The sequence below is a fragment of the Flavobacterium gyeonganense genome (assembly GCF_029625295.1).
GTDB classification, from domain to species: domain Bacteria; phylum Bacteroidota; class Bacteroidia; order Flavobacteriales; family Flavobacteriaceae; genus Flavobacterium; species Flavobacterium gyeonganense.
This window is the reverse complement of sequence record NZ_CP121112.1, coordinates 2,479,871-2,537,541: the sequence shown is the minus strand read 5'-3', so window position 1 is coordinate 2,537,541 and position 57,671 is coordinate 2,479,871. Positions and strand designations below refer to the sequence as shown.

The following is a 57,671-nucleotide window of genomic DNA, read 5'->3' as shown; positions in this document are numbered from 1 at the left end:
GGATTCCGGGAGATTATGATACTCAGGAATACGATTATACAAAATCGAAATTATCTGAAATTCGAGGATTATCTGAAAAAGCATATACAGCAAACGTTTCTCAAAAATCTTTTTCACCAACAGGAGTTCAGACTTCTTTGATGTTAAAAACTGCTGATGGAATCTACATCAACTTACATGAAGCGGCTTTGATTGACTATTCTTGTATGCATTTAAATTTAGATGATAAAAACATGACTTTTACGTCTTGGTTAACACCAGATGCAAAAGGAGACAAAGGTCACATGCAGGCACCAAATCATTCGCCGTGGCGAACGATTATTGTAAGCGATGATGCTAGAGAAATCTTAGCTTCAAAAATGACTTATAACTTAAACGATCCATCAAAAATTGAAAATACTTCTTGGATTAAACCAGTAAAATATGTTGGTGTCTGGTGGGAAATGATTACAGGAAAAAGCTCTTGGTCATATACAAATGATTACCCAACAGTTCAATTAGGTGTTACTGATTTTTCAAAAGCAAAACCAAACGGAACGCACGGAGCAAACAATGCTAACGTAAAAAAATACATAGACTTTGCTGCACAGCACGGTTTTGATGCTGTTTTGGTCGAAGGCTGGAATGAAGGCTGGGAAGACTGGTTCGGACATTCTAAAGATTATGTTTTTGATTTCCTTACTCCTTACCCTGATTTTGACGTAAAAGGTCTTCACGAATATGCTAAATCTAAAGGTGTAAAAATCATCATGCACCACGAAACTTCTGGATCTGTTCGTAACTACGAGCGCCACATGGATGCTGCTTACAAATTCATGAACGATAACGGATACGATGCTGTAAAAAGCGGTTACGTAGGTGATATTTTACCAAGAGGTGAAAATCACTACAGCAAATGGATTGTAAACCACTATCAATATGCAATCGAAAAAGCAGCAGATTACAAAATTATGGTGAATGCTCACGAAGCCGTTCGCCCAACGGGAATTGCAAGAACGTATCCTAACTTAATTGGAAACGAAGCTGCAAGAGGAACAGAATACCAGGCTTTTGGAGGTTCTAAACCAAATCACGTAACGATTTTACCATTTACAAGATTAATTGGTGGTCCAATGGATTACACGCCTGGAATATTCGAAATGGATATCAGCAAAATAAATCCTGATAATAAATCGCATGTAAACAGTACTTTGGCAAACCAATTGGCTTTATACGTTACAATGTACAGTCCGTTACAAATGGCGGCTGATACTCCGGAGAATTACAACCGTTTTCCGGATGCTTTTCAATTTATTAAAGATGTGGCTGTAGATTGGTCAGAAAGTAAATATATTGAGGCTGAGCCTGGAGATTTTATCACAGTTGCTCGTAAAGCAAAAGGAACAAATAACTGGTTTGTTGGAAACGTAAACGGAGAAACGCCGCGTACTTCAAACATCGATTTCAGTTTCCTTGAAAAAGGAAAAAAATACACTGCAACCATTTATGCTGATGCAAAAGATGCGCATTACAAAACGAATCCGCAAGCTTATACCATCAAGAAAATTGCTGTAACCAGTAAATCAAAATTATCGCAGTTATCTGCTCCGGGTGGAGGTTATGCGATAAGCATTATTGAAAACAAATAATTTAAATTTATCATAGAAGTAATATAAGTTCATTTAATTCAAACGTACACTTACATGGACTTATATTACTTATATGGTTTAAATTTACTTACTATGAAAAACCTTAAAACGAATTTCTTAAAACATTCTTTTTATGAATTAATCTTATTGGTGTTGTTGTTTCCCGCTTCCGCGAAAGCGCAAATCCAAAAAGTAGAACCGCCTTTCTGGTACGCTGGAATGAAGAATCCTGAATTACAGATTATGTTCTACGGAAAAAACATTGCACAATATGAAGCTTCGGTTTCTAATAATGTTGCGATTAAAAATGTAGAAAAAACAGAAAACCCAAACTATCTTTTCGTAACCATCAATACAAAAGACGTAAAGGCTTCTGAATTAACTTTCTCTTTCAAAAACAAAAATAAAGTTGCCTTTAAACAAAAATATGCTCTAAAAGAAAGAAGAGCAAATTCGGCAGACAGAAAGAGTTACGACGCATCTGATTTAATGTACTTAATCATGCCAGATCGTTTTGCTAACGGAAATCCTAAAAATGACAGCGACGCTTCTTTAACTGAAAAAGGAAACCGTCAAGATCCAAGCGGACGTCACGGCGGCGATATCGAAGGAATTATCAAAAACTTAGATTATATTTCTTCTCTTGGCGCGACAACAATCTGGAGCACGCCTTTATGCGAAGACAACGACAAACAACATTCGTATCATACATACGGACAATCAGACGTTTACAAAATTGATTCGCGTTACGGAACAAACGACGATTACGCTCGTTTATCAGCAGAAATGCACAAAAAGAACATGAAACTTGTTATGGATTATGTGACAAATCATTGGGGAATTACACACTGGATGATGAAGGATATTCCAACCAAAACATGGTTCAATCAATTCGAAACTTTTACACAAACACATCACCGTCGTGAAGTAATTACAGATATTCACGCTTCAAAAATAGATCAGGAAGTTTGTGTTGACGGTTGGTTTGTACCTTCAATGCCAGATTTAAATTTAAGAAATACATTAGTTGCAAAATACTTAACGCAAAACGCGATTTGGTGGATTGAATTTGCCAATCTTGACGGATTTAGAGTTGATACTTATAATTATTCGGATAAAACGGCAATGGCGAATTGGGCAAAATCAATTACAGATGAATATCCGAATTTTAATATTGTGGGTGAAATCTGGATGCACAATCAGGCAAATTTAGCTTTTTGGCAGAAAGACAGTAAAGTTGGTTCAATTGAAAACTATAATTCAAACCTTCCAAGTGTAATGGATTTTACGCTTCAAAGTCAGATTACTTCTGCTTTCAACGAAAATGAACCAAGCTGGGATAGCGGATTGATTAAATTCTACAACAATTTTGCAATGGATTTTTTATATCCAAATACCAATAATATCTTAGTTTTTGCTGAAAATCATGACACAGATCGTATGAATGAAAAATTCAAATATGATTTACCAAAATACAAACTGGCAATGACTTTATTGGCAACAGTTCGTGGAATTCCGCAAATCTATTACGGTTCAGAGATCGGAATGGGCGGTGATAAAGGAAAAGGCGGCGATGCCGATATTCGTCAGGATTTCCCAGGCGGATGGGCTGGCGACAAAAACAATGCTTTTACCAAAGAAGGAAGAACTCCAGAACAAGCTGCTTACTTTGATTTCTCTTCAAAACTATTTAATTGGAGAAAAACAAACGAAGCGGTTCATTTCGGAAAAATGACGCATTATATTCCTGAAAACAATACTTATGTGTATTTCAGATATACAGATAAAAAAACCGTAATGGTTGTTTTCAATAACAATGCAAAAGAACAAGTTGTAAAAACAAACCGTTTCAAAGAAAGCATCAAAAACTTTAAATCAGGAAAAGATGTTATTACAGGAAAAACATTTGATTTAGCTACTGAAATCACTTTAGAACCAAAATCAGCTTTGGTTTTAGAATTGCAGTAAAAAATATTTAAAAACATAGAAGCTTAGTTTTCTAAGGTTCGCAGCTACACGTCTGTTGCGGTGTTTGGAGCGGAGTATTTTCAGTTCCTCTGAACGGAGTTATGAAAATAAAATGTTTAATTCACCGAATATGAGCAATGGCGTGTAGCCGCAGTTACCTGCTGTTCATTTTACAGATATCTTTCTGACTCATTTATTTCAATGTCATTTATACTTGCGTATCTCTTTTCCATTAATCCATTTTCGTCAAATTGCCAATTTTCATTTCCGTAAGCTCTAAACCATTTTCCGTCTTTGTTTTGATATTCATACTCAAATCTGACAGCTATTCTATTTTCCGAATGCGACCAATACTCTTTTTTCAGCTTATAATTCAGTTCCCTATTCCATTTATCAGTTAAGAATTTTACAATTTCTTCTCTTCCATTAACAAATGTACTTCGGTTTCTCCATTCACTGTCAATAGTATAAGCTAACGAAACCCTTTCTGGATTTTGTGAGTTCCAGGCATCTTCGGCCATTTGAATTTTCTGTTTTGCGGTTTCCAGCGTAAAAGGTGGAAGCGGATGTTTTTGTTGCATTTTGTAATTTTTTTAAATTAAACTGTTTATTATTGATTTGGATTTGTTTACGATTTCATTTGATTTGAATAATTGGCTTTCTATGATAGCGCTTTCAAATAGAAGATAAATATGTGTTGCCAATAATTCATCTTCGAGCACTTCTTTAAAGAAAATTCTCAAATCATTTTTGTGAGCTTGAATAACCGTAAGAATATTTTCTTGTTCTTTTGATATTTCGGATAAGATATTCAAGAAACAACAACCTCTGAAATTTTCTTTTTCATTCATATGAATAATGAAATCAAAAGCAGAAATAACTTTTGCTTTCAGTTTTTTTGAACTTGAAGTATAATTTGAAAGTTCTTCAAACCAATATTTATGTCTCCTGTTCAGAAACTCGATACATAAGTCATCTTTAGATTTAAAGTGTTGGTAAAAGCTTGCTTTTGCAACATTTGCTTCACTTATAATTTGATTAATTCCTGTACTATTATAACCCTGATGATGAAATAAAACAGAGGCTTTTTCTAATATTCTTTCTTTTGGTAAACTCATAATTTCTTAATTGCTGAACAAAGATATAAAAAACAGACTAGTCTGTCTGTTTTTTTTCAAAAAAATAACTTTTTTATTCATAGAGTTAAAATCGGCTTGCTGGCAACTTAAATAGGAGACGTTTCAATTTGCTATTTATTTTTTGATAAATTCCTTGTGACCTTTGCGTAAAACTTTGCGACCTTTGCGGTTAAATTTTTTACCTATGTTAAAAATTGCCCACAGAGGTGCCAAAGCATACGAACCCGAAAACACGCTTCAGGCTTTTCAAAAAGCTTTAGAATTAAATTCGGACGGAATTGAACTGGACGTTCACATCAGCGCTGACGAACACATCATCGTAATGCACGATGAAACTATCGATAAAATGACCAACGGTAAAGGGGATATCAACACCTATACCTTATCCGAATTAAAGTCTTTTTTGGTTGCTGGAAAATTTCAAATTCCTACTCTAAACGAAGTTTTTGATTTAGTAGATAAAAAATGCTTCATCAATGTCGAATTAAAAAATGCGGATACTTCAAAAAATGTGGTTTCTTTAATCGAAAAATATATTACCGAAAAAGGCTGGAACTACGAACATTTTATCATTTCGAGTTTTGACTGGAATGCTTTAAAAGAAGTTCAGAAACTAAATCCAAATATTCCGATTGGTGTTTTAACGGAGGAAGATCTTGATATGGCTTTGGCTTTCGCCGAAACCATAAAAGCAAAAGCCATTCATCCTGATTTTCAGTTATTGAATAAAGAAAAAGTTCTTCAAATTCAGGAAAAAGGATTTCTGGTTTTCCCCTGGACCGTAAACTCAGAAGAAGATATTCAAAAAGTAAAAAGTTATAACGTAAACGGAATTATCTCTGATAATCCAGATAAAATATAATAATAGCCACGAATTCACGATTTTATTTTTTTTACAATCTATGAGAAAAAAAATTCGTGAATTTGCGGTGAACAAAAAAATATGATTAAAAATTTCGACATCATCATCGTTGGCGGAGGCGCTGCAGGTTTTTTTACCGCAATTAATATTGCAGAGAAAAATCCGAAACTGAAAATCGCCATTTTAGAAAGAGGAAAAGAAGTGCTTTCTAAAGTCCGCGTTTCCGGAGGCGGAAGATGCAACGTGACACACGCTTGTTTTGAGCCTAATGAACTGGTCAAATTTTATCCTCGGGGCGAAAAAGAACTTCGCGGTCCATTTCATCAATTTTGCTCAGGCGATACAATCGAATGGTTCGAAAAACACGGTGTTGAATTAAAAATCGAAGAAGACGGGCGACTATTTCCCGTTTCAAATTCCTCGCAAACTATTATTGATTGTTTTTTAAAAGCAACAGAAAAGTTAGGTATCAAAGTATTGACAGGACAAAGCGTACAATCGATTTTTAAAAAAGAAAATCACTGGAAAATTGACACACAAACCGAAAATTACGCTACTGAAAAATTAGTTATGGCAACCGGAAGCAATCCAAAAATTTGGGAAATTCTTCAGGAACAAGGTCATGCAATTGTAAGCCCCGTTCCTTCCCTATTTACATTCAATATTAAAGATTCCAGGATTAAAGAATTACCCGGAGTTGCAGCCCAAGTTACCGTAAACGTAAAAGATACCAAACTAGAATCAACGGGTCCTTTGCTAATCACACATTGGGGAATGAGCGGTCCCGCTATTTTAAAGCTTTCGGCTTGGGGAGCACGAATCCTTCACGATAAAAATTATCAGTTTACCATTTTCGTAAATTGGTTAAATGATGTCGATTATGATGATGCTGAAAAAATACTAAAAGACTTAAAACAGGAACACGCTAAAAAAGCAGTTTCTAAAAAATCACCTTTTGAGTTCCCGAATCGCTTATGGGAAAACCTGGTTTTGGCTTCGGGAATTGAAACAGAAACCAAATGGGCCGATTTATCTAAGAATCAATTACAGAACTTAACGTCACAATTAACCAAAGCTGAATTTAAAGTCAACGGAAAAAGCACTTTTAAAGAAGAATTTGTAACCGCAGGTGGAATCGATTTAAAAGAAATCAATTTTAAAACCATGGAAAGCAAATTACACGAAAATCTGTATTTTGCGGGCGAAATTGTCAATGTCGATGCCATTACCGGAGGTTTTAATTTTCAGAATGCCTGGACCAGCGGATTCATTTTAGCCAATAATATTTAATATAAAAATGAAATTTAAAGGAATTATTTTTGATTTAGACGGAACATTAGTCAATTCATTAGAAGATATTTCAGATGCGATGAATGCCGTTCTTGCCGATCTAAATTACCCAACCCACAATTACGATACTTATCAATACTTTATTGGCAATGGCCTCAGAAAATTAGTTGCCAGAGCTTTGCCTTCATCCAATAATACAGAAGATGAGGTTCAGGTTTGTTTTGAGAATATGCTTAAAACATACGATAGTAATTGTGTTCAGAAAACTAAACCTTATAAAGAAATAGCCGAATTAATATATGATTTAAATTCGAAAGGAATCAAACTCGCTGTTTTTTCAAACAAAGCCGATGAACTGACTAAAAAAGTAACCGAGGTATTATTCCCCAATTTGTTTGATGCAATTGCAGGTTTAACCACAGAAGAACTCAAAAAACCGAATCCGCTTAAAGCGATTGAAATCAGCAAAAACTGGAACCTACAACCTGAGGAAATCCTTTTTGTCGGAGATTCTGATGTGGATATTGAAACCGCTTTAAATGCCAAAATGTTTCCCGTTGGCGTGACATGGGGTTACAGAACCAAAGAAGAGTTGAAAGCAAGCGGAGCGAAAGTGGTTATAAATACTCCTTTTGAGTTACTAAATATTTTATAAAAATACCTTTTAAATATTATTTAACAAGACTTTACATATTCTGTAAGTTTTAGTTAAGACCATTCTAATAATTTTACTCTCAACAAATTAGTACTGTATGAGAGTAAAATTACTTACCACAATTTCTTTGTTCACCTATCAGTTATCTGTTTCACAAACTGAAAAATTGCTTCATGGAAAGGTAGTTGCTCAGGATCTTCCGCTTAAAAATGTAGAAGTAATCAACAAAACTGCTAAAATCAGCACCAGAACAAATGAATCGGGCGAATTTTCAATTGCTGTAAATATAAAAGACAGTCTGCTTTTCTTCTCAAAAGATTTTTTATTTACAAGATTAAAAGTCACAGCAGAAAACATTCAGTCCAATGCTTTTACGGTCAATATGATTGCCAAACCGGAAGAGCTGAAAGAAGTTGTCGTTTTGAATAAGGAATCAAAAACAGTCTGGCTGACTAAAGAAGAAATAGAACAGATTAAGCTAAACTCTCACAAATCAAAGGAAGGATTAAAAATTGCTGGTTATAAAGAAGCAGTTATGCCCAACGGAACAGATTTTATTTACCTTGGAAAACAAATTCGGAATTTATTCAAAAAAGAAGAAACCCCTAAAAAGGAAAGTCCCAAAATTGATTTCAGCCAGCTCCTAAAAAACACATTAAATACTGATTTTTTGACAAAAGATCTGAAATTAAAGCCCGAAGAAACAGCGCTTTTTGTTGAATTCTGCGAAGCTGATCCTAAATCTAACACCCTGTTAGAAAACCCAAATATTCTGGCTACGATGGATTTTTTGTATGTTAAAAATGAAGAGTTTAAGAAGTTGAAATAGATTTTTTAAGTTTTTTCCATTTTAAGAAAAATACACCCAGACAAACCATTAATAGAATAGAAAAAATAATGACACAGATTAAGACTAAAGTTAAGTTATCATTCTTTTTCGATAATCGCCAATTTAAAATATTGTTCTTACGTGTTATTTCAACTACAGCTTCATCAATTTGCTTTCCCTGTTGAGAACAGTAATTAGAAATCTGTTTTAAACATAAAATAAGCCTTTCGTTAAGTAATTCATTTTCAATCCCATATTGTTTTGAAAGCAAATATATTTCGGAAGCGTCTTTATAATTATACTCGCTCATTACATTTGTAATATTTCCCAATTCAAACAATAAAACTGAAATAATTTGATCTTTCGGTTTTATAAATGAAATCCTTTCGTTTAACTGAAAGTACAATGCGTGTTTCAATTTATCCAATTCTTCGTAGGAAAGCTTGGTTTTTGGAGTAACTTCTGAACCAAAACTTGTATTAATAAAAAATTGTCCTGACGGATTTTGCAGTTTTTGAATCTTGGCTTCTAAAATTTTAAGGTGAAGCCATTCAGATCTTTCGTGAGATTCAGGATTTAATTGAATGGATTTTTTAATCCACTCATAAGCCTTTTGATTTTCTCCCATTAACTCATAAAGAGTTCCAAGATTAGAAGCTGTTGAATATCTGTTTGGTTTTATTTTTTCAATTTCTAAATATAGTTTTAAGGCTTCCTGATATTTTCCCTGAATAATTAAAACATAGCCCTTATCAGACAAATAATCTATGTCTTTTGTTTTTTCATATCCTTTTTCAAGATCCCAAATTAAAGCCGGAAAATCTTTAATTTTGAATTGATGGCCGAAAGGGACATATTGATGCGTACGGTCACGGTAAATTTCAACTTTATTTTTTAATATTTTTAGTTCCCAATTCAAACAGGCAAAGGTTTTAAAAGACATTAAAACCAAGACAATAACAAAAAAATTAAATCTATTCATAAAGTATAAACGCGTTGATTAAACCTGTAACAAAACAAACCTGAAACAAAAACTACTTATTCAACCACCAGATACTCGCATTCAAAATCGCTGCAAAGCCAACCCAGGCTAAATAAGGAATGAATAAATAACCCGCAGTTTTATTGATTTTGATAAATTTTAAGTAGGTTTCATAAATCATCAGCCATAAAAGTGCAATTTCGATTAAAGCCAGCATCGGGTTTTTTAGTCCGAAGAATAAATACGACCAGATGGCATTAAGGGTTAACTGAATCAAAAAGAATCCTAACGCTTTTTTGACTTCTTCATTTTGCTCTTTTATTTTATCCCAGACTAATCCTGCGGCAACGGCCATGAAAATATAAAGCAATGTCCAGACCGGCATAAAAATCCAATTAGGCGGATTAAAAAAAGGTTTTTCGATTGTAGGATACCACTCGACTACGCTTGGTCTTGTAACCAAACTTGCAGAATATCCTACTGTTAAACAAATAATTATAGCGATAGCGATTTTTACAAACTTATTCATGATCTCAAATTTTGAATTCAAAAATAGGCAAAAGAAAAATTTAAACCATATAAGTTATATAAGTTCATTTTAGTAAAGCTGCTTATAATTTCTTATATGACTTATATGGTGAAAAAATTATCCCTTTCAGGGTGAAAAAACTATCTTTGCCAAAATTTTACAATTCATGTTTACAGCAGCTGATTTTATTCCTAAAACATATTCTTCAACAGTCGAAAACGGAAATTTCGAATGGAGCGCACCCAGCAATATTGCATTGGTAAAATACTGGGGGAAAAAAGAGAACCAGATACCGGCGAATCCTTCGGTAAGTTTTACATTGAATAATTGCAAAACGATTACAAAACTGACTTTTGAAAAGAAAGAGAATCAGAATGCTTTTTCATTCGATTTACTATTTGAAGGAAAACCAAAAGAAGATTTCAAACCGAAAATCAGGAAGTTTTTAGAACGAATCGAAGTGTATCTGCCTTTTTTGAAAGACTATCATTTTACGATTGATACACATAATACTTTTCCACACAGTTCAGGAATAGCTTCTTCTGCATCCGGAATGGCAGCTTTGGCAATGAATTTTATGAATCTGGAACGAGAACTAAATCCGGAAATGACAGACGAATATTTTTACCAAAAAGCATCTTTTCTAGCCCGTTTAGGTTCAGGAAGTGCCTGTAGAAGTGTAAAAGGGAATGTTGTAGTTTGGGGCGAGCAGTCCAATATTGAAGGAAGTTCCGATTTATTCGGAGTTGAATTTCCACACACAATCCACGAAAATTTCCATAATTATCAGGATACCATTTTATTGGTTGATAAAGGCGAAAAACAGGTTTCAAGCACCGTTGGACACGATTTGATGCACAATCATCCGTATGCCTACAGCCGTTTTGCGCAGGCGCATGAAAATCTGGATCAATTAATTGCCATTTTTGAAAGCGGAAATCTGGAAGAGTTCATTAAAGTTGTAGAAAGCGAAGCATTGACTTTGCACGCTATGATGATGACTTCGATGCCGTATTATATATTGATGAAACCAAATACTTTACAAATTATCAATGCAATCTGGAAATTCAGAAACGAAAACAGTATTCCGGTTTGTTTTACTTTGGATGCAGGTGCAAATGTGCATGTTTTGTACCCTGAGAATGTTAAAGAAAGAGTGTTGCAATTTATTAAGAACGAATTAGTTGGCTTTTGCCAAAATGGTCAGTACATTTGCGACGAAATTGGCGCTGGAAGTCAATTAATAATTGATAATTGATAATTGTCAATTAATCACTAACTTTATGGAGAAGAAAAACATTATTAAAGAAAAATCTTTTGCTTTTGCAATTGACATTGTTAATCTTTATAAAGTTTTAAGTGAGAAAAAAGAGTTCGTATTATCCAGACAAGTTTTGCGATCCGGAACCTCGATTGGTGCCAATGTAAGAGAATCTGAACATGCTCAAAGTAAAGCTGATTTTATCCATAAATTATCTATTTCATTAAAAGAAGCAAACGAAACAGAATATTGGTTAGATTTGTTGTATGAAACAAAATATCTTTCGGATGTAGAGTTTCAAAATATAAAACCAAAAATAATAGAATTATTACGATTGCTAACAAGCATCATAAAAACTTCTAAAAACATATAATTAATTATCAACTGGTAATTATTAATTTTCAATTATGAAAGGACCTTTATTTTACTCAAAAATATTACTCTTTGGAGAATACGGAATCATTCGCGACTCTAAAGGACTTTCTATTCCTTATAATTTTTATAATGGAGCCTTAAAGAGAGATGAAAATCCTTCAGCGGAAGCCATAGCCTCAAATGCAAGTTTAAAACGCTATAGCGTTTATCTGGAAAATTTACAAACAGAACAACCTGATCTGGTTGTTTTTGATTTAGCAGCTTTAAAAAGTGATGTTGAAAACGGAATGTACTTCGATTCCAGTATCCCACAAGGATATGGAGTAGGCAGCAGTGGTGCATTGGTAGCGGCTATTTATGACAAATATGCTGCCCATAAAATTACGGTCCTTGAGAATCTGACGCGTGAAAAACTATTGCAGCTAAAAAACATATTTGCAAATATGGAGAGTTTTTTCCACGGAAAAAGTTCTGGTCTGGATCCGTTAAATAGTTATTTGAGCATTCCAATTTTAATTAATTCTAAAGACAATATTGAAGCAACAGGCATTCCGACTCAAAGTTTTGACGGAAAAGGCGCTGTATTCTTGTTAGACTCAGGAATTGTGGGTGAAACCGCTCCGATGGTGAATATTTTTATGGAAAACCTGAAAGACAAAGGTTTCCGCGCGATGCTAAAAAACCAATTTGTAAAATATACCGATGCCTGTGTAGAGAGCTTTTTGCACGGCGACATGAAATCGTTGTTTACAAATACTAAAAAGCTTTCGAAAGTCGTTTTAAATAACTTTAAGCCTATGATTCCGGAGCAGTTTCACGGAATCTGGCAACACGGAATTGATACCAACGATTATTATTTAAAACTTTGCGGTTCTGGCGGCGGTGGTTACATTTTAGGGTTTACAGAAGATTTAGAGCGTGCAAAAGTTTCCCTAAAAGACTATAAATTAGAAGTGGTTTATCAGTTCTAATTTAACCTTGTCCAAACTTTAAAACCTTATGATGTTAAGCAGGCAGCACAAACTTTTAGTAATGAAAATTGTCAGTCTGTTCTCTGTAGTAAGAGGTTATAACATTCCGATTATTGTATTGGCACAATATTTATCTGCGATTTTTATATTAGCTCCGGAGAAAAGAGCGCTCGATATTTTACTTGATTCCTACTTGTTTCTGATTGTATTTGCGTCTGCCGTTACGATTGCTTCTGGCTATATTATCAATAATTTTTATGACAGCCAGAAAGACCTGATCAACAGACCGAACAAATCTATGTTGGATCGTCTGGTCAGTCAGAAAACAAAACTTTCAGTTTACTTTTCCCTGAACTTTATGGCCGTTCTGACAGCTTTAATCGTTTCCTGGCGTGCTTGCTTATTTTTTTCAGCTTATATTTTTCTAATCTGGTTTTATTCGCATAAAATTAAAAAGTATGCCATTATTGGAAATCTTACGGCGGCTTTTTTAGCTGTGCTGCCTTTTTTTGCCATTTTATTGTATTTTTTTACCATCAGATTTCATTTGACGAAATAGAAAACCACAGAAGTCATTTTGCAGTAATTTCAGCACATGCAATGTTTTTATTTTTGCTACTGCTAATTCGGGAAATGATTAAAGATCTTGAAAATTTAAAAGGTGATTTAGCTAATAATTACCAGACTATTCCAATTCTTTACAGCGAAAGGGTCTCAAAGCAGATCATTACAGTTTTAACCTTTATGACCATACTTCCCGTATACATATTAATCAATGTTTATGATGTAGGCTATATGGATATCTATTTCTATGTGTGTTTTATGGTGTTACTCTTTTTCCTGTTGTATTTATGGAAATCAAACTCCAAAGAGCAATACCTGATGCTTCATAATGTGCTTAAGTTTTTGATTGTTTCAGGCGTATTTTGTATTGTTTTGATTAACCCGAGTGTGTTGTGGCACGGGAAACAGCTGATTTCGAACTTTTAGAGTTTATTTCGCAGAGATTCACTAAGAATTTCGCAGAGGCTCACAAAAAATTAAAAAAACTTTGTGTAACTCTGTGCCTGCTTTGAGAAACTCTGTGTAATAACTACCTCAATTCAAAAAATGCCATTTTATGCTTCTGATTCATCAAAACCTTATTGCTATTAATCTAACAACAATGAACTTAAGATTTATTAGCAGGAAAAAACTATCTTTGCACAAATTACAGAATTTATGAACAACAAGGAAGGCAATAATAAAAGAGGCGGATCAAGACCAAACAGCTCAAGATCAAACTCCAGCAAGCCAAAACCTCCTATGGCAAAGCGTGCGCAAGGGCCAAAAAAAGTGAATCCTGCTGTTAAAGCTGTGGAAGAAGAAAAAGCAGCAAAATTAAAAAAACAGAATCAGGCTCCAAAAAGACAAAAAGCTTCAGACGAAATTCGATTGAACAAATATATTTCGAATTCAGGTGTATGCTCGCGTCGAGATGCTGATATATACATTCAGTCCGGAAACGTAAAAGTAAATGGTGTTGCGGTAACCGAAATGGGTTATTTAGTAAAACTAAATGATGTTGTGAATTTTGACGGTGTTATCCTGACTCCGGAAAAGAAGGAATATATTTTACTGAATAAGCCAAAAAACTTTACTACGGCGTTAGATGAAGGTCAGGAATATCGTAATGTTCTGGAACTGGTGCGTGGTGCTACAAACGCTAAAATAGCAGCGGTAGGGAGAATGGATAAAAACACAACTGGATTATTATTGTTTACGAATGATAATGATATGATTCGTAAGTTTACTTTACCGAATCAGAAATCATCTAAAATCTATCAGGTTTCACTGGATAAAAACCTAAAATATGAGGATCTGGAAAAAATCAGCAAAGGATTGGTTTTGGATGGACACCGTGTTTTTGTAGAAGAAATAAGCTATATTGACAATGAGCCAAAAAGCGAAGTGGGCCTAAAATTACGTACTGCTAATGTAAAAGTGGTTCGTTCAATTTTTGAGAGTTTTGAATACAATGTTTTGCGTATTGACCGTGTATCTTTTGCAGGTCTGACCAAAAAGAACTTACCAAGAGGAAACTGGCGCTTTTTGACAGATCAGGAAATCATCAATCTGAAAAACGTTTAAAAAGGTAATTTCGAATAAATAAAAGCCTGTTTCACAAAGAAGAAACAGGCTTTTTTATGCTTTTAATTTTGGACAGCTTAGTAAGCCCCCAAGTAGAAACTTCCTGAAGCAGCTTTTAATGTAGCTCCTTTTTTGATTTCTTTGGTTTTATAATTTACGATATAAATGTTTCCATCTTTTCCTGCAGGAGTTAGTGGAAGGTATACATTATCACCAACTAAACCGATATTTTGGAACTGTCCAAATGTGGTTGTTAATGCAGTATCAGTTTCAACATCTGTAGCTAATTTAGTTGCTGTTTTAGCATTTAAATCTATTAAAGCAATATAACCGCCATTAGTACCTGTTACAGTATAAAGAACAACAGCTACTCCGTCTTTAATATATCTCCAGGCTTTAATTTGAGCACCGGTTACATTTAAAGCAATATTTAAATTGAAGTGGTAAGTCTGATCATAATCATTAGTTGTTTTGCTGATACGTAAGATATCCGGACCAGAAGTAGCAGTCGCCTGATAAAGATTCCCATCAGTTCCAACATACTGTGTTAATGTACGATATCCTAAATTGTCAATCATACTTTTTTCTGAAGTTATAATTTTAGGATTTCTCAAACTTGGATAATCTACCACATAAGTAAGAGTACCTAAATTTCTTTCTGTAGTTGTCTGCCAGCCAGAGATAGCACCAGTAGTTGCATTTGTTGTTACTGTACCGTTTACGTTGTGTCTTCTAACACCTAAACCAATGTATAATTTGTCTTTGGCCTGATTTAATACCGGTACATCCGCTCTCCATACATGGTAACCTTGTGCTTCTAATTCAGCTCCAAGTTCTACGTCTATATTACCAGTATTAGTGATGGCAGTATTATTTAAGTCAATGTTTGCAATTTTGATTTTTCCTTTTGGATGTCTCCATACGTAATTTGGAGCACTACCAGTGTAAGGATCTAATGCTTCGCCAAAAGATACTCCAACACCAATCCCTTCAGCAGCTTTAACCCAACGAGGAGAAGTTCCCAGGATAGTTGCAGTATTTAATTCAAAACCTACTTCTTCATATTTTCCTTCACCGGAAACTTTGTATTTATTAAATACACCACCTTCTGTTCCTGTATATTGGATGTTGTATAAAAACTGACCATCTGCAGAAGCCTGAACACGTGCTGTACGGCTTGATTTTAAAGCAACCCCCACAACATATTTCTCAGCTTGCATTTTAAAAAGATCGACTACATAATTTGGATCCGCAGCATTCTCAGGTGTAATAGCGTAGGCGCGTGTTCCTCCATTTCCTGCTGTTCCGGCAGCATCAGGAAAAGATCCTGTTAAAGTTATCCAGCGTGTGCCGTCTGCAACTGGCGGATTCGTTCCTGAATCGTTGTTGTCGTCACTACTACAGCTTCCTAACGTTAAAGCTGCAAAAACAGTACTCAATAAAGCTATTCTAAATAGATTTTTTTTCATGATATTGATGTAATTTGATTATTAAAATTTACTAAATGTGTAATTCAATTTGAAATAGATTCCCCTGCCTGGCTTTTGTATTTGAAAATTGTCATATACTTCGGCGTTAAAAATGTTTTTTATATCTAAACTAGCTACTAATTTTTTAGATGGAAAACGATAACTCAATCCTAAATCATGTGATATTTGGGTAGGTGTTACCGAAAATTCAGGCTCTCCTCTTACAGTAAAATATTCGCCTACATATCCTGCATTATAATACGTGCTCAATACAGATGTTTTCTGAAAAATATTGTAAAAACTATACTGCATGTTTATATTCATGGTAAAAAAAGGTTCATTAGTTACCTGATGCCCATAATATCTGTTTGCATTACCATTTTCATCAGACTCGCTTTTATCCAGATTGTTGAATTTGGAAATATTAAATGAAGTATTAAGACGGCTGTTGTAGATGTAAATAATTTCAGCCTCAAAGCCTTTTGCCTGTGTTTTTTGGAGATTCACATATCTTGATACTTGTATGTCAGCACCTGACTCGTCTTTAATATCTGCATCAGCTACAGTTTGCACGGTAATTTTATTGTACCCGTTACGCCAGAAAGCATTGGCATACAGCGATACTTTGTGTTTTCCAAAATCTGATGGATTCCAACGAAAGCCTAAATTGTAGTTAACGTATTTCTCTGGTTGCAGTTGGAGATTGGGCAGGATATTACGCTCTGGTGCACCAAATAATTGAGTGTCAGAAGGCATTATGTATGAGTTCTCTGTAGAACCAATAATAAAAAGATTAGAAATTATATTATAGGATACAGTTCCTCCATAGCCAAAATTACTATCAGTGCTACTAACTTCATCTTGTACAATTGAGTTTACACCATCAGTTGTTACTATTTTTTTTCGAATATCATTGACACGGTTAGTGGTGTACTTTCCTAATAGATTGGTTTTTAATTTCCTGTTAAAAGTTTCGGCTTCATAATTCATAGAAATGATATTCTTGTAAATATGACTGTCGGTAGCTAAATCTTTGGAAGCAGGATTTAATAAATCTTCCTCTTTTCTATTCGTTGCCTCAAATTTATTATTTAACGATATACGATGCCCGTCAGTAATAATATAACCCAAATTGGCCCGGGCGTTTGTGATTTTTGTATCTATATTAGAAATAACTTTTTTTCCTTGTTGTCCTCCATCTTTTGTTTTCAGTTTAACCAGAACATCATTTTCATAAACTTCCCTTATTTTGCCATCCCAATTGTAAGCATAGCCAACAGTATCCTGCAAATAGGTGCTACGTTCGCTTCGTACAGCATTGACATTAAAAGTTAAATCTTTCGTCAGGAAATTTTTCTTATTGTAGTTCAGTTCAAATACATGTGCTTCAGTTTCATTAAACCGGCCTACATAAGGTACTGCCATCGTTATACCATGAGGAATATCTGTATGATTGCTTGATCCATTGTAGACAATGAAAAACTGATCAGCCCATTTGGTCTCTGTAAAACCAACTTCAAAACGTCCAGCTATATTTTTATAAGTATTATTGAAACGCTTTGCTCTATAGTTTCGGATAATTTGCTGATATACATTTACATAAGTCGATGAATGTCCCCAAGTCTCATAGCTGTTGTCAGTAAAGATATAAGAACCTGAACCTCTAAATGAGAGACCTGTTTTTTTATCACGATACATTACGCCAAAATCAGATTGAAAAGTATTGAATGATCCATAAGAGACAGCAGCATTAGCGGTATTTTGGGATACATCTTTTTTTAAGACCACATTGATGGCACCACCCACATAGTCTCCTGTTAAGTGAGAAGGTAAAACACCTTTGTAAACCTCTATACGCTCAATCATGGCCGGAGGAATATTGTTAAGGTTAAAAGACTGACCATAAGTAGAAACCTCAATTCCGTTAAGGAAAATTCCAACAGTACTTCCGGACATCCCATTAAGATTATACTCTACATTTGAGCCGATCCCTCCATTTTGTCTAACGCGTACACCAACTGACCTGTCCAGTAATTCATTAGTTGTAAGGTTTCTTAATGATGATTCTTTTGTTTCTATAATACCAACAGCAAATCCAGAAGTTTCTATTTTTTTCTTTTTTGATGTTCCCTGTACGGTAATGTTTTCTAATGTTTCTGCTTCTGATTTTTCTCCTTTGATTTTTTCAGTAGCAGCGGTTTTTTCTTTAGTCTGTTTTTCCTGCGAAAATAATGGTAAAGCCATCAAAATCAACAGAATGAGAAAAGAGTATAGGTTGCGCATGGGTGGTATTTAAAAATTTTAGCAGATATTGTTCTTAATTAGACTTATTATAAATAATTTTACAGCAAAAGTAGCATCACAGCTCTTAAAACAAATAGGGAAAAACGGATTATTATTTTGTAAAAACGGATTATATTTTGAGATTTAAATCAATCATTCTGGGAGAAGAAAAACCGGTTATAGAAATTGAAACCGGCACTTACAATCAAAAAAATCATTTTACTGAAGAAAATGTCAGTATAAAAAAAGAGAATCTGGGTGAAATTACCAGTGTTAATCTGATTGCAGAAGATATTTTGATTATTGATATCCAAATGTATTTTTCAGCTCCTCAAACGATCCGGACTGAAATGATTGGAGAATCTGTAGTACTGAATTTTATTTGCTGCAATAATGTAGAAGCTGATATTGACGAGGTCGAAAGCGAAAAATACACCACAGAAAACACCCATAACATCCTCTATGCATCAAAACTTAATGCTTCTTTTAAAATCCCTGAATTAGAAGAAATTAATTATTTATCCATTATTTTATCGCCCGAGTTTTATTCCAAACTGATTAATGAAAACTGGGATTTACATCAAAAATTCTCTAAAAACATTTTACAGAAAAAATCCGGTTATCTGACGCCAAAATACGTTCCGTTCAATTCAGAAATTCAATGGGCTATTCATGAAATAAAGAATTGTAAATACTCGGGTTCCATGAAAAAAATGTATCTGGAAGCCAAGATAAAAGAGCTATTAATTTTTCAGCTTGAATCATTAAAAGAATTGGAAAGTAAAGCTCCTGTAGATGAAAAAGATTATAAAAAACTGCTGGAAGCCAAAAGAATTTTAGAACGCAATTTTACAAATGCGCCTTCACTCCTGGAACTTTCAAGATTAATATCGCTTAACGAATTTAAACTCAAAAAAGGATTCAAAGCCTGTTTTGAAACCACGGTAAAAAGTTATGTGACTAAACTTAGAATGGAATATGCCAAAAAATTATTCAAAAATAACAATTCAAATGTAGGGGAGGTCGCTTATAAATGTGGCTATAAAGATGTATCCCATTTTTCGGCTGCTTTTAAATCATTTTATGGCTTTACTCCAATGAATTTTAGAAAAATCAATATTTTTACCAAGCTGAATTTTATCTTTTGGGAGTTTATCGATTTTTTTCCGTTTATTGATTTTTTATAAAAACAAAAAAGAAGCCTGTTAAGCTTCTTTCTTTATAATTGTATAAATCATTGTTGACTATAGTGTCCTTTTTTGTTTTTCTAAAAAACCGTTTGATTGCAGTTCTAACAAATCAGTTGCATTTTTTCGCTGAAGATTGTACAGGTTTTTATCTTCGGCAATATCAGCATACACTTTGTCATGCATTTCAGCACTTGTTTTTATTAGTAACTCACGCTGGTATTTATTTTGCTCCAAAGTGGCTTTCATGGCAGTTTCAGCTTCTTCTTGTTTTATATCGAATTCGCCTTTTGGAGCCAGTAATTTGGCAATTATTGGAGAGGTTTCAATTGCGAGGAATAATAACATGATGAAAAATGACGGAAGCCATGGCAATTTATTCAAGGCATTTATTCTCGCCATTAATCCGTCAAAACCTTCGATGATTGGTTGTGTCTGTGAAACCTTTTTATCCAGATCTGCCTGAAGCTGTGTGCCTACTTTTTCTTTTTCGGCAATTTTGGCTTCGTTAGTAGTTTTTAGGCTTTCGAATTCTTTTAAGGCAGCATCGTGCTTTTCTCTTTTTTCTTTATAAACCGGGCCTTTTCCTAATCTTTTAGTTCCCGAAGTTCCTTCGGCTTCTGTAATGTAAGTAGAATACAAATCATTTACTTCTTTCTCTTTTTTTTGTATATCAGCCTTTAAAGCAGCAATGTCAGCCTTATTTTTATCTAAATCCGATTGAAAGTAATTACCAACCTGCTTTTTATTGGCCAGTTCCATTTCATTTTTTTCCTTAAGCAAAACGGTATTGATTTCTTTTTCGAAAATTTTGATTTCTAGTGGCTTTGAAATTACTATAGCAATAATAATTGCCAGCATGATTCTGGGAGTTGCCTGCAGGAATTCATCCATAAAGCGATCTCTTTTTTTAATAGTTGAAACGATAAAACGATCCAGATTAAAAATGAGTAAACTCCATACCAATCCAAAAATCAGGGCTGGATAGATAGAATCAAAAACTGTAAAAAGCGCATAAGCACTGGCCAGAAAAGCCATAACTGCGGTAAAAAAAACGGTGGCGCCAATACCAACATACTTGGTTTGTTCGCCTTCTGAACAGCCTTCGAGAAGATTTCGGTCGGCTCCTGAACACAGGATAAAAAATTGTTTTAACATGATTGATGATTTTTGATTGTGATTGCTTCGCCATTTCGCCTTTCAGGCTCGTGTGATAAGGCAAATTTAACGCCAAAAATTCAATTGGAGCTTAAATAGTTAATATGTTTTTACTGTTAATCAATTATTTAATGCTCTAGTGTTACATAAATATTAATAATTTCAATTTTAAAATATACAATCATAACAGTATGTTAATTTTTTTTAATGACTTTAATAACATTCAGGCTTTAGTTTCGCAAACGAAATTAAACCAAATACAGAATGAAAAATTTTTATGCAGTAGCAATACTCTTTTTATTAACCATATCAGGGTATGCTCAAAAGGCAATAATATCAGGAAAAGTATTAGATGCTGATGACAAACTTCCTTTACCTGGAGCCATGATTCAGATTGTTGGAGAAAACAAATACACTGTTTCTGACTACAATGGCCGTTTTGAATTGCTAAATATAAATGTTGGAACATATCAGGTAACTGTTAAATATATTGGATATACCTCCACCACTCAGGAAATAACAGTAGAACAGGGCAAAAACAACGTAATCGACTTTTCGCTTAAAACTACGGGAACAGAATTGAATGAGGTTGTAGTGGGTGACATCTTAAAAGGTCAGGCAAAAGCGCTGAACCAGCAAAAAAATAACAAAAATATAGGAAACATAATTTCATCAGACCAGGTAGGCCGTTTTCCGGATGCTAATGTAGGTGACGCATTAAAACGTGTTCCGGGTATCACGATGCAAAACGATCAGGGTGAAGCACGTAATATCATCATTAGAGGCTTGGCTCCTTCATTAAATTCTGTAACGTTAAACGGTGACCGAATTCCATCTGCAGAAGGTGACAACAGAAACGTTCAGATGGATTTGATCCCTTCAGATATGATTTCGACTATCGAAGTAAACAAAACATTGACATCTGACATGGATGCTGATGCGATTGGAGGTTCTGTAAATTTAGTTACAAGGGCAACTCCAAATGGCGAAAGAATTTCAGCAACACTTGCAGGAGGTTATCTTCCAATTCGTGAAAAAGCTTCTTACACAGCCGGACTTGTTTATGGAAATCGCTTTTTAAATAATAAATTAGGAATGGTTGTAAGCGGATCTTACAATAATGTAGATTACGGTTCTGATAACATCGAAAACGAATGGGTAAAAGACGATTTCGGAAATCAGTATTTGCAAGCTTCAGAAATTAGAAAATATGATGTACAGCGTATCCGTAGAAGTGGGTCGATTGCTTTAGACTATAAATTTGATGAGAACAACTCTATTTTCGCCAATGCAATTTACAACTGGAGAGATGACAGAGAAAACCGTTTCAGAACTACTTATGATGATATTGAGCCACTTTATAACGGTGAAGAAATCATTGGTTTTGAAGGCCGTGTAAAACGTCAGACAAAAGGTGGAGCAGATAATAATCGCAATAAAAACAGAAGATTAGAAGATCAGCGAGTTCAGAATTATTCTATTCGCGGAGAGCATTTAATCAGTTCAAAATTAGATTTAGACTGGTCTGCTAACTATGCAAAAGCCAGAGAATACCGCCCTGAAGAGCGTTACATCGAATACCGTCAGAAAGGTTTAGACATGTTCCAGGATTTATCTGACCCAAGATTTCCTTTACTGACAACTGCCGGTGAGTCTACAGATGAATTTAAATTTGATTCTGTTTCAGAAAATACAGATGAAACAAGCGAAAGCGAATTTGGAGCAAAAGTGAATATCCGTTTCCCGTTCTCTGTTATAGCAGGTGAAAAAGGAAGATTAAGAACAGGTCTTAGACTTCGTTTAAAAGAAAAAGAAAGAAACAATACTTTCTATGCTTACGAACCAATCAATGATGGAATCGAATTATTATCTGAGGTTCCAACCAGCTATTTTGATGGAAAAAACTTTAATCCGGGAAGCAAATATGTACCGGGAACTTTTGCTTCAGCTGATTTCTTAGGAAGTTTGGATCTTAATAACGCAAGTTTATTTGATAAAGAAGCAGATCCGGCTGAATATTTGGCTGTTAATTATAACGCTAAAGAAAGAATTACGGCTGCTTATGTAAGATGGGATCAGGATTTTAATGATAAACTTTCAATGGTTTTGGGTTTCCGTGTTGAAAACACACACATTGATTATACAGGAAACCGTGTTTTAGATGAAGAAGAACTAGAAAGTAAAATCAATACCACAAACTCTTACACTAATTTATTACCAAGTATTTCATTCCAATACAACGCTACAAAAGACTTAGTTTTAAGAGCCGCTGCCACTACAGCTTTAGCGAGGCCAAATTATTATGCACTGGCACCTTATGTAAACAATATTGCGGCTGATAAAGAAATTACGGCCGGAAATCCGGATCTTGATGTAACCTATTCATACAATTATGATTTCATGGCTGAGAATTATTTCAAATCGGTTGGTTTGATTTCAGGAGGTGTTTTCTACAAAAAATTACATGATTTCATTTATAACTACAGTGATAATCAATACACAGATGCCAAATTTGCTGCAGATTTCCCAAATCAGGTAAACCCAATTCCTGCAGGCGAAAACTGGTCATTTTTACAATCAAGAAATGGTGATACTGTTGATGTTTATGGTTTTGAAGTAGCTTTTCAGCGTAAATTAGACTTTTTACCTGGTGCTTTCCTAAAAGGTTTCGGTATTTATGTGAATTATACGTACACTAAATCTGAAGCAAAAGGAATAGCTGATGAAGATGGAAATGAAAGAAAAAATATCAGTCTTCCTGGAACTGCTCCACACATGTTCAATGGATCATTATCGTGGGAAAACAAACGTTTCTCGGCGAGAATCTCTACGAACTTTACTTCGGATTATTTAGATGAATTAGGTTCAGAATCTTACAAAGACAGTTTTTATGACAAACAGTTTTTCTTAGATGCAAATGCTTCCTATAAAATTACACCTAAACTTCGCTTTTTTGCAGAAGCCAACAATTTAACAAATCAGCCGTTGCGTTACTATCAGGGAATTGAATCGAATACAAAACAAGCTGAATACTATCAGGCTCGTTACAATTTCGGATTGAAATTAGACTTATAAAAACCTGTTTTTTAAAATTCTTAAATTAGACAGAGTTTAACGGCTCTGTCTAATTGCATAAATACATGATAAAATGAAGAATAAATCTATAATTGCCTTTTTACTTTTAGCCCTTTCATTTACGGCTTGTAAAGATGATAAACTGGCTCCGGTTGCACCAAATGCGGTAAAACCAACAGCTGTTACAGAAGCTTTGCCTCACGATACTGACGATCCTTCGATCTGGATTCACCCAACAGATGCTACAAAAAGTATTATTGTGGGAACTGATAAAGATACAGACGGTGGTTTGTATGCTTTTGATTTAAACGGAAAAATCCTAAAAAAGTCTATTCCTTTAAAACGTCCAAACAATGTTGATATTGCTTACGGATTGGTTGTTGATGGAAAAAAAGTTGATATCGCAGTAACTACAGAACGAGAAAGCAACAAAATCAGAATCTTCAGCCTGCCTGACTTAGAACCAATTGACAACGGAGGCATTTCAGTTTTTGAAGGAGAAGAACAACGCGATCCAATGGGAATTTCTTTATACACACGCCCAACAGACGGTAAAGTATTTGCTATTGTGGGAAGAAAATCAGGTCCTTCAGGAAGCTATTTATGGCAGTACGAACTTTTTGGAAACGGAAAGTTTGCTGATGGAAAAGTAGTGCGTAAATTTGGAACTTACAGCGGTAAAAAAGAAATCGAAGCCATTGCTGTTGATAATGAATTAGGCTCAGTTTACTATTGTGACGAGCAGGTAGGAATCAGAAAATACAAGGCAGATCCTGCTCTAAACGATAATAAAGAATTAGCATTCTTTGGGCAAAAAGATTTCAAAGCCGATCACGAAGGAATTGCCATTTACAAAAAAACAGATTCTACCGGATATATTTTAGTATCAAACCAACAGGCAAATACTTTCATGGTGTATCCAAGAGAAGGAGTTAACGGAAATCCAAATAGTTATAAATTATTGGCAGAAGTTCCAACTTCTACAATCGAATGTGATGGCGCCGATGTAACCAGCATTAACTTAGGCGGACCCTATAAAAACGGACTTTTTGTAGCGATGAGTAACGGAATGACTTTTCATTATTATGCCTGGGATTTGATCCAGAAACGTATTGATGAGTCTAGAAAATAAATTTTCAGTGTTTACTGTGTTTTCAGTCGCAGCGTCAGTGTTAAGTGTTTATTTTTAGCTGCGATTGGAGACCAAACAAAAAAGCTGTTCGTTATGAACAGCTTTTTTAGTTTGAATCAATAATTCCTTTTATTCTGTAATCGGTGCGCCTGCTAAGATTTCAGCATTCGCAAATTCTTCAAATTTGGCAAAATTAGCTTTGAATTTCTGAGCTAATTCTAATGCCTTTTTATCATATAACGCAGGATCTTCCCATGTATTTCTCGGATTTAAAATTTCGCTTGGAACATTCGGGCAGGATTGTGGTTTGGCGATTCCAAATACTTTATGGTTTATGTACTCGACATTATCCAGTTCTCCGTTTAGAGCTGCCGTAATCATAGCACGGGTGTATTTTAACTTCATACGGCTTCCGGTTCCGTAAGCTCCTCCAGTCCATCCAGTATTGATTAACCATACTTTTACATCAGCATCTTTCATTTTTTTGCTTAACATTTCAGCATATTTCGTTGGATGTAAAGGCATAAACGGTGCTCCAAAACAAGCTGAAAAGTTTGGCTGCGGTTCTGTTACACCTGCTTCTGTTCCGGCTACTTTTGCAGTATATCCTGAGATAAAATGATAAGCCGCCTGACCTGGAGTCAGTTTTGAGATTGGAGGCAGGATTCCGAAAGAATCTGCTGTTAAGAAAAATATATTTTTAGGATTATGTCCAATAGAACCCGGCTGAATATTGTCAATATGCGTTATTGGATAACTCACGCGTGTATTTTGCGTAATTGAAACATTATCATAGTCAACTTCATTTGTACCTGCTTTGAAAACCACATTTTCCAAAAGTGCTCCTTTTTTGATGGCCCTGAAAATATCCGGCTCATTTTCTTCAGATAAGTTGATTACTTTGGCATAACAGCCACCTTCAAAATTAAAAACAGTGTTTTCACTTGTCCATCCGTGTTCATCATCTCCGATTAATTTACGTTCCGGATCTGCTGATAAGGTAGTTTTTCCGGTTCCGGATAATCCGAAGAAAATTGCAGTATCTCCAGCTTCCCCCACATTGGCGCTGCAGTGCATTGGCAATGTATTTTCGAAGACCGGTAAAATGAAATTCAAAGCTGAGAAAATTCCTTTTTTCATTTCTCCAGTGTAACCTGTTCCTCCAATAAGTGCTACTTTTTTAGTAAAATCCAAAATAGCAAAATTAGACTGTCGTGTACCATCAACAGCAGGATCTGCTATAAAACCTGGTGCACAGATTACAGTCCACTCAGGAGTGAAATTTGGCAGTTCAGATTCTTCGGGACGTAAAAACATATTGTAACAAAACAAATTAGACCAGGCAGTTTCTGTAACAACTCGAACATTTAATCTATAATTGGCATCAGAGCAAACATATGAATCGCGTACAAAAACTTCTTTATCTGATAAAAATTGTGTTACCTTATTATATAGTTTTTCGAAAGCATCCGGTGAAAACGGAATATTTACATTTCCCCACCAAACTTTGTCTTCTGTTATACTGTCTTTTACAATAAAACGATCTTGTGGAGAACGTCCGGTAAATTCACCTGTATTAATCGCCAATGCTCCTGTAGAGCTCTCAATACCCTGTCCCGCCTCGATAGTTAAAGCATGTAACTCTTCTGGAGATAACTGATAGTGAACATTTGCGTTTTTGATTCCTAAATCATTTAGCGAAATCGATTTCGTGGAAAGTGTATTCGTCTCCATAAATTTTTAATTGTTGTAGTTATATTGTTTATTCTTAAATATCAACTTTAAGATATAAATAGCTTAAGTCTGTGTTACATTATTTTTTATTAAGTATTTAAAAAACAAAATATTCACACAGATTAAGTTATGTGTTATATATACAACAAAATTAATCATTATAATTCAGATAGAATTTTTTTAATCCAATTTTATGATTTTTTCCTAAAAAAAGTAACTAAAAGAACTAACCAGGCGAAGATTAATAGGAATCCGCCAATTGGAGTTACGAATCCTATAATTTTGAAGTCAATAGTGGTAACGTTTTTTGTAGTCAGTAAAAAAATGGAACCTGAGAATAAAAGTACACCTGCCAGGACTAAATTATAGATCACTCTTAGTGTCTTTAAAGTCAATTCTGTACGTGACGCCACAAAAAATAAAAAGAAAGCATGATACATTTGATAGCGAACACCGGTTTCAAAACTGGTTAATTGCTCCGGAGTTAAAATTGCCTTTAAGGCATGTGCACCAAAAGCGCCTAAAATAATGGCCAACATACCGAATATAGCAGCTGTAATAATTATTTTTCTTTCCATTTTATATATTTTTAATATCACAAAAATAGGCTTAATTGATCCAAACAAAAAACATTTCAAATACACTTTTCAAAAAAATCTGATTTACTTTGTTCCAAATCTTTTAAAAATTTCACCGTTTACCAATTGTTATTTTTGTAACAATTTACTATGTTTGTGTTATATATGTAAATCATGAGGTATGTTCTAATAATTGGGGCCGGAAGATCTGCATCATCTTTGATACGGTATTTACTTTCAAAATCTGAAAGCGAAAACCTGCATATTATTGTGGCTGATTTATCTTTGGCCCTGGCCGAAAAAAAGATAAACAACCATCCCAATGCCACCCCAATTGCCCTGAATATTTTTGATGTTGAAGAAAGGAAAGCTGCCATAGAAAAAGCTTCAATCGTTATTTCTATGCTTCCTGCATATTTACACATTGAAATTGCAAAAGACTGTCTGCAATACAAAAAACATCTCGTTACTGCTTCCTATATCAGCGATGCCATGATGGAACTTGACGAAGAAGCCCGAAAAAACAATTTGATTTTCATGAATGAAATTGGCCTCGATCCCGGAATAGATCATATGAGTGCCATGAAAGTTATTGACGAAATCAGAGCAAAAGGCGGTAAAATGCTGCTTTTCGAATCGTTTTGTGGAGGCCTCGTAGCTCCTGAGTCAGATAACAATTTGTGGAATTACAAATTTACCTGGGCACCACGAAATGTAGTATTGGCGGGTCAGGGTGGTGCAGCAAAATTTATTCAGGAAGGTACTTATAAATACATCCCATACGGAACTTTATTTCGCAGGACAGAGTTTCTTGAGGTAGAAGGCTATGGTAAATTTGAGGCCTATTCTAACCGTGATTCGCTTAAATATCGTTCTATTTATGGTTTAGATGATATTCTGACCTTATACAGAGGGACAATCAGAAGAGTGGGTTTTTCGAAAGCCTGGAACATGTTTGTGCAACTGGGCATGACCGACGACAGTTACATCATGGAAGATTCTGAAAACATGAGTTACCGCCAGTTTACCAATTCCTTTTTGCCTTATCACCCAACGGATTCGGTTGAAATAAAAATGCGCCTGATTTTAAAAATCGATCAGGACGATATAATGTGGGACAAACTTTTGGAACTGGATTTATTTAACCCCAATAAAAAAGTGAACCTGCCTAATGCAACTCCGGCACAGATTTTAGAAAAAATACTCACAGATAGCTGGACACTACAACCCGATGATAAGGATATGATTGTGATGTATCACAAATTTGGTTATGAACTCAACGGCGAGAAAAGGCAAATTGACTCAAAAATGGTTTGCATCGGTGAGGATCAGACTTATACTGCAATGGCAAAAACTGTGGGACTTCCGGTGGCTATCGCGACCTTGTTGATTTTGAACGGAAAAATTACAACTCCCGGTGTACAGCTCCCGATCAATAAAGAAGTGTATTTGCCTATTTTAGAAGAATTAGAAAGTTACGGAGTTGTTTTCTATGAACAAAGCATGCCGTATTTTGGATACAATCCGGACTTGTTTTAAACGGATTTATTTTTAGTTTTTGAATTTTTTTAGTATCCGCTTCTTGGATAAAGAAGCGGATTTTTTTTGTTAATTTGCTGATTGAATAGTTATGGGAAGACTATACAAAACCCGAACCGGTTTACCATTTATAAAACCCGGAGTCCAGTTTGTAGAAAGCTTTAGTACCCGGATTGCCTCATTTCCTAATCCGTAACCTAAATCTTTTAAAACTTTTATTTCTGATAAAGTACCTTCTTTTTCCACAATAAACTGAAGGTAGAGTTTTCCAGAAACTTTATTTTTTTCAGCTTCTGATGGTATTTTAAAATTTTCACCTATAAATTTAAAAAACGTCTCCTTTCCGCCGGGAAATTCAGGCTGTGTTTCAATTGGATCACCAACTATCCGGCTGCTTTCTTTTAATTTTTCATTATCTTTCTGAGCGACACTTTTATGGCTAAATATCAATAGCAGTAAACCTGAGAATACCACTGTGAAAAATGCTTTTAAGGCTGATTTTGTTTTTGATTCTTTTTTGGTCATCATAAGTAAACGTTTTTTAGTTATTAGATAACTAATTGTACTGGCAAGCGAAACTGTGTTTTTATCAGAAGCGAAATCAAGCAACAGATTTTGATAACGTCTTACTGAATCAAATTGCTTATTTACTGCTTGATCGGCTAGAAATTCGTGATTGAGTTTAATCGCTTTTTTATAAAAAATAAACAATGGGTTAAACCAAAACCAAATCTGCAAAACTTCGACAAAAAGAATGTCTAAAGTATGTTTTTGTTCTAAATGTGCTTTTTCATGTGCAATGAATTCTAATGGAATTTTACCATTTTCAAATGCATCCTTATTGATGAAAATAGATTTCCAGAACGATTGTGGCAAAATAGGTTCTTCTATTAAAACCACTTTTTCTCCTTGTATGAAGTGGACTTCATTTCTTTTGATTCTTTTATAAAACGAAAATAAATTCAAAACAAATCGAAGTAGTAACAATAGAACCACAATGCTGTAAGAAACGGTCATCAAAACAATTAAAAAATCATTTATAGAGATGGAAGTAAGGTTTTGAGTGCTTTTTTGAATAACTATTTCATCGAGCTGAATGAATCCCATTCTGTTAGAAAAACCAGATTCGAATGATATAATCTCCAGCGGGATGATCAGACTAAAAATTAAACTTGCTAATAAATATGCACGGTTGAAACGAAACATTTTTTCGTTTTCTAAAAGCAGTTTATATACTATGTAAAAAATCAAAAGCAGCAGACCTGATTCTAAAAGATAGCTTATCATTTTTTCTTTTTTTGAATTTGACTATCAATGATTTTTTTGAGTTCCTCTAATTCCGAAGCAGACAAATTGGTCTCTGTAGTAAAAAAAGAAGCAAACTGTGAAGCAGAATTATTAAAAAAATTACTTATTAATCCGTTTAGATGTTTGGAGAAATAGGCTGTTTTTTTTACCAGCGGATAATATTGGCGGGAATTCCCGAATTCGTTATAGGCTACGAACTTCTTGTCAATCATACGTTTTAAAAGCGTTGCAACGGTTGTTGTTGCCGGTTTTGGTTCCGGATAGGCTTCAAGCAAATCTTTCATAAAAGCTTTTTCGAGCTTCCAGAGATGTTCCATTAATTGTTCTTCTGAGTTTGATAATTGCATGTTTCCGAGTTTATAATCTTTTATTCTATGTTTTGTTCTGAAACTAAATTTCCTTTATCATATTTTCTGATATCGGTTAATTGTCCTTTATCAGAATAGAATTTCCATTTTCCAAAGTAAAACCAGTGGGTTTCGACTGAATCAGCTTCAACGCTGGTTTTTCCTTTTGATTGCAGTTTTCCGTTTGGATGATAATATTTTACAGTACAAATTCCGTTTTTGTATTTTTCTGTTTTATAAATTTTTCCGTCAATGTAAGATTTCCATTTTTTTACTGGTTGGCCCTGTTTGTAATATTCAACCGATTTGTATTTGTTACCATCGTCGTACAATTCTATCCATTTGCCTTCTTTCTTCTTATTTATTGTCTGATTTATTACAGCTGTTTTACAGCCAACAAAAGAAACCATTATCATGATTAAGAATATTTTTTTACGCATATTATTCTATATTTGTAGACTATATTCTACAAATATAGAATAATATTATACATGTGCAAAAATTGCAGTAATTATTTTTATATTTTGTAAAAGAAATACTTATGGAAATAAAATTTTATAATTTACTCAGGAGTGCGTTAGGGATAGAGGCGGTATCTCCCGATTTAGAAAAACAAGGCTTTTTCAGCCGTAGTTTTTGTTAATCGGGAATTTAGCCGAAAGCCCGACCGGAGGGAACGCCCAAATGCAATAACAATTATCAACTTCAATGGCAAAAATCAATTTCAAATCTTAAGTTTTAAACAAAAAAATCCGCTCATTACTGAACGGATCTATAAGATTTTTCAAAATCTAAAATCTGATATCTAAATTTTAAAGTTACTTAGAAAGCTCTACAAAATATTTATAAAACAATGGAATAGTCTCGATTCCTTTCAGGTAATTAAAGATTCCGAAGTGTTCATTTGGAGAGTGAATAGCATCAGAATCCAAACCAAACCCCATCAAAATAGTTTTGCTTTTTAATTCTTTCTCAAACAAAGCCACAATCGGAATACTTCCGCCGGAACGAACCGGAATAGCAGGAACTCCAAAGGTTTCGGTATATGCCATATTAGCTGCTTTGTACCCAATGCTGTCAATTGGCGTTACATAACCCTGACCTCCGTGATGCGGCGTTACTTTTACGGTGACTCCGGCCGGAGCAATGTTTGTAAAATGTTTGGTGAACAATTCTGTAATCTCATGCCAGTCCTGATTAGGCACCAGACGCATCGAGATTTTAGCAAAAGCTTTGCTCGCAATAACGGTTTTTGCACCTTCGCCCTGATAACCGCCCCAGATTCCGTTTACGTCTAAGGTTGGACGGATGGAGTTGCGTTCGTTGGTTACATAGCCTTTTTCACCGTAAACATCAGCGATATTCAAAGCGTTTTTATATTTTTCTAAGCTGAAAGGAGCTTTTGCCATTTCGGCTCTTTCTTCTGCAGATAATTCCTGTACTTTGTCATAAAATCCTGGAATCGTAATATGATTGTCTTCGTCGTGAAGAGAAGCGATCATTTTTGCCAGAATATTAATTGGGTTCGCTACTGCTCCTCCATAAAGACCTGAATGCAAATCGCGGTTTGGACCCGTAACTTCAACTTCAACATAACTTAAACCTCGTAAGCCTGTCGTGATAGACGGCTGTTGGTTGGAAATCATTCCGGTATCTGAAATTAAGATTACATCGTTTTTTAGTTTTTCCTGATTGCGTTCTACGAACCAGGCTAAACTTGCAGAACCTACTTCTTCTTCGCCTTCGATCATGAATTTTACATTGCAAGGCAAAGTATTGCTCTGTACCATATATTCAAGCGCTTTTACATGCATGTACATCTGGCCTTTGTCGTCGCAGGCACCACGTGCGAAAATAGCTCCTTCGGGATGAATATCGGTTGTTTTGATAACGGGTTCAAAAGGTGGAGACGTCCACAATTCCATTGGATCCGGCGGCTGAACATCATAATGTCCGTATACTAAAACAGTAGGTAAATTAGGATCGATTATTTTCTCTCCATAAATAATTGGATAACCCGGAGTGTCGCAAGTTTCGACTATATCGCAGCCCGCTTTTGATAAACTTGCTTTTACAGCCTCGGCTGTGTCAATAACGTCTTGAGAGTATGCAGTGTCGGCACTTACCGACGGAATTTTTAATAATTCGATCAACTCATTGATAAAGCGATCTTTATGTTGTTGAACGTACGACTTAATGTTTTCCATTTAAATTATTTTTATAGAAAACCAAATATACAAAAAAGAGAATTAATATTTTTTTGAAAAAATGCTTTGATTATTCGAAAGTATGCTTATCTTTGCACCCACAATTACCGCGGATATGGTGAAATTGGTAGACATGCCAGACTTAGGATCTGGTGCCGCAAGGCGTGTAGGTTCGAGTCCTATTATCCGCACTGAAAAAAGCTTCTGAGATATTCTTAGAAGCTTTTTTGTTTTAATAATATCTTCCCAAACTAATTAGTAGCTTTTTTTATATATTTGACTTAATCGAAATAAAGTCTTTCTATATTTTATTTATTATTCAATTCAGCGAAGTTTATTTCCTATTATAAAACCTAATACTAAGATTGCTTTATGGAAAAATTTCTACTTTCTACATACTTGTTAAAAATTAAAAAATCTAAAAACGATCAAATATTAAGTCGATTTAATGAAAGTGAGGATTTTTTTAATTATTTTCAAATTTATCTTAGTGATATTTTCAGTAACATTGTCAAAACAACTGATTCTACCAATAGAATCCCACTACATTTGACACTAGACGGACAGCCTATAATTGATAATGAAAATCGAGCCATCTATGGTTTTTTTCAGCAGGTATTAGCGGTGAAGAATATGATATTATAGATCCTGAAACTAGAGAACGAATTGCTGAAATAAAGAGAAACCATGCTGCATTTAGAAACTTATTTTTTTATATTAAAATTCCAAAAAACAAGGATAGCGCTTCTTTAATCCTCCAACGTAAAGCAAAATTTGGTATCAAAGTAGTTTTACTAAAAACCTTAAACAATCACTTTAGAGAAAAAGGCTACCAAGATTACTTTATCTTTATAAATAGTATTGTTCATGGAAAAGTTTACAGAAGAATGATGGATTATGGAAAACTAAAAAAAGTTAATCTAATAAAACGAAGGCTACCGAACTCAATCCAAGAGTATTATGAAAACGGGAACCTAGATCAACAAATTCCAGGTATACTTAAGACATCAATGATTTCAAGTACAGGTTTACCTCAAAATTATAAGAATTTTGTAGATTATTTATTCACTCACGAAAATAAAGAAAGAATTGAAGTTGTAGATAATGATTTTGATGAAGTCGAATTTGAACTTGAACTAAATGGGAAAACCAAAACCTTTTATGTGGTTCATAAAAACAAAATTCAACCTGATATAGATGTTAGCGGAGATTTAGAATATGATGAAAATGGAATAGCTAAAATTGAATCACTAACTAGGCAATCAGAAGAATTAATTAGAGAATTAATTGAATTAAGAATAAATACATGATGAGAAGAATTAATGTCGGTAGAATCATTTTTGACCATTTCAAAACTCTTCGAAGTTTGAATCAGTCCTATAATTTCATGAATATAGGTGATATTTTTTTGTTCCTAATTCTACCTTTAATTCTTGCTATTACAACCACTTTAAACGGATATAACTTCCAGAATCATTTGACAGACTTAATTGCGACTATTTCAATTTTAGGAGGATTCCTTTTTAATTTATTAGTTGTTATATATAGCCAAATTGATAACATAAGATCGGATTTAAATATTTCAGATTCCAATGATTATGAAGCAATTATTAAAAATAAATTTGTAAATGAAATCCATAGTAATATTTCGTTTGCAATTGTTCTTTCTCTTTTTTTATTGATTACTTTGCTTTCTACTACAATCGATATTCCTGAAATTTTTCCTCAAAAAATTACAAAATTGTTTCTAATTTTTGTCAACTATTTCTTAATGTGTCTTTTTAGTTTGACACTATTAATGATTATTAGCCGTATTTACGTTTTATTTAAAAAAAACAGAATCCAATAAACTGTTTTTATAAGAAATCAATAATTTCTTTAAACTTCTAGAGATTTGCAATGTTTGTAAAATTACTTAATAAATATGAGATTAATTTATCAGACCAAGGAACGAGGAATTATAATAGTGCGACTTCTTCTTCGGAATAGCAAATGTATACAGGAAATTTCATCACTCGACATCCAAATAAGGATCTAAAGCTTCAGCTAATCTATTCATACAATAAAAATTATATTCGATATTGTTTTTTCCTGACATGGTTTCGAAGTCTTTCATTACCTGCAAAGAAAGAATATAATTTATTTGCCGTATTGTCTTTGCCATGTCTTTAGGGTTAATGCTGTTTGTGAAAAAATCTATTAACCTAGTTTCTGTTTCTTTTGAAAGGCTTCCTGTAGTCATCGTCTTATTTTTTATTTCTATCAAATATAATAATTTGTAGGCATATATGCGTGCATGAAGAAAATAAATCTTGTCACTTTTGAAATATGAATATTTCAGAAGAAAATTTTATTGTAAATCTTGGAATTCACATTAGACAATTACGTGAAAAGAAAGGCTTGTCCCAACAAGGATTGGCAGACGATTGTGGTATAACTAAATCTCAAATCTCACGAATTGAAGTCGCTACAATTAATACTACCGTAAAAACTCTTGTAAAAATTGCTAATGCTTTAGATGTTGAGCCTAAAGAATTGCTTGATTTTCCTTTAAAATAAGAATTGTAATTATTTTGATAAATCCGCAAAAGGCAGAAAGGGAAAAAGTTGAATCACTTATAGAAGTTATCAATAAGACACGTATCGATTATCTTTTAAATCAAAAAAGCCATCCACAAAAGTGGAAAGCTTTTCATTGGTCTAACTACTAAACCAGCTACGAGTTACAAAGTCGTAGCAAACAACACAACTAATCTTAGATACCGTATTTGGGCAAAAAAAGCCTTTCCGTTAAGAAAGGCTTCTCCCAATATTGCGGTCTGGACGGGACTCGAACCCGCGACCCCATGCGTGACAGGCATGTATTCTAACCAACTGAACTACCAAACCTCTGCGTTATTGCGGTTGCAAAGATAGTACAGAATTTCGTTTCTGCAAGCGTTTTGATAAAAATTTTTGAATATAATTTTAAAATACTACCCAAAGTTTTGTTTTTCAACTAAATATGTAGTCAGAATTTTTTCAAAATTATCGCCAACATTCACCGGAACATACTTAATCTGGTTCCTGGCGCACGTTAAAGCCAGATTTTTAAAGTAGGCTTCTGCCCTTTTTTCATATTCCAGCTTTACGTTATCTGCAAAAATCGACACTTCTTCGCCTGATTCTAAGTCAATAAACTTTCTTGGCGTGTTGTCGAAGTCAAATTTCAGCTCGGTTTCATGATCGACTACGTGAAACAAAACGACTTTATGCTTGTTGTGTTTTAAATGCTGCAGCGCATTAAACAGCTTTTCATCATCTTCAGACTGAAACATGTCCGTAAATAAAATAATCATCGAACGTCGGTGCATTTTCTCTGCAATCTGATGCAGATACGTAATCGTATCTGTGCTTTTTTTAACTTTTGGCTGTTCCATCAATTGCTCCAGTTTATTCAACAGCATTCTGTGATGACGGTCGCTTCCTTTTTCGGGAGCGTAATATTCGTAATGATCTGAAAAAACACTTAAACCAACGGCATCGCGCTGTTTTTTTAAAATATTCATTAAAACTGCCGAAGCCAGAACCGCAAACCCAATCTTCTTTTCATAAAAAGGCTGATTCGGTTTTAGTTCAGGATAATGCATCGACGACGAATTATCGACAATAATATGACAGCGCATATTCGTTTCTTCCTCAAAGCGTTTGGTGTACAAACGATCTGTTTTGGCAAACAATTTCCAGTCGATATGTTTGGTGCTTTCGCCTGCATTATACACTTTATGCTCGGCGAATTCAGCCGAAAATCCATGAAACGGACTCTTGTGCATTCCGGATATAAAACCTTCCACAACCTGATTTGCCAGCATTTCAAGGTGCTGAAAACTGGAGACTTTCTCTATTTCCGATTCAATTTTCATTCGGTTTCTTTTTTAATATTTTGTGCTTTATAAAGCAAATCTGTCGCCATAAACAATTTACGTTTCAGAATCGGACTAAAATTAGGGTTTTCTTTTAAGAATCGCTGTATTTCATCAAAAGCATATTTCGATGAATATCTTCCAACGGTATTGTCCAGCCAGTCTTTCGGAAAGAAAATATCTCCCGTTCGCTGGATTTCTTCTGTCAAATCTAATGAAAATCTGATATATTTCTGTGCACTTTCCTGACGAAGCGGATGATTTACGTTTGACAGACCAACCGAAACCCACGATTCCTTTTCCCGATTTGCATCGTCTTTTAGGGATTCTATAAACTTATTGCGAACCGATTCTTTTTTAGATAATGAAGGAAGCAAAAACTCAAATCGTTTCAGTTTGTCCGGATTTGTAATAGCGCTTTGGGCTCTTTTCAGAATTTCATCTGATTTTTTATGTTTGAAAATAGCCAGATTCATAGCCATATTCGTGTAATCATCTTCGTTTAATTTCAGATTCGGAATCACAGTTTCTTTGTTCCAGATCTGATATAATTTGGCTTTCGCCGAATTGGAATACGCAATTGAATTAAATAAATTGAATAAAGTCTTTTTGATATTTGGAGATAAATTGCTTTCCAGGCGTGCAAGCAGGGTATTACTGAGTAATTTCCCCAGTTTATCCTGCTGTTTTTGGGTTAAAAATCGCCAATAAATCGTGTTTAAATTCCCTGATGCAATTCGTAAAACCAATTCATTTTCTTCCGTTTGGATTCCGCTGAAAAAACAATCAAAAGCTTTTTGCGGAGAAATATTGCCAACCAGCATATTTTCGTAAAGATTACTGTAGGAAGAAGCCCTTGCCACCTCATCTTTTAAGCCTGAAATATAATTTAAATGAGTCCCGTCAAGCGGAAAAACACCGTATCCAAAACCATTATAGTTATAAACAATTGCCAAAGGTTTTTCAAGTCCGATGGCTTCTTTAAGAACTAATTTTTTATCTGTAAAATTTGCTGTGACCACTTTTACCTCATTCGCATACACCAAACCAATCTGAAAAACCTGAGGCCAGATATTTTCTGATTGATCTTCTGCATTCTGCTCAATTTCAAACGCCGTAATTCGGTTTTGATCATCGTATTCAATTTTATCTGTAAAAATGGCTCTCCCCGATTTGTTCACCCAGACTTCGCTCCATTTCTTCATATCCAAAGGCGTTTCGGCATCCAGGATTTCTACGAGATTATTCCAGTCAGCATTGCCGTTGGCGTATTTCTGAATGTATTTTTGGATTCCTTTCTGAAAAGATTCTTTTCCCATCGAAACTTCCAGCTGTCGCATCATTATGGGTGCTTTGTTGTAAATAATACTTCCGTAAAGCGAACCGGCATCTTTTAAATTCGCTAAATGCTGCTTTATCGGATGGGTTCCTAAAGATCGGTCTTCCGCGTAAGCGCTGCCATAATGTGCTGTAAAAAACTGCAGATTATGATTGACTTTCGGAAAAATCGGATTCATAATTTTGTCTGCCATAAAATTGGCAAAAACCTCTTTCATCCACACATCATCAAACCATTTCATCGTAACCAAATCGCCAAACCACATGTGCGAAGTTTCGTGTGCGATCAATTTTGCACGGTTTAACTTTTCGCTGTCGGTGGCGCTGTTGTCCAGAAACAAAGTCGATTCGCGGTACTGAATCGCACCCACATGCTCCATTCCGCCATATTGAAAAACCGGAATAGCAGCAAAATCCAGTTTTTGAAAAGGGAATTTATAGTTTGTATATTTTTCTAAAAAATCTAAAGACTGCTGGTGCAGGCTGAAAATTGTATCCATACTGCTTTCTATTTTGCCTCTGTCATTTTCACGGAATAAAAAAGTCATTTCTAAACCAGGTTTTTTTGTTACACTATTGAATTTTCCGGCTACGAAAGAAAACAAATAGGTACTCATTTTATCTGATTCCCCGAAAGTGTATAAAATAAAATCACCTTTTTCAACGGTTTCTTTTACATCGGCTCCAGCCAAAACCTTCCAGTCTTTGGGAACAGAAAGACTCAGTTTGTAAGTCGCTTTGATGTCCGGCTGATCAAAACACGGAAATAAAGTACTCGCCCGATCCGGAACTAATAAAGTGTATAGAAAATCATCGTTTCGGTTTAAAGACAAATTTCCGGCGATGAACGAAATTGCAATCGTGTTTTTCCCTAAAATTAAACTTTGAGCAGGAATTACAATATGCCCTTTTTCATGAACAGTGGCTATATTTTTTCCGTTTGCTGAAACTGATTTTATATTTTGACTTTTCTCCTTAAAATCTAAATACAACGGCTGACTTACATCAGACAAATTCAGGCTTAACGACAATTCAGAATTGATGTTCTCGCTTTTTTGTTTCGGAATTTCAAAAGTCAATCCATAAGAGACATCTGAAATCTGTTGTTTTCGGAAAATAGCGAGCTGTTCAGAAACGCCATTTTCTAAAAGAAGATTTTCGTTTATTTTTGATTGAGAAAATCCAATCGTGAGAGTCATAAAAAAGGCAGGAAACCAATAGGGAATTTTCATTTTAACGGGATATAAGATTCGTAAAAATAAAAAATATTTAAACACATAGAGACATAGATTTTGCAAGCTCAAAAAAGAAGGCATTCCATTTGTTTTGAAAACACATAGCTATGTGTTTTGATGCAAAAGTGAAACGCCTTTTATTCTCAAAGAAGCGCTATGTTTCTATGTGTTAAAACAATTATGCTCAACAGTTTATTGCAATAAAAAAGGCCTGACTTTCGCCAGACCTCCACTAAATCAAAAACTCCAATTTAACTGTAATTCGGAATATTACAATTTTTTATATTCATAACTACTCACAATACCGGATTGTGTTTTCTTTACAGGATAGCCGCCTTCATTATATTCTAAAACAATATCTGCAGTTGTTGGAGCATCTGAATTATAGGTTTCTATCACTTTTATTGGATTATTTTTTGACGCATTCGGAAACCTGTATTCTGATGACAAAGAAGATTCAGGATTTTGTTTCGTATCATATGTATAGGCATGAGAATAGAAAAACACTCCATCAGGCGTATTAGCGTCTATTTTATTGTAATATGTACTCTTAGTTACATTCCCTTTTTTGTCATACTCAAAAACAGCTCTGCTGCTTGGCAACGTGTTTCCTTTAAGTATTAGTTTTTGAGTAACGGTGCTTCCGTTATATTCAAAAATATAACTTTGCTTATGATCGTATATTGCCGGATTTTCAGAAGAGTTTTGTGTATATTTTTTTTCTGTAAGTCTGCCCTGAGCATCATAATTATAAATTATTCTGTTATACGATGGTGTCGAAAAAAGAGCAGAAACGACTTTAAGTTCCTCTTGAATTTTACCACTGCCATTATAGGTCAACGTACTGTTAAAACTCGATGTAAAAGAGCCATCTGTACCGTTTATTTCAATCAATTTGTTTAAATCGTTGTACTTATAAGTGTTAAATGCCGAAGTGCTGTTTAATTTTGTCAATAAATAAGATGGCGTAATTTCTTCGGGCGCTTCGTTATCACTGTCATTACTGCATGAAATTGCAAATACTGCCAAAAGCAAAAGAGTCAGTTTGTTTATTCTTGTTTTCATAATTTTGGTTTTGAATTATTATAGAACAAAGATGCAGCACTATTGAAGTGTAAAAAACCAGTAATAGACAAACGACATTTTAAATAGACAAACATTCCTAAAACATAAAAAAAGGCCCGACTTTCGCCAGACCTTTCAACTTACTAATTCAAAGTATCCAAAAAATATTATTCTGTCTGCTGAAAATCAAAACTTAAATCTCCTGCATTATATGTTGATGAAACCGTGGTCGGAAAAGTCTGCGCTGTGCCCGAAAGCCATCTGTATTCATTAAAAGTGATGTTTCCGGCAACAATAGGGTATGTAGTGGCAGAATTATCCGCTTTGCTCTTTTTATACCAGTCATTAGAATTCATAGAGATCAGGTATTTTTTGTCTTTCTCCAAAGCGAGCTCACTAATTTCTTTTTTAACTTCAACATCCGCAGTCGCAACATTTAAAGTTTCAGAACGCAATACTGTTTTTGTTGTATAATCCCAAATGGTAACACGTAAAGAAGGATTTGTAGCCGGAAGTTTTAACGTAATCGCTTTTATTTTTCCTTTAACTGTTGGCGTAAATACCAATCCGAATTCGTAATCCCCCGAATTGATAAAATTGGTTGAAGTTGTAAAACCGGTTTGGGTATAATAAGCGGCTAACGGATTTTCTGTCTGAAATTTTGGTGAATTATCATCATCATTACTGCATGAAACAGTAAATACTGCAATTGATAAAATGGCAAAAATAGTTTTAAGCGTTTTCATAATAATTTTAATTTTAAAATGGTTCAAATGGTTCTTTTTTAATTCAATAACATTTATTTTTGTAAAGTTCAAAGTCAGAAAAATGATTTATTTTTGCTTTCAACTGAATTACGGGACAAATTTGAACCAATAAAATCTCGTTAAAAACACCCAATAGACAAACAACATTTTAAATAGACAGACAACACCAAACAGGCTGGAATGATGAAGAAATACTCTTGTATTATCGTTGATGATGATGAAATTGACAGACTGACGGTGCTATCTTTTGCCAAAAAATTTCCGGTTCTGGATATTTTGGGTGTTTTCGAATCTGCTGAAAACGCACTTCCGTTTATACAAAAACAAAAAGTAGATATCTTATTTCTGGACATTGATATGCCGGGTTTAAACGGAATCGAATTTAGAAAAGATGCCCTCGAAATTCCAGTTTGCATTTTTATAACCGCACATCCGGAACATGCTGTAGAAAGTTTTCAGATTGAAACCCTCGATTTTATTGTAAAGCCATTAAAACTCGATCGTTTTACGCAAACAATGAAGCGCATTGAGGAATTTATGGAAATAAAACTCAAAGCTTCTCTCTTTGAGGCAAGCATCGGCGGAGATACTATTTATATCAAAGAAGGTCATGAACAGACCAAAGTAAAACTGCATGAAATTCTGTATCTCGAAGCCTTAAAAGATTACACATTAGTTGTTACCGAAGGAAAAAGGCATTGTGTTTTATCGAGTATCGGAAATCTTTTAAAAGAAAGTCATTTTCAATCTTTTATCAGAATTCACAGAAGTTTTGCTGTGCAAAAACAATTTATCCAGAAAATGAATTCGACCGAAATTATTTTAAACAATAATATCTCCATTCCGGTTGGCAGAAGTTACAAAGACAACCTTAATCTCATTTAGATGAATAAAGCCGGTTTTTTGATTTTGTTTTTTATTACTATTTCTGTTTTTGGACAACAGGAGCCGAATTTGACAAAATATAAAACAACCATTCAAAAACTGGATGCCTTACTTACCTATACCCAATCACTTTTAGATAAAGAAGAATATTCCAAACTTATCATTGCCTCACAAAAAGGAATTGCACTTTCAAAAAACCATTACAAATATTTAAGTACATTTTACCTGCGGCAGGGAATTGCTTATGAATTTAGCAATAATCAATACAAAAAAGCATTGGTTAACTATGAAAATTCATGGAAATACGCTCACAAAGTCCGTCATATAGAAAACCAAACTTCTTCTTTGATGCGGCTCAACTATATCTATTATTCTCTAAATGAAACCCAAAAAGGCAAAGAATTAATTGAAACCATCAAAAAAGTACTTGATACGACCAAAAGTAATTATGTACAAGCGGTGCTTTACGGTAGTCTCGGCGAGTATTATTTGAATACTTCTGAATATGAAAATTTTATTTTATATCAGTTAAAAGCCATAAATTACAAAAAACGACTTGATAAAAGTGAACCAAATACAGAAAACATAGGGGTCTCCTATTGCCAAATTGCAAGTGCATATGTCAAAATGAAACAATTTGACAAAGCTATTGAGTATTTAAACGAATCAAAACCTTACATTAAAACATCTCCCTACGTAAGTGCTTTTTCATGCAATTATTTATTACAGTGTTACGCTGCCAAAAAACAGCCGGACAGCATTAAAAAATATTATAACTTAATCTACACTTTCCCGACAGCAAAAGATTCACTGTTTCTTAATTTAAGTTTTGCAAATCAAAGCATGTCTAAATATCATGCCGATGAAGGACAGATCTACAAGGCTTACTATTATGCCAAAAAAGCTGTTTTATTTGGACAAAAGTCAACGGATGAAGAAATTCTTATGGAAGCCAACACCATTATGGGCAGGGTTTTATATGAGAAGGGAGATTACAAAAATGCCATCAAGACACTTAAAGAAGCATCAAAAAATGCATTAAATTACGACAAGGAATTCTTTGTTATTATCAATCAGAAACTGTCTCAAAGCTATGCTGCTCTAGGGCTTTGGAAAGATGCTTTTTATTATAAGGAAATCTACTCCAGATACAATGACGAGATGATGCAGGAGTCGGCTAAACAAAGTATTGCCAATGCCGAAGCACGATATCAGAATAAAACCAAACAGCAGAAAATTAAAAACCTTTCGGCAGAAAACACCATTAAAAACATTCAGATTAACGATGCCAGAAAACAGCGCTTCTATTTGATTTCGGGACTTGTATTGGTTTTTATAATCGGATTATTGTTGTTCAGACAAAATCAAAACCGTAAAAAAACAAATCAAAAATTACAGCTCCTGAATCAGGAACTAGATGAAGCCAACAAAATCAAAGCGAGATTCTTCGGAATTCTAAACCATGATTTAAGAAGCCCGATTTCAAATCTGATTCACTTTTTACATCTTCAAAAAGAAAATCCCGAACTCATTGACGAAGAAACTGCTTTACGAATGCAGACCAAAATTATTTCAGGAGCTGAAAATTTATTATCCTCCATGGAAGATATTTTGCTTTGGAGCAAAGGGCAGATGGAAAATTTCAAACCACATTTAAAAAATATTCCAGTCGAAGTTATATTTGAAGATACTGAAAAGCATTTTTCAGCCATAGAAAATATCGAAATTTCATTTGAAAATTCCGAAAACATTATTTTAAATACCGATGAAAATTATCTCAAAACCATTATCAGAAACCTGACAGGAAATGCTGTAAAAGCACTGGATAAAAACAAAAACGGAAAAATAATCTGGAAAGCCTGGAAGGAAAACAACAAAACGTTTCTTTCGATAACAGATAATGGCCCGGGAGAAAATCTGGAAAAATTCAAAGCTCTTTACAATGATTCAGAAGTAATAGGAATCAAATCAGGTTTAGGTCTTCATTTGATAAGGGATCTGGGAACAGCGATTAACTGCAAGATCGAAGTCAGCTCAAAGCCCGGCTTCGGAACTACTTTTACCATTTTATTTCAATAAAAAACGCCCGACTTTCGTCAGGCGTTTTTTATATAAATTATAATCTTACGATTACAACAAAGCGTCTAAGCTATCGGCGTAAGTTTGTTTAGGAGCTACTCCTACTTGTTTTCCTACTACTTCTCCTTTATGGAAAACCAAAACAGTTGGAATGTTACGCACACCATATTTTGCTGCGAATTCCTGGTTTGCATCAACATCAACTTTTCCAACAACTACTTTACCTTCGTATTCGCTGCTTAATTCGTCAATGATTGGACCAACCATTCTACAAGGACCGCACCATGCTGCCCAAAAATCTACCATTACAGGTTTATCTGATTTCAAAACTACTTCATCAAAAGTAGCATCTGTGATTGCTAATGCCATAATAATTTATTTTAAGATTATCCCTTCAACCGGTTCAGGGAAACAATTTTTTAATAAGTTTTAAACTTGAGTACAAATTTAGAAATTTTAAATCAATCAAACGTTATTCGCAAATTAGTTTTGATTATAAATGTATTGTCAATAATTATATGAACAGTAAAGCGCTTATTTACAAGTATTTATTGCTTAATCAACTGAAAACCAATTTTTTAAACCGACTCATTTTTTTAACGTATCTTTAATAAAACAAAACAGTTTCTGATGAAAAAAACGTTGCATTCTATCAAAACCTTTTTACAATCGGTTCGTTTTAAAAAGTTCGTCAAACGTCTTGGCTTCTTTATTTTAGGATGTATTGCACTTATTGTAATCGCTTCCGCAGCGCTGTCTGTTTATTTCAACCAGAATAAAGCTGAAATAATAGCCAAAATCAACAATAAAATTAATGAGAACATCAACGGAAAATTTCATGTTGGTGATTTTCAGTATAAATTTTTAACCGGTTTTCCCAATTTTACGCTGGCGTTAAAAGAGGTTGAACTAAAGGACAATCACTGGAATACTCACAAACATACTTTACTGAAAGCCAAAGAAATAGAAGTCCGTTTAAACGTCTGGAGTTTGATGCAAAGCGAAATCAATATTCATAAAATCCTGATCAACGAAGCGCAGATTTACGTATACAAAGCCGAAAATGGCTATTCAAACGCCAACATTTTTAAACCAAAAAGAAAAAAACGCCCGAAAACCAATCGAAAACCGAAACCACAATCGATCAGATTGACCTCAACGATGTTCATTTTGTATTGGACAATCGCGTTGGACATAAATTGTTTGATTTTGATATTGCCAGTTTAAAATCGAAAGTAAAATATGATGACGAAAATTGGCAGACCAATGTATTCCTGAAAACCAATATCAAAAGTCTCGCTTTTAATACCGTTCACGGAAGTTTCGCCAAAGAAAAAATACTCGAAGGCACTTTTGCCGTTTCCTATGCTGCCGAAAAAGAGAAAATAGACGTCAAAACCGAGAATCTAAAAATCGGAAAAGATGCTTTTGATATTGTTGCTTTTTTCAATTTAGCCAAAGGCAATGCGCTTTTCGGAATCAATATCGGCACTACTATTTTATGGGAAGATGCTTCGAATTTACTTTCGGAAAATATCAGTTCTAAACTCAATCGCTTCAATCTAAAGGAAGAAATTGATGTGAATTGCGACATCAAAGGCGATTTTAATGCCGAAGGTGATCCAAAAATTGTCGTTCAGGCCGAAGTCAAAAACAACGAACTGAGCATTCCCGACGGCTTAATTACCGATTGCGGTTTCAAAGGCATTTTTACAAATAATTTCAAACCAAAAGCAGGTTTCAACGACGCAAATTCTGCTATCATTTTAACGCGCTTATCCGGAAAATACAAAAACATTCCGCTTACAATTCCGCAATTATCGATTAATAATCTGGACAAACCACTTGCAACCGGAATCGTAAAATCTGATTTTGACATCGAAAACCTCAACGAAGAAAACGCCGAAAAGTGGATTAATTTTACCGGAGGTCATGCCGCGGCCAACCTAAAATTTCAGTTTGATATTGTTGATTTGTACATTACCAAACCCCGTTTTATTGGCAATGTAAACGTTCAGAATGCTTCTTTTCATTTTATTCCGAAAAACGTCCATGCCGAAAAAATCAACGTACAGCTCGAGTTCACACAGGAAGCTTTGCTCATTAAAAAAATAGCCTATAAACACCAAAAAAACACCATTTTTATCGACGGAAGAATCGATAATTTCCTGAATTTATATTATGACGCTCCTGAAAAAATGGTCGTAAACTGGAATATTTATTGCCCGAGTATCGACATCAGGCAATTTCTGGGCGTTTTGGCCTCTTCACAAAAAAAGAAAATTACTGCCAAAAAACCTTCCATGTCAAATCAGCTGCGGACTGCGATTGAAAAATGCATTGTCGATATCAGCATCAAAGCCGACAAAATAACGTACAATAAACTCACCGCAACCAACACCAAAGCACAAATTCAGATGATAGATTCACGGCTTGTCATCAAAAATGGTTCCCTGCAGACTTCCGGCGGAAGCATCAATTTCAGTTCGACCGTTTCGCCCAATGGCAAAAACTATAATTTCACTTCAACCGCGCAGGTCAATCAGGTTGATATTGCGAGTTTTTTAAAATCGTTCAATAACTTCGGAGTCACTTCATTTTCGCCCGGCAACATCCGCGGAAAACTCTCCAGCAACGTCAATATAACCGGTTTAATCAACAGCAATGGTGAACTGATCACCAATTCTTCACACGGAAAACTCACTTTCAATGTCACTCAGGGCGCTTTACTCAACTTTGAACCCATTATGAAAATCGGCAAATTTGCCTTTCCGTTTCGCGATGTCGAAAACATCACCTTCAGCGATTTATCCGGCAACTTCAAACTTCGTGGCGAGCAAATCGACGTTAATCAACTCACCATTAGTTCCAGCGTTCTCAACATGGATGCACAGGGCGTTTATTCCTTTGGTCGAGGCACCAATTTGGCCCTCACCGTCCCGCTCCGAAACTCCAAAGACGACGCCCAGCTCGCCACCAAAGCAGAGCGCGACGCCGTTCGTCAACGCGGAATCGTCCTGCATTTACTCGCCGTAGACGATGCCGGAAAAATAAAAATTAAATGGGGGAAGAAGGATAAATAGTAAATAAATAAAACGCATTTTGTCATTCCGAGGTACGAGGAATCTTCATAAGAAACTCGACAAAGATTGGAATTTGGAATTTAAATTTTAGAAACTATTTACTTCGTCAGTTCGCTATCGCTCGTATCCTGCTCTCCACCCTATCTTTTATGATCTCGTCCTAAAAACGAGACACAAAAGGATGCCGCTTCGATCAGGGCTAGGGGTTTTGGTTTTCATAAGAACTTTTTAGAAATATTTTAAACGCCAGTCAGAAATGATTGGCGTTTTTTATGAGAAAAAAAAATAAAAATTAGAGTTGAAAATTATTATCTAATGAGGTCAATTGTAAGCGGGTCGATTTTCATTTCAATGTTACATTTGAATAATCTAGATTTAAAATATTTTTTAGAATAATATCAAAATCCATAATCAAAAAATGAAATATATAGTAAAAATAATTTTCGGTAAAGAGCAAATAATGAAGTATCATAATAATGAAGTTCTGACTGATTATGAAAAGATAATAAACTTAAAGAAATACACTTTTGAAACTCGATTGGAAAGAAATTCTTTTTACAAAGGAATCGGAGAAGCAATAAGTTGGCTAGAGTTTCTAGTAATTAATGAATTCGAAGAGGAAGACCATAAAGAAGAAAAAGAAAGTATAGATATATTCGATTATTGGTCCTTCATTTATAGATATTACCCAAAATTTCATCAATGCGATAACGTTTTGTTAAGCGTTATATTAACTCGAAAACTTAATGGTGAAGAAATTAGCGAAAGTGGTGAAGAATATATTAAACATATGGATATTAGATACGAATTATTTGCAATAAATAAAGAATTACTTTGTAAAGCTTTTGAAAATTACTTTAATATAATGTATCCTGAAAATGATAACATCTAAAACAAGAAAAATAGTTAATATGATTATATTTTACTAATATTAGGCTTCGTTAATAAATTGTTCATCACTCTAATAAAATGACTAAAATCATAAACGTCACATGCGCAATTATTTTAAAAGATAAAAAAATCTTAGTAACACAACGCAGTGAAAAAATGAAATTACCTTTAAAATGGGAGTTTCCAGGTGGGAAAGTTGAAAATAATGAAAATGAAATAGAATGTATTAAAAGAGAAATTAAAGAAGAAATAAATATTGAAATTGATGTTTTAAAAAAGCTTTCAAATAGTATTTATGATTATGGAACCTTTAAAATAAATTTAATTCCTTTTCTGGCTAATTATATATCAGGTGAGATTAATTTAGCAGAACATAATTGTTTTAAGTTGTTAGAAAAATCAGAATTATTAAACTTAGATTGGGCAGAAGCGGATTTGCCAATTGTTGAGGAATTTTTAAAAATTGGAATATGAATCAAGGACTCTATGAAGAATTAGTAACGAAACTAATCAATTACAAAATAAATGAGCTTGATAAAGAAACTTTTCAAGTAAAAAAAACTACAATAGACAAAGCAGAAGCATCTCAATTGTTATCTCAGCATATTGGCAAAACTATTAAACATGCTTTCACTTTAATAAAAGGGGAAGACGCGATTGAAACACAAATCGAAATTTCAAATAAGATCATTTTATTTCTAAAAGAAGAACTTAAAAAAGAAGAATTTGAGGATGATTTAATTGAAACAGAGGGAAAAATTTTAAAAGCTGTCTTTACAAAAGTTGATTCCCATTTCACGGATTTAGATTTGCATTTAAAAGAAATTACCCCTTACACAAGATTAATTCATAGTGAACTTTTTACTGGCGGGAATTCTGGAACAACTTTAGAAAGTGAATTACGAAAAGAAATATTGTCATCAGATAAAATCGATTTATTGGTTTCTTTCATTAAATGGAAAGGAATTAGGATTCTCGAACGTGAACTGAGAGAATTTACAGAAAGAGGTGGAAAACTTAGAATAATTACAACAACATATATTGGTGCAACAGATTCAAAAGCAGTTGAGTTTTTGGCTTCTTTAGAAAATACAGAGGTAAAAGTCTCTTACAATATAAGTAATGAAAGATTACATGCAAAAGCTTATTTATTCGAAAGAAACACAGGCTTTCATACTGCATATATTGGTTCGTCTAATTTTTCTCGTTCAGCATTAACAGACGGTTTAGAATGGAACTTGAAAGTAACAACTAAAGAAGTTGGTCACATTATTGATAAATTCAAGAAAACATTTGAAGCTTATTGGCAAAATTCAGATTTTGAATTGTATGACCAAAAAATTCACTCTGAAAAATTAGTAATTGCCCTAAAGCAAGGGAGGTTTTCAAAAGAAAATACTTTTACAACAGCCTATTTTGACATAAAACCTTATTCTTATCAAAATGAAATTCTTGAAAAATTAGAAGTTGAAAGAACAGTTCATAATAGAAATAGAAATCTTTTAGTTGCAGCAACTGGGACAGGAAAAACAGTAATTTCTGCATTCGATTATAAAAAATTCAAGAGTAATAACAAATCTTCGAAATTACTTTTTATTGCACATAGAAAAGAAATTTTAGAGCAGTCATTATCAAAATTTAGGGGAGTTTTAAAAGATAATGATTTTGGGCAATTATGGGTAGATGGTATTGAGCCAACGAATAACGAATATATTTTTGCCTCAATTCAAACTTTAAAAAATAGATTAAAAGAAATAAAACTTTCACCAGATTATTATGATTTTATAATTATTGATGAAGCACATCATCAGAAAGCGTTTAGTTATCGCCCCATTCTAGATTATTTTAAACCAAAAATTTTACTTGGTTTGACTGCCACACCTGAAAGAATGGATAATAAAAATATATTAGAAGATTTCTGTAATAGAATAGCAGCTGAAATTAGATTGCCTGAAGCAATGAATAAAGGTTTACTATGTCCATTTCAATATTTTGGAATTTCTGACAGTATAGATTTAAAAAATATAAGTTGGGCAAACGGAAAGTATTTAGCAAGTGAATTAACCAACGTTTATACTAAAAATGATGTACGAGTTGGTGAAATAATTAACAGTTTAAATAAATACACAAATGATATTCATGATGTTTGTGCAATTGGATTTTGCGTTTCAATCAAGCATGCAGAATATATGACCGAAAAGTTCAATCTAGCAAAATTAAACGCAAAGTATTTGACTACTAATAATAAAAACGAAAGAGAAGTTATTAGAAATGAATTTAAAAATAAAAAAATCAATTATCTATTTGTTGTTGATATTTTTAATGAAGGAATAGATATTCCTGAAATTGATACTGTTTTGTTTTTAAGACCTACTGAAAGCTTAACAATTTTTCTACAGCAACTTGGAAGAGGGTTACGTTTATTTGAGGGAAAAGAGTGTTTGACTGTATTGGATTTTGTTGGGAATTCAAGACCTGAATATGATTTTGAAAGTAAATTCAGGGCGTTGATTGGAAAAACTACAACTTCAGTTCAAAAAGAAATAGAAGATGATTTTCCACATTTGCCATTGGGCTGTTCCGTTGTATTAGAGAAAAAGGCAAAAGAAACAATTTTAGAAAACATCCAAAAAGCAACCTCATTAAATGTGACTCAATTGATAAATAAAATTAGAGGTTTTCATGAACAAACTAAATTGCCTTTAACATTAAATAATTTCATAGCACTAAACCATATTTCAATTGAAACAATCTATTCAAAAAAAGAAACTTGGTCTAGGTTATGTCAGAGAGCAGGTGTATTTAATGATTTTGATAGTACAAATGAAAAACAAATTTATTCTGCAATAAGCAATAAGTGGCTTTCTACAAACTCAACAAGTTATTTTAATTTTATTCTTAAAATAGCAAAATTAAACTTCAACATAAACATTGGGGATTTTGATGAGAACGAAAAGGCAATGCTACTAATGTTACATTATGACATTTGGCAAAATGCGGGTGGCTATGAGTCTTTAGAAGAAAGTATTAGAACCATCGGAAAGAATAAAATCTTGATTAATGAAATTATTGAAGTATTAGAAATATTAATCGATAAAGTTGATTTTAAAGAAACAGAAATTCAATTACCTTATAATCAACCTTTGAAATTACACGCTAGATATACAAGAGATCAAATTTTAGTTGCATTCAGAATGTCTACATTTGAAAAAAAATCCTCAAACGCGATAGGAGTTGGTGTAGCTGAAAATAAAGAATTAAATACAGAAATACTATTTATAGATTTAATTAAGTCCGAAGAAGATTATTCACCAACTACTTTGTACAATGACTTTGCAATAAGTGAAACATTGTTCCATTGGCAGTCACAAAATCAAACAAGAGATGATAAAGGAAAAGGGTTGACTTATATAAATCATAAAGAATTGAAGAAAAATATACTTTTATTTATTAGAGAAAAATCAAAAAATGAATTTGGAAATACAATGGGATATGTTTTTATAGGAGAAGGAAATTTTAAAGAAAATGAAGGATCAAAACCAATGAATATTAAATGGGAATTAAAAGAACCAATGCCAAACTATCTTTGGAAAGAATCTGCAAAAATGTCGATTGGTTAATTTTAAAATGACCTATTTGATTTCAAAAACTACCAAAAATATTTCATAATCTTTCCTTAACTCACTTGCCTTTTCATTTAAAAAAAAATAGCTTTGAGAAACAATCATTAAATACAAACCGTTATGAAAATTCAAATCAATACCGACAAAAACATTGAAGGACACGCAAGATTAGAAAATTATTTTTCAGGAGAACTTGAAAAAAGTTTAGCGCGTTTTGAAGATAAAATTACACGCATAGAAGTACATTTTGGAGATGAAAATGGAGAGAAATTCGGCTTAAACGATAAAAAATGCGTTCTTGAAGTCCGTATCGCCAATTTACAGCCGCTTACCGTTACAGAACACGCAGACACTCTTGAAAAAGCGTTTAGCGGTGCTTTGGCAAAAGCCAAAAAATCATTGACTACTACTTTCGAAAAAATGAAAGCACATTAATAGAATATTTAAATTCCAAGTTTTAAATTCCAAATTCCAAACTAAACAGTGGGATTTGGAATTTTTTTGAAATAATTCTAATACTTCAAACTTAGAATACTTAAGTTTTTAAATTCCAAGTTCCAAAATAAACAGTGGGATTTGGAATTTTTTTGAAATAATTCTAATACTTCAAACTTAGAATACTTAAGTTTTTAAATTCCAAGTTCCAAAATAAAGACTTGGAATTTGGAATTTAAAAATTAGATTTTTTTTTATCCGTTGAATTTCGACTAATTTAAGATTTTGGCAATGGCGCTCCCACGGCAATATCGCAGCGGTGGCCCGGCTGACCATGTACCGGATTCGTTCCTTCGGCTGTGGTTACGGGTTTTGCGGTTTCGGTACTTAATAAAGCAGGAACGGTATTGTTTGCTGGCGGTGTTACCGTAAATGCTTTTTCGACTGTTCCGCTTTGAGTCGCAGCTGTTGTTGTGGTCGCTGGTTTTGTAACCGGAGAATTTAAAGGCGCCCCTACCGGAATATCGCATCTATGGCCCGGCTGACCATGCGACGGATTCATGCCTTTGCCTACTTTTACCGGAGCAGCAGTTACCGTTTTTGTGGTAACCATATTGGGCTGACCAGCATTTACCTGAACGGTTTGTGGTGCCTGAGCGGTCACTTGCCCTTGTTGTGTTGGTGCCGAATTCAATGGTGCTCCAACGGCAATATCGCAACGATGTCCCGGCTGTCCGTGAGCAGGATTAAGTCCTTTTGTTTCTCCCAAAACTGTATTTGGGTTTGTGGCCGGAGCCTGTGCCACCGGAACGGCTGTTTTAGAAGTGTCTTTTGCAAGTCCTAATCGGATCAGCTCAGATGTTGAAGTGTTTTCCTGAACTTCTAATTCCTTTTTACAGGAAATAAAAGCTAAAGAGGCAATAATGATCGAACTTATGTAGATTTTTGAATTCATGATCGAGGTGTTTAAAAAGCTCTCAAATATAATTTTTTTCTACCATATAAGTGATATAAGATAATTTAAGTTTTGAGTTACTTTGTTAATAGCCTTTGAAAGACATATAAGAAAATCAAAATGAACAAATCTCATCCCTTTGTAATTATTTAACACATAGAAACATAGTCTCGGAGCGCTGAAAAAAGGCGTTTCACTAATTTGAAAACACATAGCTATGTGTAAAGAAATGTATTTCTTTATTGATCACTTTTTTTACACATAAAACTATGTTTTTCTATGTGTTAGAATAAACTTTTATGAACTCAACAACAATTAGTAAAATTTAAATTTCACAATACTAGACACAATACTAAAATGAACTTATATCACTTATATGGTAAAAAATAATACCTTTAAACTTAAATACTTTATACATGAAAAAGACGATCCTATTACTTTTATTCGCAACTGTTTTTGCAAATGCCCAAAATGCCGAAAAAGACAAAATCAACCAGACTCTTGACGCCTGGCACAAAGCCGCGGCCGATGTGAAATTCGACGCTTATTTTAATGCCATGACCGAAGACGCGATTTACATCGGAACAGACGCTACCGAAAACTGGATTAAACCTGATTTTAAAGCCTGGGCGAAACCCTATTTCGACAAAGGAACAACCTGGAATTTTACGGCATTGGAACGCCACATCTTTTTTGACAAAAGCGGAAAAATTGCCTGGTTCGACGAATTACTCAATACACAGATGAAAATTTGCCGTGGCTCAGGAGTTTTGGTCAAAATAGGAAAAGAATGGAAGATTCAACATTATGTTTTATCCATGACGATTCCGAATGACGAAGTGGATTCAGTAGTAAAAATAAAAAGGCCCATCGAAGATATTTTGATTGCCAAACTTCAAAAAAAATAAGCAATATCTGTCATTCTGTTTGCAATCATCAGCTTTCGGGCACTTTAGAACTCAGGATATCAATTCTATTATAATATATTTGACAATAATAGCGTAAATTTAGAAGCACAAAATAAGATACTCTCAAAAAAACAAGCTGAATTTTATAAAATTTACTAAAATAAAAATCAAGCCTCTATTTTGTCACCCCTTAAAATTAAAATATTTATTTTTTTTTAACTTTGCCCCCAAAAAAAATAGGGTTAAATAAAGTATTTGAAAAATGAAAATAGAAAAACGCTGGATCATCTCCTTTATTATGATAAGTATTGTTTGTATCACGGGCGCTTTTTGGCCTACTGTTACAGAAAATGATTATGTATTAGCTGCATTTGGCACCATTGATCACATTGTACCCGCAGATGTTGCCTGGATGCTGACATCCTCTTGTCTGGTTTTAATCATGACCCCGGGATTATCTTTCTTTTACGGCGGAATGGTAGGCAAGAAAAACGTGATTTCAACGATGTTACAAAGTTTTATTTGTTTAGGAGTTGTTACGCTTTTATGGGCTGTAGTGGCTTTTAGCCTTGCGTTTGGAGAGCCTGTTGGTTTTGGTTCAGGAGATCATTTTTACAGTTTCTTTGGTGATCCGACAACTTTTGCCTTTATGGACTATGTAGGCGTCCTGCCTCATAAACAATTGGCTACTACGATTCCGTTTATGCTTTTTGCTTTATTTCAGATGAAATTTGCGATTATTTGTCCTGCTATTATTACAGGATCATTTGCAGAACGTGTACGTTTTATATCCTATTTAATTTTCATCAGTTTATTTACCATTTTTATATATGCTCCTTTATGCCACGCGGTTTGGTATCCAACGGGCATTTTGGGAAGCTATTTTGGCGTAAAAGATTTTGCCGGAGGAACCGTAGTACACATGAGTTCCGGATTTGCTGCTTTGGCCGGGGTTATCGTTTTAGGAAAAAGAAAAAACAGTCAGCATATTCCAACCAATATTCCGTTTGTATTATTAGGAACCGGAATGTTATGGTTTGGATGGTTTGGTTTCAACGCCGGATCTGCTCTTGCTGCGAACGGAACAGCTGCCATGGCTTTTGCCACCACCACAACTTCATCGGCTGCAGCCATGTTAACGTGGATTTTCTTTGACCGAATGAACGGAAGAAAAGTTTCTGCTCTTGGGGCATGCATCGGAGCTGTTGTAGGTTTAGTAGCCATTACTCCTGCTGCAGGTTTCGTATCGGTTCCTGAAAGTATGTTTTTCGGATTCATAACAGCCTTGGTTTCAAACACAGCTGTAAACTGCAGTTTTTCAAAAAGATTTGACGATACACTGGATGTTTTTGCCTGTCACGGTGTGGGCGGAATTATGGGAATGATCTTAACAGCTATTTTTGCTCATGGTGAAGATGCAAGTTTACTGCACGGAGGATGGAATGTTTTCGGACATCACATGATGGCATTAGTACTGGTTTCAATATTTACCTTCTTTGGAGCTTATTTCTTGTTCAAAGTAACCAATTTCATTATTCCGCTACGAGTTTCAGAAGAATCAGAACACATCGGACTGGATTTATCTCAGCATGATGAAACGCTGGATCCAAAATCATCACATATAACCGAACCACATTACTAACCAAAAATAAGCCGCAGCTTTCTCAGATTAAAAACCTGAAAATACTGCGGCTAAAATTTAAACTTCAATTCCACCTCGTCCATTCGTTTATATTGCTTAATTTTGCGGAAAATTTTTGTAAAAAGTGGGAAGTAAAAATAAACTAAAAAGATTCAGGGAAAACGAAACATTTGAAAACGTTTTCCAGCCAACCAGAGAAGAAGTTGTAAGTGATTCGTTTCCGTTAAGAGGAAAATGGAATACTGATTTCTTTAAAAATGACAATCCGTTAGTTTTAGAATTAGGCTGTGGAAAAGGAGAATATTCTGTTGGACTGGCAGAAAAATACCCGGACAAAAATTTTATCGGAATTGACATTAAAGGTGCCCGTTTCTGGAGAGGTGCCAAAACAGCTGTGGAAGATGGCCTGCATAATGTGGCGTTTGTACGAACCCAGATCGAATTAATCAATCATATTTTTGCTGAAGGCGAAGTTGACGAAATCTGGATTACTTTTCCGGATCCGCAAATCAAATACAAAAGAACCAAGCACAGAATGACCAATTCTGAGTTTTTGAAATTGTATAAAAAAATCCTTAAAAAAGACGGTGTTGTAAACCTGAAAACCGACAGTGAATTCATGCACGGTTATACCTTAGGATTACTGCACGGAGAAGGACACGAAGTTTTATATGCCAACCATAACGTATATAAAAATGAAGGAAGTCCGGAAGTAGTAACTTCAATTCAGACCTTTTACGAAAAACAATATTTAGAAATAAACAAGGCAATTACGTATATTCGTTTTAAAATTAAAGACTAAATTATTTTTTAAAACGAAATTCTAACCTATCAAACAACCGAATGGCCTTACTCACCCCTTTAGTTTCAGGTTTTATTGCTGCTGTTATCGGAATCATTCCTCCGGGATTACTGAACATGACAGCTGCCAAAATAAATCTGAAAGAAGGGAAAAAGAATGCCTTATGGTTTGTTGTTGGTGCTGTTTTAGTTATTTTTTTTCAGGTCTATGTAGCGGTTTTATTTGCACGTGTAATTGACAACAGACCGGATATTGTGACGCTGCTTCGCGAAATTGGCTTTGTGGCCTTTTCTATTTTGACTATTTACTTTTTATTTATTGCCAAAAAACCAACCGCGAAGAAAAAATCAAAGATTAAAAAAAGCAGTAAAAAAAGTCGTTTCTTTTTAGGGATGCTGCTTTCTGGTCTGAACTTTTTTCCTATTCCTTATTATGTGGTTGTAAGTGTGACGCTAGCTTCTTATCAGCTTTTTGCTTTTGAAAACAATATCATCTCTATCTTTGTTTTAGGCTCTGTTTTAGGTTCTTTTGCCGCTTTATACTGTTATATTGCTTTTTTTGAAAAAATAGAGAAAAAAACCGATTACCTGATGCGGAATATGAATAAAATCATTGGATGCATTACAGGTTTAGTAGCTCTTATAACGCTTTTTAATATTTTGAATTATTACTTCGGATAAATAAAAAACCACAGATTAAAAGATGAAACCGGTCTCTTTGGCAATAGGGCAAAAAAGGTGTTTCAATCGTTAATAAAACCATATTTTATCCTTTAATCTGTGGCAAACAACCAAACTTATGGCTGAAGAAAATTTTTTCGAAAAAGTATATGCAATCGCCCGACAGATTCCGTACGGAAAAGTAACTTCTTATGGTGCAATCGCAAAAGCATTAGGTACCGCAAGATCTGCACGAATGGTCGGCTGGGCTATGAATGCCTGTCACAATATGGATGATGTGCCGGCACACAGAGTCGTAAACCGAAAAGGACTTTTGACCGGAAAACATCACTTCGACGGAACCAATTTAATGCAGCAGCTTTTAGAAAACGAAGGCATTAAAGTGGTCAATAATCAAATCGTCGACTTTGACAAACATTTCTGGCAGCCCGAAATCGGATTATGATTAATCCATTACCAAACCATTTGGATCTTCAGCTGTTGTTTCTTTATCTTTTTGATACACATCAGGATAGAAATAAACTTCACCGGTTTCTTCACTAACCCAGGAAGTAAAATAGCCTATGTATATCGGAATTTTATTTTTCAGCATGCATGTGGTTTCTTTTTCACCATTCATCGCATTATCAATCATTTCGTCCGTCCAGTCCGGGTCGTCTTTCAAAATTACATGCGCCATTTTTTTAGCTTCTTTTATATTAATACAACCGTGGCTGAATGTACGCTGCTCAAACATAAACAAACT

At 34.2% G+C, this 57,671-nt stretch carries 51 protein-coding genes, 2 tRNA genes and 1 pseudogene (2 of these 54 running past the window's edge); 32 read left to right on the top strand and 22 right to left on the bottom strand.

Annotation, left to right across the window (positions count from 1 at the left end):
• Window positions 1–1,628, top strand: the 3' portion of a protein-coding gene (locus P5P89_RS11070) for a glycoside hydrolase family 97 protein (RefSeq protein ID WP_278011958.1). The gene continues 487 nt to the left of window position 1, outside the view; only the last 1,628 of its 2,115 coding nucleotides appear in the window; its start codon lies off the left edge, out of view; its stop codon occupies window positions 1,626–1,628.
• A 93-nt stretch (window positions 1,629–1,721) separates the two neighbouring features.
• Window positions 1,722–3,596 carry a glycoside hydrolase family 13 protein gene (locus tag P5P89_RS11065; protein ID WP_278011957.1) on the top strand — a complete coding sequence of 625 codons (1,875 nt, stop codon included), beginning with the start codon at window positions 1,722–1,724 and terminating at the stop codon, window positions 3,594–3,596.
• A gap of 170 nt (window positions 3,597–3,766) precedes the next feature.
• On the opposite strand, the gene P5P89_RS11060 is transcribed toward P5P89_RS11065, so the two are convergent.
• Window positions 3,767–4,177, bottom strand: a complete 411-nt coding sequence (locus tag P5P89_RS11060; RefSeq protein ID WP_278011956.1) for a nuclear transport factor 2 family protein — start codon at window positions 4,175–4,177, stop codon at window positions 3,767–3,769.
• 12 nt (window positions 4,178–4,189) lie between these two features.
• Window positions 4,190–4,714, bottom strand: a complete 525-nt coding sequence (locus tag P5P89_RS11055) for a TetR/AcrR family transcriptional regulator (RefSeq protein ID WP_278011955.1) — start codon at window positions 4,712–4,714, stop codon at window positions 4,190–4,192.
• 205 nt (window positions 4,715–4,919) lie between these two features.
• On the opposite strand from P5P89_RS11055, the gene P5P89_RS11050 reads away from it, so the two are divergent.
• From P5P89_RS11050 to P5P89_RS11035, 4 genes are all read left to right on the top strand, one after another.
• The gene (locus P5P89_RS11050; RefSeq protein WP_278011954.1) at window positions 4,920–5,597 is read left to right on the top strand and encodes a glycerophosphodiester phosphodiesterase; all 678 of its coding nucleotides are present in this window, start codon (window positions 4,920–4,922) and stop codon (window positions 5,595–5,597) included.
• A gap of 81 nt (window positions 5,598–5,678) precedes the next feature.
• Complete coding sequence (locus P5P89_RS11045) at window positions 5,679–6,887, top strand: BaiN/RdsA family NAD(P)/FAD-dependent oxidoreductase (RefSeq protein WP_278011953.1); 1,209 nt, start codon at window positions 5,679–5,681, stop codon at window positions 6,885–6,887.
• A gap of 7 nt (window positions 6,888–6,894) precedes the next feature.
• Window positions 6,895–7,542, top strand: a complete 648-nt coding sequence (locus P5P89_RS11040; RefSeq protein ID WP_278011952.1) for an HAD family hydrolase — start codon at window positions 6,895–6,897, stop codon at window positions 7,540–7,542.
• A gap of 97 nt (window positions 7,543–7,639) precedes the next feature.
• The gene (locus P5P89_RS11035) at window positions 7,640–8,371 is read left to right on the top strand and encodes a hypothetical protein (RefSeq protein ID WP_278011951.1); all 732 of its coding nucleotides are present in this window, start codon (window positions 7,640–7,642) and stop codon (window positions 8,369–8,371) included.
• Here P5P89_RS11035 and P5P89_RS11030 read toward each other — a convergent pair.
• Window positions 8,355–9,290, bottom strand: a complete 936-nt coding sequence (locus P5P89_RS11030) for a tetratricopeptide repeat protein (RefSeq protein WP_278011950.1) — start codon at window positions 9,288–9,290, stop codon at window positions 8,355–8,357. The genes P5P89_RS11035 and P5P89_RS11030 overlap by 17 nt on opposite strands.
• Window positions 9,291–9,405: 115 nt before the next feature.
• Complete coding sequence (locus tag P5P89_RS11025) at window positions 9,406–9,882, bottom strand: TspO/MBR family protein (RefSeq protein ID WP_278011949.1); 477 nt, start codon at window positions 9,880–9,882, stop codon at window positions 9,406–9,408.
• 166 nt (window positions 9,883–10,048) lie between these two features.
• On the opposite strand from P5P89_RS11025, the gene P5P89_RS11020 reads away from it, so the two are divergent.
• The 5 genes and pseudogenes from P5P89_RS11020 (at window position 10,049) to P5P89_RS11000 (ending at window position 14,619) form a co-directional block, all read left to right on the top strand.
• Window positions 10,049–11,140 carry a diphosphomevalonate decarboxylase gene (locus P5P89_RS11020; RefSeq protein WP_278011948.1) on the top strand — a complete coding sequence of 364 codons (1,092 nt, stop codon included), beginning with the start codon at window positions 10,049–10,051 and terminating at the stop codon, window positions 11,138–11,140.
• A 25-nt stretch (window positions 11,141–11,165) separates the two neighbouring features.
• On the top strand, window positions 11,166–11,516 hold the full coding sequence (locus P5P89_RS11015; RefSeq protein WP_278011947.1) for a four helix bundle protein: 351 nt from the start codon (window positions 11,166–11,168) through the stop codon (window positions 11,514–11,516).
• A 34-nt stretch (window positions 11,517–11,550) separates the two neighbouring features.
• On the top strand, window positions 11,551–12,489 hold the full coding sequence (locus P5P89_RS11010; RefSeq protein ID WP_278011946.1) for a mevalonate kinase family protein: 939 nt from the start codon (window positions 11,551–11,553) through the stop codon (window positions 12,487–12,489).
• Window positions 12,490–12,520: 31 nt separating this feature from the next.
• A pseudogene (locus tag P5P89_RS21780) lies at window positions 12,521–13,479 on the top strand (geranylgeranylglycerol-phosphate geranylgeranyltransferase).
• A 231-nt stretch (window positions 13,480–13,710) separates the two neighbouring features.
• Window positions 13,711–14,619, top strand: a complete 909-nt coding sequence (locus P5P89_RS11000) for a pseudouridine synthase (RefSeq protein WP_278011945.1) — start codon at window positions 13,711–13,713, stop codon at window positions 14,617–14,619.
• Between the two features lie 77 nt (window positions 14,620–14,696).
• On the opposite strand, the gene P5P89_RS10995 is transcribed toward P5P89_RS11000, so the two are convergent.
• Both P5P89_RS10995 and P5P89_RS10990 read right to left on the bottom strand, forming a co-directional pair.
• Window positions 14,697–16,088, bottom strand: a complete 1,392-nt coding sequence (locus P5P89_RS10995) for a hypothetical protein (protein WP_278011944.1) — start codon at window positions 16,086–16,088, stop codon at window positions 14,697–14,699.
• Window positions 16,089–16,109: 21 nt separating this feature from the next.
• Entirely contained in the window at window positions 16,110–18,371 is a 2,262-nt protein-coding gene (locus P5P89_RS10990; RefSeq protein ID WP_278011943.1) for a TonB-dependent receptor plug domain-containing protein, read from the bottom strand.
• Window positions 18,372–18,508: 137 nt separating this feature from the next.
• On the opposite strand from P5P89_RS10990, the gene P5P89_RS10985 reads away from it, so the two are divergent.
• On the top strand, window positions 18,509–19,558 hold the full coding sequence (locus P5P89_RS10985) for a helix-turn-helix domain-containing protein (protein ID WP_278011942.1): 1,050 nt from the start codon (window positions 18,509–18,511) through the stop codon (window positions 19,556–19,558).
• Window positions 19,559–19,615: 57 nt separating this feature from the next.
• On the opposite strand, the gene P5P89_RS10980 is transcribed toward P5P89_RS10985, so the two are convergent.
• Window positions 19,616–20,716, bottom strand: coding sequence for a DUF4407 domain-containing protein (locus P5P89_RS10980; RefSeq protein ID WP_278011941.1), 1,101 nt, complete (start codon window positions 20,714–20,716; stop codon window positions 19,616–19,618).
• Window positions 20,717–20,980: 264 nt separating this feature from the next.
• Here P5P89_RS10980 and P5P89_RS10975 point away from each other — a divergent pair, with 264 nt between their 5' ends.
• Together P5P89_RS10975 and P5P89_RS10970 are read left to right on the top strand one after the other, a co-directional pair.
• Window positions 20,981–23,791: a TonB-dependent receptor gene (locus P5P89_RS10975; RefSeq protein WP_278011940.1), complete on the top strand. Its 2,811-nt coding sequence runs from the start codon at window positions 20,981–20,983 to the stop codon at window positions 23,789–23,791.
• A gap of 73 nt (window positions 23,792–23,864) precedes the next feature.
• Window positions 23,865–24,923, top strand: coding sequence for a phytase (locus P5P89_RS10970; protein WP_278011939.1), 1,059 nt, complete (start codon window positions 23,865–23,867; stop codon window positions 24,921–24,923).
• 129 nt (window positions 24,924–25,052) lie between these two features.
• Here P5P89_RS10970 and pckA read toward each other — a convergent pair whose 3' ends face one another.
• The gene (gene pckA, locus P5P89_RS10965) at window positions 25,053–26,657 is read right to left on the bottom strand and encodes a phosphoenolpyruvate carboxykinase (ATP) (RefSeq protein ID WP_278011938.1); all 1,605 of its coding nucleotides are present in this window, start codon (window positions 26,655–26,657) and stop codon (window positions 25,053–25,055) included.
• A 191-nt stretch (window positions 26,658–26,848) separates the two neighbouring features.
• Window positions 26,849–27,235 (bottom strand): DUF423 domain-containing protein, encoded by a 387-nt coding sequence (locus P5P89_RS10960; protein ID WP_278011937.1) that lies wholly within the window; start codon window positions 27,233–27,235, stop codon window positions 26,849–26,851.
• A gap of 174 nt (window positions 27,236–27,409) precedes the next feature.
• Between P5P89_RS10960 and P5P89_RS10955 the strand changes: the two genes are divergently transcribed.
• Window positions 27,410–28,774, top strand: coding sequence for a saccharopine dehydrogenase family protein (locus P5P89_RS10955; RefSeq protein ID WP_278011936.1), 1,365 nt, complete (start codon window positions 27,410–27,412; stop codon window positions 28,772–28,774).
• A 69-nt stretch (window positions 28,775–28,843) separates the two neighbouring features.
• Here the strand turns inward: P5P89_RS10955 and P5P89_RS10950 are convergent, their stop codons facing one another.
• The 4 genes from P5P89_RS10950 to P5P89_RS10935 all read right to left on the bottom strand — a co-directional run bounded on the left by P5P89_RS10950 (window position 28,844) and on the right by P5P89_RS10935 (window position 32,636).
• Window positions 28,844–30,061 (bottom strand): M56 family metallopeptidase, encoded by a 1,218-nt coding sequence (locus P5P89_RS10950; protein ID WP_278011935.1) that lies wholly within the window; start codon window positions 30,059–30,061, stop codon window positions 28,844–28,846.
• Window positions 30,058–30,429 carry a BlaI/MecI/CopY family transcriptional regulator gene (locus P5P89_RS10945; RefSeq protein WP_278011934.1) on the bottom strand — a complete coding sequence of 124 codons (372 nt, stop codon included), beginning with the start codon at window positions 30,427–30,429 and terminating at the stop codon, window positions 30,058–30,060. Before P5P89_RS10945 ends, P5P89_RS10950 begins: the two co-directional genes overlap by 4 nt.
• 20 nt (window positions 30,430–30,449) lie before the next feature.
• Complete coding sequence (locus tag P5P89_RS10940) at window positions 30,450–30,869, bottom strand: toxin-antitoxin system YwqK family antitoxin (RefSeq protein ID WP_278011933.1); 420 nt, start codon at window positions 30,867–30,869, stop codon at window positions 30,450–30,452.
• A 378-nt stretch (window positions 30,870–31,247) separates the two neighbouring features.
• A complete protein-coding gene (locus P5P89_RS10935; protein ID WP_278011932.1) occupies window positions 31,248–32,636 on the bottom strand; it encodes a dipeptidase in 1,389 nt (462 codons plus the stop codon).
• Between the two features lie 109 nt (window positions 32,637–32,745).
• On the opposite strand from P5P89_RS10935, the gene P5P89_RS10930 reads away from it, so the two are divergent.
• From P5P89_RS10930 to P5P89_RS10920, 3 genes are all read left to right on the top strand, one after another.
• Window positions 32,746–32,827 (top strand) — tRNA-Leu (locus tag P5P89_RS10930).
• 696 nt (window positions 32,828–33,523) lie between these two features.
• A complete protein-coding gene (locus tag P5P89_RS10925) occupies window positions 33,524–33,946 on the top strand; it encodes a hypothetical protein (protein ID WP_278011931.1) in 423 nt (140 codons plus the stop codon).
• Window positions 33,943–34,485 (top strand): hypothetical protein, encoded by a 543-nt coding sequence (locus P5P89_RS10920; RefSeq protein WP_278011930.1) that lies wholly within the window; start codon window positions 33,943–33,945, stop codon window positions 34,483–34,485. The genes P5P89_RS10925 and P5P89_RS10920 overlap by 4 nt, the downstream gene beginning before the upstream one ends.
• A gap of 162 nt (window positions 34,486–34,647) precedes the next feature.
• Here P5P89_RS10920 and P5P89_RS10915 read toward each other — a convergent pair whose 3' ends face one another.
• The gene (locus P5P89_RS10915) at window positions 34,648–34,800 is read right to left on the bottom strand and encodes a hypothetical protein (protein WP_340696533.1); all 153 of its coding nucleotides are present in this window, start codon (window positions 34,798–34,800) and stop codon (window positions 34,648–34,650) included.
• A gap of 164 nt (window positions 34,801–34,964) precedes the next feature.
• Here P5P89_RS10915 and P5P89_RS10910 point away from each other — a divergent pair, with 164 nt between their 5' ends.
• Window positions 34,965–35,195, top strand: coding sequence for a helix-turn-helix domain-containing protein (locus tag P5P89_RS10910; protein WP_278011928.1), 231 nt, complete (start codon window positions 34,965–34,967; stop codon window positions 35,193–35,195).
• Between the two features lie 256 nt (window positions 35,196–35,451).
• Here P5P89_RS10910 and P5P89_RS10905 read toward each other — a convergent pair.
• The 5 genes from P5P89_RS10905 to P5P89_RS10885 all read right to left on the bottom strand — a co-directional run bounded on the left by P5P89_RS10905 (window position 35,452) and on the right by P5P89_RS10885 (window position 40,922).
• Window positions 35,452–35,525, bottom strand: a tRNA-Asp gene (locus P5P89_RS10905).
• An 86-nt stretch (window positions 35,526–35,611) separates the two neighbouring features.
• Window positions 35,612–36,538 carry a DUF58 domain-containing protein gene (locus P5P89_RS10900; protein WP_278011927.1) on the bottom strand — a complete coding sequence of 309 codons (927 nt, stop codon included), beginning with the start codon at window positions 36,536–36,538 and terminating at the stop codon, window positions 35,612–35,614.
• Window positions 36,535–39,108, bottom strand: coding sequence for a M1 family aminopeptidase (locus P5P89_RS10895; protein ID WP_278011926.1), 2,574 nt, complete (start codon window positions 39,106–39,108; stop codon window positions 36,535–36,537). The genes P5P89_RS10900 and P5P89_RS10895 overlap by 4 nt, the downstream gene beginning before the upstream one ends.
• Before the next feature lie 273 nt (window positions 39,109–39,381).
• Window positions 39,382–40,176: a hypothetical protein gene (locus tag P5P89_RS10890; RefSeq protein WP_278011925.1), complete on the bottom strand. Its 795-nt coding sequence runs from the start codon at window positions 40,174–40,176 to the stop codon at window positions 39,382–39,384.
• A 167-nt stretch (window positions 40,177–40,343) separates the two neighbouring features.
• Window positions 40,344–40,922 (bottom strand): hypothetical protein, encoded by a 579-nt coding sequence (locus P5P89_RS10885; protein ID WP_278011924.1) that lies wholly within the window; start codon window positions 40,920–40,922, stop codon window positions 40,344–40,346.
• 201 nt (window positions 40,923–41,123) lie between these two features.
• On the opposite strand from P5P89_RS10885, the gene P5P89_RS10880 reads away from it, so the two are divergent.
• A complete protein-coding gene (locus P5P89_RS10880; RefSeq protein WP_278011923.1) occupies window positions 41,124–41,828 on the top strand; it encodes a LytR/AlgR family response regulator transcription factor in 705 nt (234 codons plus the stop codon).
• The gene (locus P5P89_RS10875; protein ID WP_278011922.1) at window positions 41,829–43,907 is read left to right on the top strand and encodes a tetratricopeptide repeat-containing sensor histidine kinase; all 2,079 of its coding nucleotides are present in this window, start codon (window positions 41,829–41,831) and stop codon (window positions 43,905–43,907) included.
• A gap of 51 nt (window positions 43,908–43,958) precedes the next feature.
• On the opposite strand, the gene trxA is transcribed toward P5P89_RS10875, so the two are convergent.
• Window positions 43,959–44,276: a thioredoxin gene (gene trxA / locus P5P89_RS10870; RefSeq protein ID WP_025572826.1), complete on the bottom strand. Its 318-nt coding sequence runs from the start codon at window positions 44,274–44,276 to the stop codon at window positions 43,959–43,961.
• Window positions 44,277–44,537: 261 nt separating this feature from the next.
• Between trxA and P5P89_RS10865 the strand changes: the two genes are divergently transcribed.
• The 6 genes from P5P89_RS10865 (at window position 44,538) to P5P89_RS10840 (ending at window position 51,939) form a co-directional block, all read left to right on the top strand.
• Window positions 44,538–45,134, top strand: coding sequence for an AsmA family protein (locus P5P89_RS10865; RefSeq protein ID WP_278011921.1), 597 nt, complete (start codon window positions 44,538–44,540; stop codon window positions 45,132–45,134).
• Window positions 45,107–46,990, top strand: a complete 1,884-nt coding sequence (locus P5P89_RS10860) for an AsmA family protein (RefSeq protein WP_278011920.1) — start codon at window positions 45,107–45,109, stop codon at window positions 46,988–46,990. The genes P5P89_RS10865 and P5P89_RS10860 overlap by 28 nt, the downstream gene beginning before the upstream one ends.
• Window positions 46,991–47,408: 418 nt before the next feature.
• On the top strand, window positions 47,409–47,882 hold the full coding sequence (locus tag P5P89_RS10855) for a hypothetical protein (protein WP_110346719.1): 474 nt from the start codon (window positions 47,409–47,411) through the stop codon (window positions 47,880–47,882).
• 77 nt (window positions 47,883–47,959) lie between these two features.
• Entirely contained in the window at window positions 47,960–48,355 is a 396-nt protein-coding gene (locus P5P89_RS10850) for a (deoxy)nucleoside triphosphate pyrophosphohydrolase (RefSeq protein ID WP_231131639.1), read from the top strand.
• Window positions 48,352–51,501 carry a DEAD/DEAH box helicase gene (locus P5P89_RS10845; protein ID WP_278011919.1) on the top strand — a complete coding sequence of 1,050 codons (3,150 nt, stop codon included), beginning with the start codon at window positions 48,352–48,354 and terminating at the stop codon, window positions 51,499–51,501. The genes P5P89_RS10850 and P5P89_RS10845 overlap by 4 nt, the downstream gene beginning before the upstream one ends.
• 123 nt (window positions 51,502–51,624) lie before the next feature.
• The gene (locus P5P89_RS10840; protein WP_110346717.1) at window positions 51,625–51,939 is read left to right on the top strand and encodes an HPF/RaiA family ribosome-associated protein; all 315 of its coding nucleotides are present in this window, start codon (window positions 51,625–51,627) and stop codon (window positions 51,937–51,939) included.
• Between the two features lie 277 nt (window positions 51,940–52,216).
• Here the strand turns inward: P5P89_RS10840 and P5P89_RS10835 are convergent, their stop codons facing one another.
• Window positions 52,217–52,894 carry a hypothetical protein gene (locus P5P89_RS10835; protein WP_278011918.1) on the bottom strand — a complete coding sequence of 226 codons (678 nt, stop codon included), beginning with the start codon at window positions 52,892–52,894 and terminating at the stop codon, window positions 52,217–52,219.
• Between the two features lie 416 nt (window positions 52,895–53,310).
• Here P5P89_RS10835 and P5P89_RS10830 point away from each other — a divergent pair, with 416 nt between their 5' ends.
• The 5 genes from P5P89_RS10830 to P5P89_RS10810 all read left to right on the top strand — a co-directional run bounded on the left by P5P89_RS10830 (window position 53,311) and on the right by P5P89_RS10810 (window position 57,371).
• Complete coding sequence (locus P5P89_RS10830; RefSeq protein WP_278011917.1) at window positions 53,311–53,802, top strand: nuclear transport factor 2 family protein; 492 nt, start codon at window positions 53,311–53,313, stop codon at window positions 53,800–53,802.
• A gap of 262 nt (window positions 53,803–54,064) precedes the next feature.
• The gene (locus P5P89_RS10825; protein WP_278011916.1) at window positions 54,065–55,444 is read left to right on the top strand and encodes an ammonium transporter; all 1,380 of its coding nucleotides are present in this window, start codon (window positions 54,065–54,067) and stop codon (window positions 55,442–55,444) included.
• Between the two features lie 124 nt (window positions 55,445–55,568).
• The gene (trmB, locus tag P5P89_RS10820; RefSeq protein ID WP_163391886.1) at window positions 55,569–56,246 is read left to right on the top strand and encodes a tRNA (guanosine(46)-N7)-methyltransferase TrmB; all 678 of its coding nucleotides are present in this window, start codon (window positions 55,569–55,571) and stop codon (window positions 56,244–56,246) included.
• A 41-nt stretch (window positions 56,247–56,287) separates the two neighbouring features.
• Window positions 56,288–56,926 carry a LysE family transporter gene (locus P5P89_RS10815; RefSeq protein WP_278011915.1) on the top strand — a complete coding sequence of 213 codons (639 nt, stop codon included), beginning with the start codon at window positions 56,288–56,290 and terminating at the stop codon, window positions 56,924–56,926.
• 118 nt (window positions 56,927–57,044) lie between these two features.
• Window positions 57,045–57,371 (top strand): MGMT family protein, encoded by a 327-nt coding sequence (locus P5P89_RS10810; protein ID WP_163399924.1) that lies wholly within the window; start codon window positions 57,045–57,047, stop codon window positions 57,369–57,371.
• Here P5P89_RS10810 and P5P89_RS10805 read toward each other — a convergent pair whose 3' ends face one another.
• Window positions 57,372–57,671 carry the 3' portion of a L,D-transpeptidase family protein gene (locus tag P5P89_RS10805; RefSeq protein ID WP_278011914.1) on the bottom strand. 912 nt of this gene lie beyond the right edge of the window, so 300 of the gene's 1,212 nt are visible here — the last part of the coding sequence; its start codon lies off the right edge, out of view — the gene reads right to left on this strand; its stop codon occupies window positions 57,372–57,374.

Coding starts and splice junctions, on each gene's coding strand:
- P5P89_RS11065 (WP_278011957.1), top strand. CDS start 1,722: ATGAAAAACCTTAAAACGAATTTCTTAAAACATTCTTTTTATGAATTA.
- P5P89_RS11060 (WP_278011956.1), bottom strand. CDS start 4,177: ATGCAACAAAAACATCCGCTTCCACCTTTTACGCTGGAAACCGCAAAA.
- P5P89_RS11055 (WP_278011955.1), bottom strand. CDS start 4,714: ATGAGTTTACCAAAAGAAAGAATATTAGAAAAAGCCTCTGTTTTATTT.
- P5P89_RS11050 (WP_278011954.1), top strand. CDS start 4,920: ATGTTAAAAATTGCCCACAGAGGTGCCAAAGCATACGAACCCGAAAAC.
- P5P89_RS11045 (WP_278011953.1), top strand. CDS start 5,679: ATGATTAAAAATTTCGACATCATCATCGTTGGCGGAGGCGCTGCAGGT.
- P5P89_RS11040 (WP_278011952.1), top strand. CDS start 6,895: ATGAAATTTAAAGGAATTATTTTTGATTTAGACGGAACATTAGTCAAT.
- P5P89_RS11035 (WP_278011951.1), top strand. CDS start 7,640: ATGAGAGTAAAATTACTTACCACAATTTCTTTGTTCACCTATCAGTTA.
- P5P89_RS11025 (WP_278011949.1), bottom strand. CDS start 9,882: ATGAATAAGTTTGTAAAAATCGCTATCGCTATAATTATTTGTTTAACA.
- P5P89_RS11020 (WP_278011948.1), top strand. CDS start 10,049: ATGTTTACAGCAGCTGATTTTATTCCTAAAACATATTCTTCAACAGTC.
- P5P89_RS11015 (WP_278011947.1), top strand. CDS start 11,166: ATGGAGAAGAAAAACATTATTAAAGAAAAATCTTTTGCTTTTGCAATT.
- P5P89_RS11010 (WP_278011946.1), top strand. CDS start 11,551: ATGAAAGGACCTTTATTTTACTCAAAAATATTACTCTTTGGAGAATAC.
- P5P89_RS11000 (WP_278011945.1), top strand. CDS start 13,711: ATGAACAACAAGGAAGGCAATAATAAAAGAGGCGGATCAAGACCAAAC.
- P5P89_RS10995 (WP_278011944.1), bottom strand. CDS start 16,088: ATGAAAAAAAATCTATTTAGAATAGCTTTATTGAGTACTGTTTTTGCA.
- P5P89_RS10990 (WP_278011943.1), bottom strand. CDS start 18,371: ATGCGCAACCTATACTCTTTTCTCATTCTGTTGATTTTGATGGCTTTA.
- P5P89_RS10980 (WP_278011941.1), bottom strand. CDS start 20,716: ATGTTAAAACAATTTTTTATCCTGTGTTCAGGAGCCGACCGAAATCTT.
- P5P89_RS10975 (WP_278011940.1), top strand. CDS start 20,981: ATGAAAAATTTTTATGCAGTAGCAATACTCTTTTTATTAACCATATCA.
- P5P89_RS10970 (WP_278011939.1), top strand. CDS start 23,865: ATGAAGAATAAATCTATAATTGCCTTTTTACTTTTAGCCCTTTCATTT.
- pckA (WP_278011938.1), bottom strand. CDS start 26,657: ATGGAGACGAATACACTTTCCACGAAATCGATTTCGCTAAATGATTTA.
- P5P89_RS10960 (WP_278011937.1), bottom strand. CDS start 27,235: ATGGAAAGAAAAATAATTATTACAGCTGCTATATTCGGTATGTTGGCC.
- P5P89_RS10955 (WP_278011936.1), top strand. CDS start 27,410: ATGAGGTATGTTCTAATAATTGGGGCCGGAAGATCTGCATCATCTTTG.
- P5P89_RS10950 (WP_278011935.1), bottom strand. CDS start 30,061: ATGATAAGCTATCTTTTAGAATCAGGTCTGCTGCTTTTGATTTTTTAC.
- P5P89_RS10945 (WP_278011934.1), bottom strand. CDS start 30,429: ATGCAATTATCAAACTCAGAAGAACAATTAATGGAACATCTCTGGAAG.
- P5P89_RS10940 (WP_278011933.1), bottom strand. CDS start 30,869: ATGCGTAAAAAAATATTCTTAATCATGATAATGGTTTCTTTTGTTGGC.
- P5P89_RS10935 (WP_278011932.1), bottom strand. CDS start 32,636: ATGGAAAACATTAAGTCGTACGTTCAACAACATAAAGATCGCTTTATC.
- P5P89_RS10925 (WP_278011931.1), top strand. CDS start 33,524: ATGATGGATTATGGAAAACTAAAAAAAGTTAATCTAATAAAACGAAGG.
- P5P89_RS10920 (WP_278011930.1), top strand. CDS start 33,943: ATGATGAGAAGAATTAATGTCGGTAGAATCATTTTTGACCATTTCAAA.
- P5P89_RS10915 (WP_340696533.1), bottom strand. CDS start 34,800: ATGGCAAAGACAATACGGCAAATAAATTATATTCTTTCTTTGCAGGTA.
- P5P89_RS10910 (WP_278011928.1), top strand. CDS start 34,965: ATGAATATTTCAGAAGAAAATTTTATTGTAAATCTTGGAATTCACATT.
- P5P89_RS10900 (WP_278011927.1), bottom strand. CDS start 36,538: ATGAAAATTGAATCGGAAATAGAGAAAGTCTCCAGTTTTCAGCACCTT.
- P5P89_RS10895 (WP_278011926.1), bottom strand. CDS start 39,108: ATGAAAATTCCCTATTGGTTTCCTGCCTTTTTTATGACTCTCACGATT.
- P5P89_RS10890 (WP_278011925.1), bottom strand. CDS start 40,176: ATGAAAACAAGAATAAACAAACTGACTCTTTTGCTTTTGGCAGTATTT.
- P5P89_RS10885 (WP_278011924.1), bottom strand. CDS start 40,922: ATGAAAACGCTTAAAACTATTTTTGCCATTTTATCAATTGCAGTATTT.
- P5P89_RS10880 (WP_278011923.1), top strand. CDS start 41,124: ATGATGAAGAAATACTCTTGTATTATCGTTGATGATGATGAAATTGAC.
- P5P89_RS10875 (WP_278011922.1), top strand. CDS start 41,829: ATGAATAAAGCCGGTTTTTTGATTTTGTTTTTTATTACTATTTCTGTT.
- trxA (WP_025572826.1), bottom strand. CDS start 44,276: ATGGCATTAGCAATCACAGATGCTACTTTTGATGAAGTAGTTTTGAAA.
- P5P89_RS10865 (WP_278011921.1), top strand. CDS start 44,538: ATGAAAAAAACGTTGCATTCTATCAAAACCTTTTTACAATCGGTTCGT.
- P5P89_RS10855 (WP_110346719.1), top strand. CDS start 47,409: ATGAAATATATAGTAAAAATAATTTTCGGTAAAGAGCAAATAATGAAG.
- P5P89_RS10850 (WP_231131639.1), top strand. CDS start 47,960: ATGACTAAAATCATAAACGTCACATGCGCAATTATTTTAAAAGATAAA.
- P5P89_RS10845 (WP_278011919.1), top strand. CDS start 48,352: ATGAATCAAGGACTCTATGAAGAATTAGTAACGAAACTAATCAATTAC.
- P5P89_RS10840 (WP_110346717.1), top strand. CDS start 51,625: ATGAAAATTCAAATCAATACCGACAAAAACATTGAAGGACACGCAAGA.
- P5P89_RS10835 (WP_278011918.1), bottom strand. CDS start 52,894: ATGAATTCAAAAATCTACATAAGTTCGATCATTATTGCCTCTTTAGCT.
- P5P89_RS10830 (WP_278011917.1), top strand. CDS start 53,311: ATGAAAAAGACGATCCTATTACTTTTATTCGCAACTGTTTTTGCAAAT.
- P5P89_RS10825 (WP_278011916.1), top strand. CDS start 54,065: ATGAAAATAGAAAAACGCTGGATCATCTCCTTTATTATGATAAGTATT.
- P5P89_RS10815 (WP_278011915.1), top strand. CDS start 56,288: ATGGCCTTACTCACCCCTTTAGTTTCAGGTTTTATTGCTGCTGTTATC.
- P5P89_RS10810 (WP_163399924.1), top strand. CDS start 57,045: ATGGCTGAAGAAAATTTTTTCGAAAAAGTATATGCAATCGCCCGACAG.